This window comes from Citrobacter sp. Cf132 (assembly GCF_030333885.1).
In the GTDB taxonomy this organism is placed as follows: domain Bacteria; phylum Pseudomonadota; class Gammaproteobacteria; order Enterobacterales; family Enterobacteriaceae; genus Citrobacter; species Citrobacter freundii.
Window position 1 is genome coordinate 57,431 of the sequence record NZ_JAOWFA010000052.1, and the last position, 57,671, is coordinate 115,101.

At 51.9% G+C, this 57,671-nt stretch carries 55 protein-coding genes (2 of these 55 running past the window's edge); 28 read left to right on the forward strand and 27 right to left on the reverse strand.

Annotation, left to right across the window (positions count from 1 at the left end; translation table 11 throughout):
- Positions 1–1,268 carry the 5' portion of a PTS sugar transporter subunit IIC gene (locus tag OGV85_RS10385; protein WP_061548381.1) on the reverse strand. 76 nt of this gene lie to the left of the window's left edge, so the window shows 1,268 of its 1,344 coding nt (coding positions 1–1,268); the start codon lies at positions 1,266–1,268; its stop codon lies beyond the left edge, outside the window.
- A gap of 366 nt (positions 1,269–1,634) precedes the next feature.
- Between OGV85_RS10385 and OGV85_RS10390 the strand changes: the two genes are divergently transcribed.
- The gene (locus OGV85_RS10390) at positions 1,635–2,093 is read left to right on the forward strand and encodes a YbaK/EbsC family protein (RefSeq protein WP_003019114.1); all 459 of its coding nucleotides are present in this window, start codon (positions 1,635–1,637) and stop codon (positions 2,091–2,093) included.
- Between the two features lie 57 nt (positions 2,094–2,150).
- Here OGV85_RS10390 and bglJ read toward each other — a convergent pair whose 3' ends face one another.
- Positions 2,151–2,828, reverse strand: coding sequence for a DNA-binding transcriptional activator BglJ (gene bglJ, locus OGV85_RS10395; RefSeq protein WP_016149510.1), 678 nt, complete (start codon positions 2,826–2,828; stop codon positions 2,151–2,153).
- Positions 2,789–3,514: a helix-turn-helix transcriptional regulator gene (locus tag OGV85_RS10400; protein ID WP_003019119.1), complete on the reverse strand. Its 726-nt coding sequence runs from the start codon at positions 3,512–3,514 to the stop codon at positions 2,789–2,791. The genes bglJ and OGV85_RS10400 overlap by 40 nt, the downstream gene beginning before the upstream one ends.
- A gap of 462 nt (positions 3,515–3,976) precedes the next feature.
- Between OGV85_RS10400 and OGV85_RS10405 the strand changes: the two genes are divergently transcribed.
- The 6 genes from OGV85_RS10405 (at position 3,977) to opgB (ending at position 9,705) form a co-directional block, all read left to right on the forward strand.
- The gene (locus OGV85_RS10405; RefSeq protein WP_003019122.1) at positions 3,977–4,753 is read left to right on the forward strand and encodes a threonine/serine exporter family protein; all 777 of its coding nucleotides are present in this window, start codon (positions 3,977–3,979) and stop codon (positions 4,751–4,753) included.
- Positions 4,744–5,217, forward strand: coding sequence for a threonine/serine exporter (locus OGV85_RS10410; protein WP_003019127.1), 474 nt, complete (start codon positions 4,744–4,746; stop codon positions 5,215–5,217). Before OGV85_RS10405 ends, OGV85_RS10410 begins: the two co-directional genes overlap by 10 nt.
- Positions 5,218–5,340: 123 nt before the next feature.
- Positions 5,341–5,880: a primosomal protein DnaT gene (gene dnaT, locus OGV85_RS10415; RefSeq protein ID WP_003019130.1), complete on the forward strand. Its 540-nt coding sequence runs from the start codon at positions 5,341–5,343 to the stop codon at positions 5,878–5,880.
- Positions 5,881–5,882: 2 nt separating this feature from the next.
- Positions 5,883–6,620, forward strand: coding sequence for a replicative helicase loader DnaC (gene dnaC / locus OGV85_RS10420; RefSeq protein WP_003019133.1), 738 nt, complete (start codon positions 5,883–5,885; stop codon positions 6,618–6,620).
- 70 nt (positions 6,621–6,690) lie between these two features.
- Positions 6,691–7,182: a YjjA family protein gene (locus OGV85_RS10425; RefSeq protein ID WP_003830016.1), complete on the forward strand. Its 492-nt coding sequence runs from the start codon at positions 6,691–6,693 to the stop codon at positions 7,180–7,182.
- Between the two features lie 231 nt (positions 7,183–7,413).
- Positions 7,414–9,705: a phosphatidylglycerol--membrane-oligosaccharide glycerophosphotransferase gene (gene opgB / locus OGV85_RS10430; protein ID WP_061548382.1), complete on the forward strand. Its 2,292-nt coding sequence runs from the start codon at positions 7,414–7,416 to the stop codon at positions 9,703–9,705.
- A 43-nt stretch (positions 9,706–9,748) separates the two neighbouring features.
- Here the strand turns inward: opgB and OGV85_RS10435 are convergent, their stop codons facing one another.
- Positions 9,749–11,194, reverse strand: a complete 1,446-nt coding sequence (locus OGV85_RS10435) for a tagaturonate reductase (protein ID WP_048219775.1) — start codon at positions 11,192–11,194, stop codon at positions 9,749–9,751.
- 13 nt (positions 11,195–11,207) lie between these two features.
- A complete protein-coding gene (locus OGV85_RS10440) occupies positions 11,208–12,230 on the reverse strand; it encodes a zinc-binding alcohol dehydrogenase family protein (RefSeq protein ID WP_032948468.1) in 1,023 nt (340 codons plus the stop codon).
- Between the two features lie 136 nt (positions 12,231–12,366).
- Between OGV85_RS10440 and OGV85_RS10445 the strand changes: the two genes are divergently transcribed.
- From OGV85_RS10445 to OGV85_RS10455, 3 genes are all read left to right on the forward strand, one after another.
- A complete protein-coding gene (locus OGV85_RS10445; RefSeq protein ID WP_061548383.1) occupies positions 12,367–13,281 on the forward strand; it encodes a GntR family transcriptional regulator in 915 nt (304 codons plus the stop codon).
- Between the two features lie 213 nt (positions 13,282–13,494).
- Complete coding sequence (locus OGV85_RS10450; RefSeq protein ID WP_003019150.1) at positions 13,495–14,856, forward strand: MFS transporter; 1,362 nt, start codon at positions 13,495–13,497, stop codon at positions 14,854–14,856.
- A 52-nt stretch (positions 14,857–14,908) separates the two neighbouring features.
- The gene (locus OGV85_RS10455) at positions 14,909–15,424 is read left to right on the forward strand and encodes a GNAT family N-acetyltransferase (protein ID WP_048219777.1); all 516 of its coding nucleotides are present in this window, start codon (positions 14,909–14,911) and stop codon (positions 15,422–15,424) included.
- An 85-nt stretch (positions 15,425–15,509) separates the two neighbouring features.
- Here the strand turns inward: OGV85_RS10455 and tsr are convergent, their stop codons facing one another.
- Positions 15,510–17,171, reverse strand: coding sequence for a methyl-accepting chemotaxis protein (gene tsr / locus OGV85_RS10460; protein ID WP_003019155.1), 1,662 nt, complete (start codon positions 17,169–17,171; stop codon positions 15,510–15,512).
- A 365-nt stretch (positions 17,172–17,536) separates the two neighbouring features.
- Between tsr and btsT the strand changes: the two genes are divergently transcribed.
- From btsT to yjiA, 3 genes are all read left to right on the forward strand, one after another.
- Complete coding sequence (btsT, locus tag OGV85_RS10465) at positions 17,537–19,687, forward strand: pyruvate/proton symporter BtsT (RefSeq protein WP_048219778.1); 2,151 nt, start codon at positions 17,537–17,539, stop codon at positions 19,685–19,687.
- Between the two features lie 110 nt (positions 19,688–19,797).
- The gene (locus OGV85_RS10470; protein WP_003830038.1) at positions 19,798–19,992 is read left to right on the forward strand and encodes a YbdD/YjiX family protein; all 195 of its coding nucleotides are present in this window, start codon (positions 19,798–19,800) and stop codon (positions 19,990–19,992) included.
- Positions 19,993–20,004: 12 nt separating this feature from the next.
- Positions 20,005–20,961: a GTPase gene (gene yjiA / locus OGV85_RS10475; RefSeq protein WP_003019163.1), complete on the forward strand. Its 957-nt coding sequence runs from the start codon at positions 20,005–20,007 to the stop codon at positions 20,959–20,961.
- Between the two features lie 63 nt (positions 20,962–21,024).
- Here yjiA and OGV85_RS10480 read toward each other — a convergent pair whose 3' ends face one another.
- The 6 genes from OGV85_RS10480 to OGV85_RS10505 form a co-directional block, all read right to left on the reverse strand.
- Entirely contained in the window at positions 21,025–21,327 is a 303-nt protein-coding gene (locus OGV85_RS10480) for a BrnA antitoxin family protein (protein ID WP_003019167.1), read from the reverse strand.
- Positions 21,314–21,601 (reverse strand): BrnT family toxin, encoded by a 288-nt coding sequence (locus OGV85_RS10485; protein WP_003019170.1) that lies wholly within the window; start codon positions 21,599–21,601, stop codon positions 21,314–21,316. The genes OGV85_RS10480 and OGV85_RS10485 overlap by 14 nt, the downstream gene beginning before the upstream one ends.
- 152 nt (positions 21,602–21,753) lie before the next feature.
- Positions 21,754–22,818 (reverse strand): DUF2955 domain-containing protein, encoded by a 1,065-nt coding sequence (locus tag OGV85_RS10490; protein ID WP_048219780.1) that lies wholly within the window; start codon positions 22,816–22,818, stop codon positions 21,754–21,756.
- Complete coding sequence (locus OGV85_RS10495) at positions 22,808–23,875, reverse strand: HlyD family secretion protein (RefSeq protein ID WP_032948464.1); 1,068 nt, start codon at positions 23,873–23,875, stop codon at positions 22,808–22,810. The genes OGV85_RS10490 and OGV85_RS10495 overlap by 11 nt, the downstream gene beginning before the upstream one ends.
- A 6-nt stretch (positions 23,876–23,881) precedes the next feature.
- A complete protein-coding gene (locus OGV85_RS10500; protein ID WP_003019178.1) occupies positions 23,882–24,346 on the reverse strand; it encodes a MarR family winged helix-turn-helix transcriptional regulator in 465 nt (154 codons plus the stop codon).
- A 147-nt stretch (positions 24,347–24,493) separates the two neighbouring features.
- On the reverse strand, positions 24,494–24,658 hold the full coding sequence (locus OGV85_RS10505) for a DUF1127 domain-containing protein (protein WP_003019180.1): 165 nt from the start codon (positions 24,656–24,658) through the stop codon (positions 24,494–24,496).
- Between the two features lie 177 nt (positions 24,659–24,835).
- Here OGV85_RS10505 and OGV85_RS10510 point away from each other — a divergent pair, with 177 nt between their 5' ends.
- Entirely contained in the window at positions 24,836–26,248 is a 1,413-nt protein-coding gene (locus OGV85_RS10510) for an aminotransferase-like domain-containing protein (RefSeq protein WP_003019183.1), read from the forward strand.
- Between the two features lie 51 nt (positions 26,249–26,299).
- Here the strand turns inward: OGV85_RS10510 and OGV85_RS10515 are convergent, their stop codons facing one another.
- The gene (locus OGV85_RS10515) at positions 26,300–27,262 is read right to left on the reverse strand and encodes an Rpn family recombination-promoting nuclease/putative transposase (RefSeq protein ID WP_032948463.1); all 963 of its coding nucleotides are present in this window, start codon (positions 27,260–27,262) and stop codon (positions 26,300–26,302) included.
- Positions 27,263–27,492: 230 nt separating this feature from the next.
- Here OGV85_RS10515 and OGV85_RS10520 point away from each other — a divergent pair, with 230 nt between their 5' ends.
- The 3 genes from OGV85_RS10520 (at position 27,493) to mdtM (ending at position 30,574) form a co-directional block, all read left to right on the forward strand.
- Entirely contained in the window at positions 27,493–28,308 is an 816-nt protein-coding gene (locus OGV85_RS10520) for a helix-turn-helix transcriptional regulator (RefSeq protein ID WP_061548384.1), read from the forward strand.
- A 48-nt stretch (positions 28,309–28,356) separates the two neighbouring features.
- Positions 28,357–29,007 (forward strand): LysE family translocator, encoded by a 651-nt coding sequence (locus OGV85_RS10525; RefSeq protein ID WP_061548385.1) that lies wholly within the window; start codon positions 28,357–28,359, stop codon positions 29,005–29,007.
- Positions 29,008–29,332: 325 nt separating this feature from the next.
- Positions 29,333–30,574 carry a multidrug efflux MFS transporter MdtM gene (gene mdtM / locus OGV85_RS10530; protein WP_003019192.1) on the forward strand — a complete coding sequence of 414 codons (1,242 nt, stop codon included), beginning with the start codon at positions 29,333–29,335 and terminating at the stop codon, positions 30,572–30,574.
- Positions 30,575–30,654: 80 nt separating this feature from the next.
- Here mdtM and metC read toward each other — a convergent pair whose 3' ends face one another.
- Both metC and OGV85_RS10540 read right to left on the reverse strand, forming a co-directional pair.
- Positions 30,655–31,845 carry a cystathionine beta-lyase gene (gene metC / locus OGV85_RS10535; RefSeq protein ID WP_061548386.1) on the reverse strand — a complete coding sequence of 397 codons (1,191 nt, stop codon included), beginning with the start codon at positions 31,843–31,845 and terminating at the stop codon, positions 30,655–30,657.
- 30 nt (positions 31,846–31,875) lie between these two features.
- Positions 31,876–33,108, reverse strand: coding sequence for a dicarboxylate/amino acid:cation symporter (locus OGV85_RS10540; protein WP_061548387.1), 1,233 nt, complete (start codon positions 33,106–33,108; stop codon positions 31,876–31,878).
- A gap of 219 nt (positions 33,109–33,327) precedes the next feature.
- Here OGV85_RS10540 and OGV85_RS10545 point away from each other — a divergent pair, with 219 nt between their 5' ends.
- The 5 genes from OGV85_RS10545 to OGV85_RS10565 all read left to right on the forward strand — a co-directional run bounded on the left by OGV85_RS10545 (position 33,328) and on the right by OGV85_RS10565 (position 37,782).
- Positions 33,328–34,254, forward strand: coding sequence for a LysR family transcriptional regulator (locus tag OGV85_RS10545; RefSeq protein ID WP_061548388.1), 927 nt, complete (start codon positions 33,328–33,330; stop codon positions 34,252–34,254).
- 75 nt (positions 34,255–34,329) lie between these two features.
- Positions 34,330–35,610 carry a DUF445 domain-containing protein gene (locus OGV85_RS10550; protein WP_061548389.1) on the forward strand — a complete coding sequence of 427 codons (1,281 nt, stop codon included), beginning with the start codon at positions 34,330–34,332 and terminating at the stop codon, positions 35,608–35,610.
- Positions 35,611–35,623: 13 nt separating this feature from the next.
- On the forward strand, positions 35,624–36,088 hold the full coding sequence (locus OGV85_RS10555; protein WP_046670865.1) for a GNAT family N-acetyltransferase: 465 nt from the start codon (positions 35,624–35,626) through the stop codon (positions 36,086–36,088).
- A gap of 97 nt (positions 36,089–36,185) precedes the next feature.
- A complete protein-coding gene (locus tag OGV85_RS10560; protein ID WP_061548390.1) occupies positions 36,186–37,373 on the forward strand; it encodes an MFS transporter in 1,188 nt (395 codons plus the stop codon).
- A 190-nt stretch (positions 37,374–37,563) separates the two neighbouring features.
- Entirely contained in the window at positions 37,564–37,782 is a 219-nt protein-coding gene (locus OGV85_RS10565) for a hypothetical protein (RefSeq protein WP_072291325.1), read from the forward strand.
- A gap of 47 nt (positions 37,783–37,829) precedes the next feature.
- On the opposite strand, the gene OGV85_RS10570 is transcribed toward OGV85_RS10565, so the two are convergent.
- From OGV85_RS10570 to uxuA, 5 genes are all read right to left on the reverse strand, one after another.
- On the reverse strand, positions 37,830–38,807 hold the full coding sequence (locus tag OGV85_RS10570) for a porin (RefSeq protein WP_003845589.1): 978 nt from the start codon (positions 38,805–38,807) through the stop codon (positions 37,830–37,832).
- 120 nt (positions 38,808–38,927) lie between these two features.
- Positions 38,928–39,131 (reverse strand): hypothetical protein, encoded by a 204-nt coding sequence (locus OGV85_RS10575; RefSeq protein WP_008322159.1) that lies wholly within the window; start codon positions 39,129–39,131, stop codon positions 38,928–38,930.
- A 648-nt stretch (positions 39,132–39,779) separates the two neighbouring features.
- On the reverse strand, positions 39,780–40,553 hold the full coding sequence (gene uxuR / locus OGV85_RS10580) for a Uxu operon transcriptional regulator (protein ID WP_003033268.1): 774 nt from the start codon (positions 40,551–40,553) through the stop codon (positions 39,780–39,782).
- A gap of 132 nt (positions 40,554–40,685) precedes the next feature.
- A complete protein-coding gene (locus tag OGV85_RS10585; protein WP_061548391.1) occupies positions 40,686–42,161 on the reverse strand; it encodes a fructuronate reductase in 1,476 nt (491 codons plus the stop codon).
- A gap of 78 nt (positions 42,162–42,239) precedes the next feature.
- Positions 42,240–43,424: a mannonate dehydratase gene (uxuA, locus tag OGV85_RS10590; RefSeq protein ID WP_003837169.1), complete on the reverse strand. Its 1,185-nt coding sequence runs from the start codon at positions 43,422–43,424 to the stop codon at positions 42,240–42,242.
- A gap of 259 nt (positions 43,425–43,683) precedes the next feature.
- On the opposite strand from uxuA, the gene gntP reads away from it, so the two are divergent.
- The gene (gntP, locus tag OGV85_RS10595) at positions 43,684–45,027 is read left to right on the forward strand and encodes a gluconate permease GntP (RefSeq protein WP_003033260.1); all 1,344 of its coding nucleotides are present in this window, start codon (positions 43,684–43,686) and stop codon (positions 45,025–45,027) included.
- 49 nt (positions 45,028–45,076) lie between these two features.
- Here gntP and OGV85_RS10600 read toward each other — a convergent pair whose 3' ends face one another.
- The 3 genes from OGV85_RS10600 to OGV85_RS10610 are packed head-to-tail and all read right to left on the reverse strand — an operon-like array spanning position 45,077 to position 47,922.
- Positions 45,077–45,772 (reverse strand): LutC/YkgG family protein, encoded by a 696-nt coding sequence (locus tag OGV85_RS10600; RefSeq protein WP_003837166.1) that lies wholly within the window; start codon positions 45,770–45,772, stop codon positions 45,077–45,079.
- A complete protein-coding gene (locus OGV85_RS10605; RefSeq protein WP_016149492.1) occupies positions 45,765–47,192 on the reverse strand; it encodes a LutB/LldF family L-lactate oxidation iron-sulfur protein in 1,428 nt (475 codons plus the stop codon). Before OGV85_RS10605 ends, OGV85_RS10600 begins: the two co-directional genes overlap by 8 nt.
- 10 nt (positions 47,193–47,202) lie before the next feature.
- A complete protein-coding gene (locus tag OGV85_RS10610) occupies positions 47,203–47,922 on the reverse strand; it encodes a (Fe-S)-binding protein (RefSeq protein ID WP_003033252.1) in 720 nt (239 codons plus the stop codon).
- 581 nt (positions 47,923–48,503) lie between these two features.
- On the opposite strand from OGV85_RS10610, the gene OGV85_RS10615 reads away from it, so the two are divergent.
- Entirely contained in the window at positions 48,504–50,057 is a 1,554-nt protein-coding gene (locus OGV85_RS10615) for an L-lactate permease (RefSeq protein ID WP_061548392.1), read from the forward strand.
- Between the two features lie 494 nt (positions 50,058–50,551).
- Here the strand turns inward: OGV85_RS10615 and pdxY are convergent, their stop codons facing one another.
- The 3 genes from pdxY to OGV85_RS10630 all read right to left on the reverse strand — a co-directional run bounded on the left by pdxY (position 50,552) and on the right by OGV85_RS10630 (position 54,246).
- Complete coding sequence (gene pdxY, locus OGV85_RS10620; protein ID WP_003837157.1) at positions 50,552–51,409, reverse strand: pyridoxal kinase PdxY; 858 nt, start codon at positions 51,407–51,409, stop codon at positions 50,552–50,554.
- 11 nt (positions 51,410–51,420) lie between these two features.
- Positions 51,421–52,686: an aromatic amino acid transporter gene (locus OGV85_RS10625; RefSeq protein WP_003837156.1), complete on the reverse strand. Its 1,266-nt coding sequence runs from the start codon at positions 52,684–52,686 to the stop codon at positions 51,421–51,423.
- 189 nt (positions 52,687–52,875) lie between these two features.
- A complete protein-coding gene (locus OGV85_RS10630) occupies positions 52,876–54,246 on the reverse strand; it encodes a tyrosine phenol-lyase (protein ID WP_003837154.1) in 1,371 nt (456 codons plus the stop codon).
- Between the two features lie 778 nt (positions 54,247–55,024).
- Here OGV85_RS10630 and symE point away from each other — a divergent pair.
- From symE to OGV85_RS10650, 4 genes are all read left to right on the forward strand, one after another.
- Positions 55,025–55,387 (forward strand): endoribonuclease SymE, encoded by a 363-nt coding sequence (gene symE / locus OGV85_RS10635; RefSeq protein ID WP_181522654.1) that lies wholly within the window; start codon positions 55,025–55,027, stop codon positions 55,385–55,387.
- Between the two features lie 243 nt (positions 55,388–55,630).
- Positions 55,631–56,305, forward strand: coding sequence for an Ssp6 family T6SS pore-forming effector (locus tag OGV85_RS10640; protein WP_048219800.1), 675 nt, complete (start codon positions 55,631–55,633; stop codon positions 56,303–56,305).
- Position 56,306: 1 nt separating this feature from the next.
- Positions 56,307–56,654, forward strand: a complete 348-nt coding sequence (locus OGV85_RS10645; protein WP_048219801.1) for a hypothetical protein — start codon at positions 56,307–56,309, stop codon at positions 56,652–56,654.
- Positions 56,655–56,656: 2 nt separating this feature from the next.
- The gene (locus OGV85_RS10650; RefSeq protein WP_003031579.1) at positions 56,657–57,136 is read left to right on the forward strand and encodes an Hcp family type VI secretion system effector; all 480 of its coding nucleotides are present in this window, start codon (positions 56,657–56,659) and stop codon (positions 57,134–57,136) included.
- 218 nt (positions 57,137–57,354) lie between these two features.
- Here OGV85_RS10650 and OGV85_RS10655 read toward each other — a convergent pair whose 3' ends face one another.
- Positions 57,355–57,671: the 3' portion of a DUF1493 family protein gene (locus OGV85_RS10655; RefSeq protein ID WP_040230261.1), read on the reverse strand. Its footprint extends 10 nt past the window's final position; only the last 317 of its 327 coding nucleotides appear in the window; its start codon lies beyond the right edge, outside the window — the gene reads right to left on this strand; its stop codon occupies positions 57,355–57,357.

Sequence of the window (57,671 nt, forward strand, 5' to 3'; positions counted from 1 at the left end):
ACCTTAAAGAACGGGAAGTAGATAACGGCCGATACCAGCGCCAACAGCACCACCAGGATAGCCGCACGATAATCCCAACCTAACGCCCATGCGGCGCCAACCGGTGCTGGGGCCGTCCAGGGAACTACTGAAATTACCCGCCCAATTAAATCCAGTTTCATCGCCGCCCACGCCAGTACCGCATTCACCATCGGAGCCAGCAGGAAGGGGATAAAAAACACCGGGTTCATGACAATCGGCGTACCGAATATCACCGGTTCGTTAATATTAAAAATGCTGGGGACCACGCTCAGACGCCCAATCGAGCGTAGATGAGCGGAACGACTCCGCAGATAGCAAATCACCAACCCCATCGTCGCGCCGGAACCACCAACCACAATGAAGAATGTCCAGAACGCTTCCATAAAGATATGCGGCAACGGCGCACCCTGCGCCAGCGCCGACTGGTTCATCCCGAGATTGGTGAGCCAGAACATTTGCAGCATTCCCGACACAATAGCCGCGCCGTGAATACCGGCAAACCACAGCAGATGGCCGATCAATACCGCCAGCAGGATCGCTGGGAGAGAATCTGCAGCCGACACCAGTGGTTTGAAAATGGCCATAATGGCCTGCGGGATCAGCATGTCAAACTGCGACTGTATCACCAGGCTTAGCGGGTACAACGTTAGCACCACCACCAGCACCGGGATCAGCAGATCGAAAGAGTTTTTGATCATCGGCGGCACCTGATCGGGTAAACGGATGCCAATGTTGTGCGCCTTCAGGAAGCGCATCATTTCAACGCAGTAAATGGCTACCAGGATGGCGGTGAAAATCCCCGTTCCTCCCAGACTATCAATCGGCATCGTGCCTTTGGTTTTTGGCGCGGCAATCAGCAAAAAAGCCATGATTGATAGCATCGCACACATAAACGGATCTAACTGATGCGACTTCACATAGTGCTTGCCCAGGTTATAAGCAATAGCCGCACATATGTAGACCGACATGATCCCCATCGTCATATCAAACGGTGTGAGGATTTGGCCTTCAAACTGTTTTGCCAAATCCAGCCACCCACGGGCGAATCCCCAGGTGGTATCCGGAGAAAATGGCGGATAGGCAAAAACCAGCAGAAAAGAGCCTACAATCATAAAAGGCATCGCCGAAATAAAACCGTCACGAATAGCCATGACATGACGTTGTGAAGAGATGCGCCCGGCAACAGGGCTAACATAGTTTTCAACAAAGCGGAAAATCACGTTAAACACAGCATGGTTAATAGACATAGCCGTTCTCCCGTTGTGCAAAATCCTGCAACCGTGTTGGCATCAACACCACCACGTAAAGCCCATTACCACTTTTCGCAACCGTGCCGGGAGGAACACCAGCACTACCGCTATTCGAGTTAAGTTTCATAGATGGCTCTTATTATGTGATACAGAGGAAGTGACAACTTCAGTATTAATCGTCATTTCAGCATTCTGCAACCGGTTACTGTAACCGGTTTCTTTGATTGTGAAGACGATCGAAAAACTGCTAATGTTGCTATGTTGTTACAATAAAATATTTACAGTGCGGTTGCCCCTATGACAAATTACATCCTGCATGTTTTCTGCTGTGCAGGGCTATCTGTAAGCGATAGGGAGAGAAGAATGAGTTTGCAATCAGTACGTCAATTCCTGGCGCAACATGCACCAGATATTGAGATTATCGAATTAGATCAGAGCACAGCAACGGTTGATCTGGCAGCAAAAGCCCATAACGTTGAACCTGGCCAGATAGCGAAAACACTTTCGCTAAAGGTGAAGAACGACATCATCCTGGTCGTGGCAAAAGGTGATGCCCGACTGGATAATAAAAAGCTAAAGAGTACGTTCGGTGCCAAAGCCCGTATGTTGAGTAGTGATGAGGTCGTGAGCGCGACGGGGCATCCCGTTGGCGGCGTTTGCCCCTTCGGATTAGAAACACCGATTTCAGTGTACTGTGATGTTTCTCTGAAGCACTACGCTGAAGTGTTGCCTGCCGCAGGTGCCATCCACAGCGCGGTTCGCATCACGCCTGAGAGGATGGCTGAACTGACTTCTGCCACCTGGGTTGACGTGTGTCAGTAATGCTTCACGCGCCAAATCGGCGACCAAACCCGGCACAAAGCACGTCAACGTTGCCTGTCACGAAGCCGCCTGCATAAAAGGCGCTGGCTCGCCAGCTCGCAGGTACAGCAGGATATCGGCAGCATCCAGTAACCCGGCATCTGAGCTTACTCCCAGTTTGGACATCACATTAAATTTGTGTGCCCGAATGGTTTTAATGTTCCGTTCAAGCTGAGCGGCAATCTGCGGCATCGAATAGCCATTTGACATAAAGCGCAGTATTTCTCGTTCTGTCGGACTGAGCATGCGGCTTTGATTAATATACCAATGGTTTTTCGTGCTTTCGGTTCCTCGGCTTGGGCTGCTTAACGCCGTAAATAAAGCGTCCTGTAGCACCGTTAACGAAGAAGCTTTACTCACAACGCCATCCAGCGGCAAGGGGGACAAGGAGCCAATTAAACGCGCTTCAGCGTCATCATCGGCAATCACCACACGGCGAATCCGTGGAAAATTTATCGCCAGTTCCGTTAAATAGGCCAACCCAGCTCTGCGATCGCTTCTGATTGCAGAGAGAGAAAAAATAACTGCCGAAAACGACATCTTTAACATTGCCTGACTAAAAGTGGGCTGGCTAGAAAAGAGATGAAGTTTATATTGGTCATCTGGCATGGTATTAAATAAACTATTAATACCTACACTGCTCATTGTACACTTTTCTACCAGTGCAACGTTTCTTTTGATGATTCTGCTTTCCATTCCGTGGTTTCTCCATAAACTGAAGGTAAATTAAGTTCTCGCGATCCTTGAGAACTATTTATCCAGGCATACATTTCTGCATTGCTATTTATCGACAAGCGACGCATAGCGCTATTCTTTTGGGCACTGATTGTTTTATTGCTTTTCTTCAGCAACATCGCAATCTGATTAATTCCCCAGCCTTTCCCAAGGAGGCGCAGCACTTTCCTTTCAGAGAGAGTGAGGACTATTGAGCGCGCGCTATGATCTAACAATTGCGGCATGGCAGGTGGAGAAAGTAGTGTCTTACTTATTCTTTCTGCTCGCGCATTTCCTGCGTGAATGACGCTCACTAAACTTTCTATCGGCTCTGCATCAGAGAGTAGCGAACTGACAGGACACATCAGTAGCTCAATAGCCAAAGGATAAAAAATACGAGAGACGAGAAAGACCCAGTGAATATCACGGTATTGAGATAATAAAGAATAATATTGTTCGCAGACTGAACGAGGATAATTGCAGTCTCCAGTTAAATCAGCAATCACCAAATCAGCGTACCGTAGTTGTAATAATGTTAGCTCTTCAACAGAACGACAGTATGTGAGTTCGTAATCGGCAAACTGCGCCTGTATTATACCTTTAAGCCCGGTCTGTATAATCGGTGATTTACTAATAATAATTGCGTTTTTGCAGCGTCCTTGCAACATATCCCCTCCACACTCACCAGTCCGTAATCGTACTTAATTCAGTTTTCCCGAATAAATTAATAGCCATTAATTCACGAGAAAATACTCCGAACAATAAACGGGGTGAATTGCTTATCCTTGGCGTTTATTAAAATAAAAGTATTGGCACTACAATCCAGATAAAGCCAAACTGTCAAGCTATTATTACATGATTACGCATAAATACGTTATTTGTAAAATTAAAATAACTACAATAGGTCGTTAGCATGGCTTATGTATTTGCCATCCGGATAAATAACGCTACATTACAGTCATGCGCCCTCTCATACCTCGGCGGGTGGGGAGTGTTAATATGCCATAACCGTATCGTCGGTGTCTTTTTTCGACACAAAGATTGATCTTAGCCAGAGCCAGCGGGCTCATGCTTCATGATAAAAGTAAACATTCGTCACTCAAAGAGATCCTTTTCAGTCAGAGCGAACCATGCAAACAGAGCAGTCGTCACAGCGAACGGTTACACGGTTATGTATTCAATGCGGTCTTTTTTTACTTCAGCATGGGGCAGAAAGCGCGCTGGTTGACGAGCTTTCCACCCGCCTCGGGCTGGCGCTTGGCATGGATAGTGTAGAAAGCGCTATCTCCTCTAACGCTATCGTCCTGACCACCATTAAAGACGGGCAATGCCTGACATCAACGCGAAAAAATCAAGATCGCGGCATTAATATGCACGTCGTGACAGAAGTGCAGCACATTGTCATTTTGGCGGAACATAAACTGCTGGATGTTAAAGGCGTAGAGAAACGCTTTAGCCAGATTAAACCACTGCGCTATCCAAGATGGCTGGTCGCCCTGATGGTCGGTTTATCCTGCGCCTGTTTTTGTAAACTCAATAACGGCGGGTGGGATGGTGCGGTGATCACCTTTTTCGCCAGCATGGTGGCGATGTATATCCGCCAGATACTGGCATCCCGGCATTTGCATCCGCAAATCAATTTTTGCATCACCGCCTTTGTGGCGACCACCATTTCAGGCTTGCTGCTGACGTTGCCGACTTTTAGTAATACTCCGACTATCGCTATGGCCGCCAGCGTGCTACTGCTGGTTCCGGGTTTTCCGTTGATCAACTCCGTCGCGGATATGTTTAAGGGACACATTAATACCGGACTCGCTCGCTGGGCTATTGCCAGTCTGCTTACGTTGGCGACCTGTATTGGCGTGATCGTGTCGATGACCTTATGGGGGCTGCGCGGATGGGCGTGATCGATTTCATACTGGCGCTGATGCAGGATATGATCCTGTCGGCGATCCCAGCGCTTGGCTTTGCCATGGTATTCAATGTCCCCCATCGGGCGCTCCCATGGTGCGCATTACTCGGTGCACTCGGTCACGGCTCACGAATGGTGATGATGACCGCAGGGTTTAATATTGAATGGTCAACATTTATGGCGTCGCTGCTGGTCGGCTGCATTGGGATCCAGTGGTCGCGCTGGTATCTGGCGCATCCGAAAGTCTTCACCGTCGCGGCAGTGATCCCTATGTTTCCGGGGATCTCCGCCTACACAGCCATGATCTCAGCGGTAAAAATCGGCCATTTTGGTTACAGCGAAGTGCTGATGATTACCCTGCTGACCAACTTCCTGAAAGCCTCATCGATTGTCGGTGCGCTCTCCATCGGTCTGTCCGTGCCAGGATTATGGCTGTATCGCAAACGTCCACGCGTTTGACGGTACACTTTCTTTAATGCCGTGCAGAGAGGGGAATCTCCCCTCACCTGCTGCTCTCCTTCTTCTCTGTGTTACTATAAAAGCAGTCCCCTTCTCGGTTGTTGTTCAGTATTGAGAAACATTATGCCCTGCAAAATTTTGACGCCAGACGTCACGAGCATTGACGCCTTACTACACGATCACCACGCTGTGCTGGCCAAGTCTGCGGGTGGCGCCGTAGCCGTATTCGCTAACAATGCACCAGCGTTTTACGCGGTGACGCCTGCGAGACTGGCTGAGCTGTTGGCGCTTGAGGAGAAACTGTCACGCCCGGGAAGCGATGTGACATTGGATGATCAATTTTATGAAGAGCCGCAAACCGCTCCCGTTGCCGTGCCAATGGGGAAATTTGCGATGTACGCTGCCTGGCAGCCTGATGCCGATTTTCAGCGTCAGGCCGCTTTATGGGGCGTAGCGTTGCGAGAGCCGGTTACTGCTGAAGAACTGGCCTCATTTGTTGCCTACTGGCAGGCTGAAGGCAAAGTCTTTCACCATATTCAGTGGCAGCAAAAACTGGCGCGCAGCATTCAGATTGGACGGGCCAGCAATGGCGGAATGCCAAAGCGCGATGTGAACAGCGTCAGTGAACCTGACAGCCACATTCCACCGGGTTTTAGAGGATAACGATGAAAAACGTTGGTGACCTGATGAAACGTCTGCAAAAAATGATGCCACCTAATGTCGAGCCCGCCTTTAAAACGGGCGAGGAGCTGCTGGCATGGCAAAAAGAGCAAGGTGAAATTCGTGCCGCAGCGCTGGCCCGCGAAAACCGGGCCATGAAAATGCAGCGCACATTCAACCGTTCCGGTATCCGTCCGCTGCATCAGAACTGTTCGTTCGAAAACTATCGGGTTGAGTGCGAAGGTCAGATGAACGCCCTGAGCAAAGCCCGCCAATACGTTGAAGAGTTTGACGGCAACATCGCCAGCTTTATCTTCTCCGGCAAACCCGGCACCGGCAAAAACCATCTGGCCGCCGCCATCTGCAACGAACTGCTATTGCGCGGCAAGTCGGTACTGATCATTACCGTGGCCGATATCATGTCGGCGATGAAAGAGACGTTCAGCAATCGTGAAACCAGCGAAGAACAGCTGCTCAACGATCTGAGCAATGTGGATCTGCTGGTGATCGACGAGATCGGCATGCAGACCGAATCCCGCTATGAAAAAGTGATTATTAATCAGATTGTCGATCGCCGTTCATCCTCAAAACGTCCGACCGGCATGTTAACTAACAGCAATATGGATGAAATGAACAAGCTGCTGGGCGAGCGCGTGATGGATCGTATGCGCCTTGGCAACAGCCTGTGGGTCATTTTTAACTGGGAAAGCTACCGTAGTCGGGTCACCGGTAAAGAGTATTAACGTATTAGGACCACTCCTAAGACTGCCAGCGCTATACTGCGCTGAAAAGGCATAACACGAGTTGCATATAATGATGAAAACTACCAAACGTCTGCTGTGCTGTGCGCTTGCCGCCAGCACGCTCATCTCCACCAGCGTTTTCGCTGCCTCCTGGCAGGACTCGCTCTCCAGCGCGGCCAGTGAGCTGAGCAAACAAAGCTCCGGCTCGCAAAGCAGCTCGTCGCTCTCTTCCCTGACCAGCCTGCTGAATGGCAGTAATCAGTCGTTGACCTCCAGCAGCATGAATAACGCCGCCGGGATCCTGGAATATTGCGCGAAACAGAAGCTGGCCTCGGTCACCGACACGCAAAACGTCAAAAACCAGGTGCTGGATAAACTGGGGCTCAGTGCTCCTGAGCAGAAGCAAGACACCAACTATATGGACGGGATTCAGGGTCTGCTCAACGCCAAAGATGGTCAACAGCTGGACCTGAACACGATTGGCAACAGCTCGCTGGCGAAGCAGGTTAAAACCAAGGCCTGCGATCTGGTGTTAAAACAGGGCATGAACTTCATTTCCTGACGCACGACATGCCGCGTATAACCTGCGCGGCATCTATTTTTTACCCCATTACATTCACACGTTAAATAACTAGTAAATCCCCTGCAAAAAACACACATATCTAAACCAATTCTGAATAACAACGTAATTTAATGTCACTACAATTGCAGCAATATAACATCGCTATTACATTGTGCTTTCCCCTAATGATTAGCCTGCCAGGCATGTGCCCGGTTTATTGAGGATCGACCGTTGTCAGAATTAATCTCCATCACTCTGTTTCTCGCTTCAGTGCTGATTTACGCCTGGAAAGCGGGTCGCAACACCTGGTGGTTTGCCGCCACGTTAACGGTGCTGGGGATTTTTATTGTCCTGAATATCACGCTGTACGCCAGTGACTATTTCACCGGCGACGGGATCAATGACGCGGTACTCTACACGCTGACCAACAGCCTGACCGGCGCGGGGATTGGAAAATATATTTTGCCGGGGGTCGGCATCGCGCTGGCGCTGACGACGGTTTTTGTCGCGCTCGGTTGGATCCTGCGCCGCCGTCGCCATCACCCGCATCATGTGGGTTACAGTCTGCTGGCCCTGCTGCTGGCGCTGGCCTCCGTTGACGCCAGCCCGGCTTTTCACCAGATAACCGAACTGGTGAAGTCGCAGTCGCGCGATGGCGATCCGGATTTCACGACGTATTATAAAGAGCCGTCGAAAACCATTCCCAACCCGAAGCTGAACCTGGTGTATATCTACGGTGAGAGCCTCGAGCGCACCTATTTTAATAACGACGCGTTCCCGGATCTGACCCCGGAACTCGGCGCGTTAAAAAATGAAGGTCTGGATTTCAGCAATACCATGCAACTGCCGGGTACCGATTACACCATCGCCGGGATGGTCGCCTCCCAGTGCGGTATTCCGCTGTTTGCGCCATTTGAAGGCAACGCCTCGGCGTCGGTCTCAAGTTTCTTCCCTAACAATATCTGTCTGGGCGATATCCTGAAAAACTCCGGCTATCAGAACTACTTTGTGCAGGGTGCCAACCTGCGCTTTGCCGGCAAAGACGTGTTCCTGAAATCTCACGGCTTTGACCATCTGTACGGTGCGGAAGAGTTAAAAAGCGTGGTGGCGGACCCGGCCTATCGTAACGACTGGGGCTTCTACGACGATACCGTGCTGGACGCAGCATGGAAAAAATTCGAAGAGCTTTCGCGCTCGGGCCAGCGTTTTTCACTGTTTACCCTGACCGTGGATACCCATCATCCGGATGGATTTATCTCACGTAGCTGCAACCGTAAACGTTATGACATCGACGGGAAGGCCAACCAGTCGTTCAGCGCGGTCAGTTGCAGCCAGGAAAACATTGCCGAATTTATCAATAAAATCAAAGCATCGCCGTGGTTTAAAGATACCGTTATCGTTGTTTCTTCCGATCATCTGGCGATGAACAACACCGCATGGAAGTATCTGAACAAGCAGGATCGTAACAACCTGTTCTTCGTGCTGCGCGGCGACCAACCGCAACAGGACACGCTGGCGGTAAAACGTAATACGATGGATAACGGCGCAACGGTACTGGATATTCTCGGCGGCGATAACTTTATCGGTCTTGGCCGTAGCAGCTTGTCGAGCGAATCCGTGTCGGAAGTATTCCTGAACATTAAAGAAAAAATGCTGGCGTGGAAGCCCGATATCATTCGCCTGTGGAATTTCCCGAAAGAGATGAAAGAGTTCACCGTCGACCAGGACAAAAATATGATCTCCTTCTCCGGCAGCCATTTCCGCTTGCCGTTGCTGCTGCGTGTATCGGACAAACGCGTCGAGCCGCTGCCGGAAAGCGAATACTCGGCCCCGCTGCGCTTCCAGCTGGCTGATTTTGCCCCGCGCGATAACTTTGTCTGGGTCGATCGCTGCTACAAAATGGCGCAACTGTGGGCGCCGGAGCTGGCGCTTTCTACCGACTGGTGCGTTTCACAGGGTCAGTTAGGCGGGCAGCAAATTGTGCAGCACGTCGACAAAGCCAAATGGAAAAGTAAAACCGTATTTAAAGATACGGTGATCGACATGGAGCGCTACAAAGGTAACGTCGATACGCTGAAAATTGTCGATAACGACATTCGCTACAAAGCAGATAGCTTCGTTTTCAACGTGGCGGGCGCGCCGGAAGAGGTGAAACAATTTAGCGGTATTTCACGCCCCGAATCCTGGGGACGCTGGTCCAATGCGCAGCTCAGCGAAGAAGTAACGATAGAGTACAAAGCCCCGTTGCCGAAGAAATTCGATCTGGTCATTACCGCGAAAGCCTTCGGCGACAATGCCAATCGTCCGATCCCCGTGCGCGTTGGCAACGAGGAACAGACGCTGGTGTTAGGCCATGACGTCAGCACCACTACCTTACATTTTGATAACCCGGCGGATGCCGATACGCTGGTTATTGTTCCACCCGATCCGGTCGCCACCAACGAGGGCAATATTCTCGGTCACTCACCGCGTAAGCTGGGGATCGGGATGGTTGAAATCAAAATAGTGGCTGCTCAGGGATAAAAAAAACAGCGCCCAACACCACACCGGGCGCTGCATGGCAACCTTATTCCAGACTGTTCACCGCCTGGCGCATACCCTGCACCAGAATCATCTCCAGGTTGGCCGTCACCTGCCCGGCAAGCCCAGGTAACAACGTCAAATCCTCTCCCCAGTGCGCCGCATCGCCAAGCACTGAATCCACCAGTTCACGCAGCGTTAAATCATTGCCAACTCGCGGCCACAGGCTGGCATAGAGGCTTACCCACTGCTCATCATCCTGTATCGGATAGCGTTCCCCGTTACGCTCTGCGCGATAAAACGACAGCAGCGCAGCGAGGGCAAACGTTAACCGCACTGGCCAGCGCCCATTTTGCTCACCCGCCAGCAGTTGCGGCAAAATTCGGGTGCGGAATTTAGTCATCCCGTTAAGCGCAATGGAAAGCAACTGGTGGCGAATGTAGGGGTTCTGAAAACGCCCGCTCACCGCGTCGGCAAATTCTCGCAGTTCGTCCGCCGGGAGATCCAACACCGGAATAATCTCCTCACTAATCGCCCGCTCGACAAAGCGGCGGATATCAGCATCCTGCATCGCCTCGCCAACGGTCTCCAACCCGCACAGCCACGCCACCGGCACCAGCGCCGTATGCGCGCCATTGAGAATAGCGACTTTGCGCTCTTTGTACGGTTTGATATCGCTCACTACACGGATATTCAGCGGACACTGCGCCAGCTTCAGCTCCTCTGCCAGCCACTGCGGCCCCTGGATCACAAACAGGTAAAAATGCTCCGCGGTATCGAGAAACGCATCATGATAGCCAAGTGTAGCCTCCAGCGCAGCGGCTTCTTCGCGCGGGTAGCCGGTGACAATACGGTCAACCAGCGTGGAACAGAACGTGTTTGCCGTCTCCACCCAGTCGGCAAATGCCGGAGGAAGCTGCCACTCCTGCGCATACCGCAGCACCAGGGTTTTGAGCGCCTCACCGTTATAGTCGATAAGCTCGCACGGGATAATTACCCAGCCCTTATCCACCGCGCCCTCAAAGTGGTTAAAGCGCTCCAGCAGCAGGCGCGTCAGTTTGGCCGGAAAGCTCACTGGCGGCGCATCATCCACACAGTCTGCCGCGTGATAGCTAATTCCGGCTTCGGTAGTATTTGAAAACACAAAACGGATATCTGCATTGTGCGCCAGCGCCAGATACGCCGCGAAATCCTGGTACGGGTTGATTTCGTTATTCACCGACCGGATAAGCCGCGCCTCACTCACCGCCTCACCCTGCTCGTTTAGCCCGCGAATAAGCGTGGTATACAGCCCGTCCTGGGTATTCAGCGACGGCGGGAAATCGGTATTAATTGGCCGAACGATAGTCACGCCAGCGTTCAGATCGGTATGCTCGTTGAGGATATCCAGTTGCCAGTCGACAAACGCCCGCAGAAAGTTACCTTCTCCAAACTGGATCACACGCGTTGGGTAGCTGGCTCCCGGAAAATCACGTCGATTCAATGTTTTCATCCTGTTTTCCCTCTCAGAACGTGATCACGCCTTTAATCAGTTCACGGTTGTTGATTACATCCCGCTCGTAGATTTCAGCCAGTGTGGCAAACGCGTAACGGTGCGTAAGCATCATGTCGGCGGTCAATTTGCCTTCCGACATCAGGCGGCCTACTTTGGCGAAATCTTCCGGCGTGGCGTTGCGACTGCCCATCATGGTGGTCTCTTTCTTGTGGAACTCAGGGTCAGAGAACTGCAAATCGCCTTTAAACAACCCAACGAAAACGATGCTGCCACCATGACGAATCAAATTCACCGTGTTATTCATCGCATGCTGATTCCCCGTGGCATCAATCACCTTTTGCGCCAGCGAACCGCCAAACTGAGCGCGCAGCTGCGCATCAAAATCTTCAGCGGATGGGTCGATAACCGGGAGTCCCAGGCGGGAAACCACATGGTCTCGGCGCGCCGGACTGGTATCGGCGACCACCACCTGTGCGCCATCGGCTTTGGCAATCGCTGCTGCCCCCAGGCCAATCGGACCAGCGCCGACCACCAACACCTGCTCACCCGACGCCACCGCCGCCCGGCGTACCGCATGCGCGCTGATGGCATAAGGCTCAATCAGCGCCGCCGCCTGCGGGTCAATCCCCTGCGCATCCAGCAGGTTGGTCACCGGAACGGACAAATATTCACTGAAACCGCCATCCTGGTGCACGCCAATTACTGAAATCTTCTCGCAGCAGTTGGTGCGCCCGCTCAGGCATGCCGGACACTGCTGGCAGGCCACGTAAGGAATAACCGCCACCTGCTGACCATTTTTCAGATTCTGTATATTCTTACCCAGCCCGACAATTTCCCCACATATTTCATGCCCTAATACACGTGGGTAGCTGAAAAAAGGTTGATTGCCACCCCAGGCATGAATATCGGTACCACAAATCCCTACCGATTTAATTTTTATTAATGCTTCGCTCTCACCCGGAATAGGTATTTCGCGTTCTTTCCAGACTAATTTTTTAGGTTCCTGGCAAATCAACGTATTCATCGTAGACATGATTCTGCTCTCCTGTTTTTTGTTTCCTCAGATATCAACGAAAATAAAAAAGACGGAGAAAGCAGAAACACAATCTGTGAATCCCAGCGCATAAAAATGTTTTAAATCGGGTTTTAATAGATAAAAAGGAGAAGCCATGAGCCGTTCGCAGAACTTACGCCACAATGTGATTAACCAGATTATCGATGATATGGCGCGTGGTCATATCCCTTCCCCTCTCCCGTCGCAAAGCGCATTAGCGGAGATGTACAACATCAGCCGCACCACTGTGCGTCATATGCTGAGCCACTTAGGCGAGTGCGGCGTTCTGACCCAGGTCGGCAGCCACTATGTTATCGTGCGTAAACCCGACCATGACGACGGTTTTGCCTGCACCACCGCCTCCATGACTGAGCAAAACAGGATTTTTGAGCAGGCGTTTTTCACCATGATCAACCAGCGCCAGCTGCGTGCAGGCGAGAGCTTCTCCGAACTGCAGCTTGCCAGAGCCGCGGGCGTCAGTCCGGTAGTCGTACGGGAATATCTTTTAAAATTCGAACGTTACAACCTGATCAAAAACGAAAAACGCGGTCAGTGGAGCATGAAGCAGTTCGATCAGGCCTATGCGGAGCAGCTGTTTGAACTCAGTGAAATGCTGGAAACCCATTCCCTGCAACATTTTCTCAATCTGCCCGACGATGACCCACGCTGGCTGCAAGCGAAAACGCTGCTGGAACGCCACCGGATCCTGCGCGACAGCATCGGCAGCAGCTTTCGTATGTTCTCGCAGTTAGACCGTGAGTTTCATGCCTTGCTGCTCTCTGCTGCCGATAATATATTTTTCAATCAATCACTTGAAATCATCTCCGTGATTTTCCACTTCCACTATCAGTGGGATGAGAGCGACCTCAAACAACGCAACATCATTGCCATCGATGAGCATATGACCATCCTCAGCGCGCTGATCTGCCGCAGCGACCTGGATGCCACCCTGGCGCTTTGTAACCATTTGAATTCAGCCAAACAATCAATGATTCGTTCCATCAACCAGAGTCATAGCGCCGCCCATTAAGTACCGATAAAAAACAGCAAATCATTACCGGGAGCACGATTTTATAAAAATAAAAACGCCTGAAAAATACCTCTTGCCTATGCTCACGCTAAGTCGACTGCATTAAAAACTTTTGTGAGCGGTGATGAGCAAATTGATTCATCACCGGTATTTTTTCAATACTGCACAGTCCTGCTGTGTGAAAAATAAATTATTGAGGTTCAGGAGTCCGGCGTGGAAAAAAATAATATTACCCTCGACCCGAGTTCTTCGTTTGGCACGTCATCATCTGCGGATATTAATGTTCCGCCTGAGGGCATGGTGCAACGCAGTAGCCGAATAAAACGCATTCAAACCACGGCAATGATTTTATTATTTTTTGCTGCGGTTATTAATTACCTCGACCGCAGTTCTCTGTCGGTCGCCAACTTAACGATTCGTGAAGAACTGGGGCTGAGCGCCACGCAAATCGGCGTGCTGCTGTCGGTATTTTCTCTCGCTTATGGTATTGCGCAATTGCCCTGCGGCCCGCTGCTGGATCGCAAAGGTCCGCGCATTATGCTGGGGCTGGGGATGTTCTTCTGGTCGCTGTTTCAGGCGATGTCCGGCATGGTGCATACCTTCACTCAGTTTGTGCTGGTACGTATCGGGATGGGGATTGGTGAAGCGCCAATGAACCCGTGCGGCGTAAAGGTCATCAACGACTGGTTTAACATCAAAGAGCGCGGCCGCCCGATGGGATTATTCAACGCCGCCTCCACCATCGGGGTTGCCATTAGCCCGCCGATTCTGGCTGCCATGATGCTGGTAATGGGCTGGCGCTGGATGTTCATCACCATTGGCGTGCTGGGTATTTTCCTCGCCATCGGCTGGTACATGCTGTATCGCAACCGCGAGCAAATTGAGCTGAGCGCCACGGAACAAGCGTACCTGAACGCTGGTAGCGTCAATGCCCGCCGAGATCCGCTGAGCTTTGCCGAATGGCGCAGCCTGTTTCGCAACCGTACCATGTGGGGCATGATGCTGGGCTTTAGCGGCATCAACTATACCGCATGGTTATACCTGGCCTGGCTGCCGGGCTACCTGCAAACCTCCTACAACCTGGATTTAAAAAGCACCGGATTAATGGCGGCGATCCCGTTCCTGTTTGGCGCAGCCGGCATGTTGATTAACGGCTTTGTCACCGACTGGCTGGTAAAAGGCGGTATGGCGCCGATTAAGAGCCGTAAGATTTGTATAATCGCCGGGATGTTCTGCTCTGCAGCCTTCACCTTCGTTGTGCCGCAGGCCACAACGTCGATGGCCGCCGTGTTACTGATCGGTATGGCGCTGTTCTGTATCCACTTCGCCGGTACCTCGTGCTGGGGCCTGATCCACGTCGCCGTCGCCTCACGCATGACCGCTTCCGTGGGCAGTATCCAGAACTTTGCCAGCTTTATCTGCGCATCGTTTGCGCCGATCGTCACCGGATTTATTGTTGATACCACCAACTCTTTCCGCCTGGCGCTGATCATCTGTGGCTGCGTCACCATGGTGGGGGCCCTTGCCTACATCTTCCTGGTTCGCCAGCCCATTAGCGATCCACGTAAAGATTAATCCTCCAGATGCCCGATAACACCGTGCTTATCGGGCATGTTATGCTCCTCGTATGAACATCACCTTACGCGCTACTACTCTGGCAGACACAGCCGCTCTTCCCGCCATCGAACGATCTGCGGGGCAACGTTTTTTACAGATCCCGGAACTGGCGTGGATTGCTGATGACCAGATTATATCGGCTGCTCAGCATCAGGCATTTGCCGCCACTGGCTTGAGCTGGCTGGCGCAGGCCGATGAGCATCCGGTCGGCTTTTTAGTCGCCGAAACGCTGGATTCATCGCTGTTCATTGCAGAACTGTCGCTGCATCAGGAGTGGCAGGGAAAAGGAATTGGCCGCCGATTAATTTGCTATGTTGCCGAACAGGCGCGCGAGAAAGGTTACACGTCGCTTACGCTGACCACCTTCCGCGATGTGCCGTGGAATGCGCCATGGTACGCGCGACTGGGATTTGAAATGTTGGCTGAAGAGACGCTGCCTGCAAAGTTGCTCCAGAAAAGAGAAGAGGAAGCAGCGCATGGACTGGCATATGAATCGCGCTGCGCCATGCGCCTGATGTTGCGCTAATTGCCCGATGGCGGCTACGCCTTATCGGGCCTACGTAACATTCCCGTAGGCCGGATAAGCGATAGCGCCATCCGGCATCACAGTCTTAGAACGTTTCCCAGTTATCCCCGGCATCCGCTACCGCGGCTTTACGCGGCTGGACTGTTGAAACCGGTTTAGCGGCCGCAACGTCACGCGCGCGCTGTTGGTCATGCTGAATACGGAACACGGCAACGGCCTGAGTCAGGCGGCTGGCCTGCTCTTCCAGCGCGGCAGCGGCAGCGGCGGACTCTTCCACCAGCGAGGCGTTCTGCTGCGTCACACGATCCATCTCGGCAACGGCCAGACCAACCTGATCAATACCGCGGCTCTGTTCATCAGAAGCAGAGGCGATTTCCCCCATGATATCGGTCACGCGGGTTACCGCATTAACGATCTCATCCATGGTTTCACCGGCGCTTTCAACCAGCGTTGAACCGACATCCACACGGCTGACCGAGTCTTCAATCAGGCTCTTAATCTCGCGCGCGGCCTGTGCACTACGCTGGGCCAGGTTACGCACTTCACCCGCCACCACCGCAAATCCACGGCCCTGCTCGCCCGCACGTGCGGCTTCTACTGCGGCGTTGAGTGCCAGAATATTGGTCTGGAAGGCAATGCCGTCGATGACGCTAATAATGTCGGCGATCTTCTGCGAACTGGAAGCGATATCACGCATGGTTTGCACCACGTTGTCCACCACTTTGCCGCCTTTCTGCGCGGTTTCCGACGCACTCAGCGCCAGATGGCTGGCCTGACGCGCGTTTTCGGCGTTCTGCTTCACAGTTGCCGTCAGCTGTTCCATGCTGGCTGCGGTTTCTTCCAGAGATGCAGCCTGCTGTTCGGTACGCGAGGAGAGATCGTTATTGCCCATCGCAATCTCGCTGGCCCCGCTGTAAATCGCATTGGCGCCGTTACGCACGTCACCCACGGTGTTCATCAGCTCACCCTGCATGTGACGCAGGCTTTCCGCCAGTTGCCCAATCTCGTTGGAACCTTCCACTTCAATACGCTTCACCAGATCGCCGCTGGCGATATGACGAATGCTGTCAATCAGACGGTTCATTGGGGAAATAAGAGTCAGTTTGATACCAAACCAGACCGCAATAATCGCCGCCAGAACGGTGATCAGCACACAAACCAGCACCCACATCGCCTGGCTGTAAGAGCTGTTGTTATCTTCCACAGCGATGTCATACAGGCGATCGTTCTGCTGCATGTAATTGATATACTGCTTCTCAAAACCATCCTGATAACTCTGCGTCGGTTGATCAAAGAACGCGTTGATCTTCCCGTCACCCAGTAACTGGATCAGCTCCGCCAGCGCACCGTGATAGATGTCATAGGTGCGGTTGATCTCCTGGAAAGCGGCTTCGCTTTGGCGCGGATCGCGCGGGAGCGACTCGTAAATCGCCCAGTTTTTTTCCGTCAGCTTCAGCGCCGTACTCGCCACCTGCATCAGCTCGGCAACGGTCGCGCCGCTGCCGATATTGCTCTGATCCATCATGTAGCGAATGCCTGCCCGATTCAGGGTGTTACGCGTTTGCAGCAGCTCAACCCAGGTGGCGTTCAGCGCAGACTGTTGCTGGCGAATGGTTTGCAGAACGGTAAAGTTCTCTTTGTCATTCTTAAGTGAGTTAAAAAACAAGCCGCCCGAGGCGAGCTGTAAAAGGCCAAATAGCGCCAATACCAGCAGTAAGCTGGTAACAATCTTCATACGTTTTAACATGTTTTCTCTTTCCGCTAGACAGATGTCAGAATTTTCGGCCTGGAAAGGGAAAACTTTATGAAATTTGTGCTAGTTGAATCGATCTCAGCATCGACGATTCGTCGATCTACGCCGTCTGCCAAAGCGCTAAGCGGGTTTATTAGTGATCTCAATCACATAAATATACCCGTTAGTCCCCACCGCTTACCGCTCGCTGACACTTGGGACCGCTTAAGCTGACATACAACCGCTCACTTATTTACCTTACTTTACGCGCGTAATTCTCTGGCAAGATCCCCCCAACATAGCAGTCAAATAACCTCCTCAAACACAAGATCTAACCCACGCGGCTTCGGCCAATTATTAATTAGATACCAGGTTTTACTATGGATACGAAAAAGATATTCAAGCACATACCCTGGGTGATTCTCGGAATCATCGGTGCATTCTGCCTCTCGGTAGTGGCATTACGTCGGGGTGAACACATTAGTGCCCTGTGGATCGTAGTCGCCTCAGTTTCTGTTTATCTGGTGGCTTATCGTTACTACAGTTTGTACATCGCCCAAAAGGTGATGAAACTTGACCCGACGCGCGCCACGCCGGCGGTCATCAACAATGATGGTCTGAACTACGTTCCAACCAACCGTAACGTGTTGTTTGGTCACCACTTTGCTGCTATCGCAGGTGCAGGTCCGCTGGTTGGGCCGGTACTGGCCGCGCAGATGGGCTACCTGCCTGGTACGCTGTGGTTGCTGGCGGGCGTAGTGTTGGCCGGTGCAGTACAGGACTTCATGGTGCTGTTTATCTCTTCTCGCCGTAACGGCGCATCTCTGGGTGAGATGATCAAAGAAGAGATGGGCCCGATCCCGGGAACCATTGCGCTGTTCGGCTGCTTCTTAATCATGATCATCATCCTCGCAGTACTGGCGTTGATCGTGGTGAAAGCACTGGCTGAAAGCCCGTGGGGTGTGTTCACCGTCTGCTCAACCGTACCTATCGCGCTGTTCATGGGGATCTACATGCGATTCCTGCGCCCAGGACGCGTGGGCGAAGTGTCGGTGATTGGTATTGTGTTGCTGGTTGCCTCCATCTACTTCGGCGGCGTGATTGCGCACGACCCGTACTGGGGCCCGGCGCTGACCTTTAAAGACACCACTATTACCTTCACCCTGATCGGTTACGCGTTTATCTCTGCGCTGCTGCCGGTATGGCTGATCCTCGCCCCGCGCGACTATCTGGCGACCTTCCTGAAAATCGGCGTTATCGTCGGTCTGGCGGTGGGGATTGTTATCCTCAACCCGGAACTGAAAATGCCGGCGATGACCCAGTACGTTGATGGTACTGGCCCACTGTGGAAAGGCGCTCTGTTCCCGTTCCTGTTCATCACCATCGCGTGTGGTGCGGTATCTGGCTTCCACGCGCTGATCGCTTCCGGTACTACACCGAAGCTGCTGGCCTGTGAAACCGACGCGCGTTTCATTGGTTACGGCGCGATGCTGATGGAATCCTTCGTGGCGATTATGGCACTGGTTGCTGCATCCATCATCGAACCGGGTCTGTACTTCGCAATGAACACCCCGCCTGCGGGCCTTGGCATCACCATGCCGAACCTGCATGAAATGAGCGGTGAGAACGCCCCGCTGATTATGGCGCAGTTGAAAGACGTTACCGCACACGCAGCGGCAACCGTCAGCTCCTGGGGCTTTGTGATTTCGCCTGAGCAGATCCTGCAAACCGCGAAAGACATCGGCGAGCCGTCCGTTCTGAACCGCGCAGGTGGTGCACCGACGCTGGCCGTTGGTATCGCCCACGTGTTCCACAAAGTGCTGCCGATGGCTGACATGGGCTTCTGGTACCACTTCGGTATCCTGTTCGAAGCGCTGTTCATCCTGACCGCACTGGACGCCGGTACCCGTTCTGGCCGCTTTATGCTGCAAGATTTACTGGGTAACTTCGTTCCGTTCCTGAAGAAAACCGACTCTCTGGTTGCGGGTATCATTGGTACTGCGGGCTGCGTAGGCCTGTGGGGTTACCTGCTGTATCAAGGTGTTGTTGACCCGCTGGGCGGCGTTAAGAGCCTGTGGCCGCTGTTCGGTATCTCTAACCAGATGCTGGCTGCCGTGGCGCTGGTTCTCGGCACCGTGGTGCTGGTTAAAATGCAGCGCACCAAATACATCTGGGTTACCGTGGTTCCGGCAGTATGGCTGCTTATCTGCACCACCTGGGCGCTGGGTCTGAAACTGTTCAGCACCAACCCGCAGATGGAAGGCTTCTTCTTCATGGCGAATCAGTACAAAGAGAAGATTGCTAACGGCGGCGAACTGACCGCTCAACAGATTGCCAACATGAACCACATCGTCGTCAACAACTACACCAACGCAGGCTTGAGTATTCTGTTCCTGGTGGTGGTGTACAGCATCATTTTCTACGGGTTCCGTACCTGGCAGAAAGCCCGCGCCATCGACGGTCGATCTGATAAAGAGACACCGTATGTACCGGTGCCGGAAGGCGGCGTGAAAACCTCTTCACATCATTAAGCCGTAATTGCCGGATGGCGCTGCGCTCATCCGGCCTACAAAATGTGCAGTATGTAGGCCGGATAAGGCGCAAGCCGCCATCCGGCTTTATTCATTAACAGGACGGCAGAATGTTTGGTACTTTAGGTCAGGCAAAAAAATATCTCGGTCAGGCGGCGAAAATGCTGATTGGCATTCCGGACTACGACAACTACGTCGAGCACATGAAGACCAACCATCCCGATAAGCCGTACATGACCTACGAAGAATTCTTCCGCGAGCGCCAGGAAGCCCGCTACGGTAGCGGCGGAAGCAGTTGCTGTTAGAAGGAGAAGTGAATGACCCCGATTGCAGTTACCCTACTCACCGGTTTTCTTGGCGCGGGTAAAACCACCCTGCTGCGCCATATTCTCAACGAGCAGCACGGTTACAAGATTGCCGTTATCGAAAACGAATTCGGCGAAGTCTCGGTGGACGATCAGCTGATTGGCGATCGCGCAACACAGATCAAAACCCTGACCAACGGCTGCATCTGCTGCACCCGTTCGAGCGAACTGGAAGACGCGCTGCTCGATCTGCTCGACAACCTCGACAAAGGCACCATCAATTTCGACCGTCTGGTGATCGAATGCACCGGCATGGCCGATCCCGGCCCGATTATTCAGACCTTTTTCTCCCATGAAGTAATTTGCGAACGCTACCTGCTGGACGGTGTGATTGCGCTGGTTGACGCGGTGCATGCCGACGAGCAGATGAACCAGTTCACCATTGCCCAGTCGCAGGTAGGCTACGCCGACCGCATCCTGCTGACCAAAACCGACGTAGCAGGTGAAAGCGAAAAACTGCGTGAGCGCCTGGCGCGCATCAACGCCCGTGCGCCGATTTACACCGTGACGCATGGCGATATCGACCTCGCGCAACTGTTCGACACCAACGGTTTTATGCTGGAAGAGAACGTGGTCAGCGCCAAACCGCGCTTCCACTTTATCGCCGACAAACAAAACGATATTTCCTCGATCGTCGTCGAGCTGGATTACCCGGTGAACATCAGCGACGTGTCCAGGGTGATGGAAAATCTATTGCTGGAATCCGCCGAGAAGCTGCTGCGCTACAAAGGCATGCTGTGGATTGAAGGCGAACCAAACCGCCTGCTGTTCCAGGGCGTCCAGCGCCTATACAGCGCCGACTGGGACCGCCCGTGGGGCGACGAACAACCGTACAGCCAACTGGTGTTTATTGGTATTAATCTGCCGGAAGACGAGATCAGAGCCGCGTTTGCGGGATTGAAGAAGTAGATTTTTTGTAGGCCGGATAAGGCGCAGCCGCCATCCGGCACTCACTGCCCCAGTATATTCTGACTATTTCTTATTTTGCTCGCGCAGCATCGCTTCGCGCAAAATGGCATTAAGGCGCGTCTGATATCCTTTTCCTGGACGTTTCAGCCACTCCATCACATCGGCATCAATACGCACCGAGGCCTGCGTTTTTAAGGGACGGAAAAACTTACCGCGTGTGGCCTCTGACCACTGCTTATCTTCGGTCACGGGAATGTCACTGTAATCGATATCATCATCCGATTTATTCGCCAGCGCTTTCAGTTCAGCCTCATGCTGAGCACTCAGCGCGGATACGCTGCCGCGTTTATGCTTAACCATGCTCATAACGATTCCTCTCCTTACTGTCTGCCTTTCTGGCACTGATGATACGAATGACTTCAAAGCCACTTTCAAACCTAACGCTATGGGCAACCAGAATAACCACAATGCCATGAACGAGACCGATGGTCTGCCAGCGATACTCACCGTTCTCATGCCGATCCTGCCGCGAAAGATGTTGGGGATCGTCAAACACCAGCACCGCATCCTCAAACCGGACACCGTGTTTTCTCAGGTTACTTTGTGCCTTGTTTGCATCCCATTCAAACTCCATTGGCATGTATTTCATCCCTAATTGTATATACAAAAATGTATATACAATTATCTTATGATTATAGCGAAATTGTTGGAAATAACATCACATTTTGCTGTTGAAAGGATGAACTTTAGTAGGCCGGATAAGGCGCAGCCGCCATCCGGCATTGCAGCCACTCACTCGGTGATCACAAATCGTGTCGCCGCAAAGCAGTTCAATATCCGGTGCACCAGAAATACCATCGTTAACGTGGCCAGCAGCGCCACGGTAACGGAGGTGATGCGGTAGAGATCGCTGAACACCAGATCGCTGTCCGGATGCAGGTTCTGGCCGAACATAATGCCGATGGTGGTGATACTGGCAAAACCCACGCCCGCACCGACTTTTTCCATCACGTGCAGGCGGGCGCTGAACGCCAGCCCGAGGCCAATCAGCGGCATCATCAACAGCATATGGTTGCTGAAATCATACACCAGCAGTTGCACCAGCAGAATGTACAGACAAGCCAGTACCACGCCGACCACACGCCAGAGAGAGCTCAACACCGCGCCACGATAATGCATCGGAAACAGGATCAAAATACCCGCCATCAGCGCCGACAGCGAATCGCTCAAGTCACAAATCTGAAAGACCACAAAAATCATTGTCGCCACCGAACCGGAGAGCAGCGACTCGTGGCGAACCCGGGCGTCATCTTTCTCAATGCGCGGCGGCGGCTGTCGGGGTTCCACGTCCGGGATCAGATAATGCAGCAGCGCACTCAGCGCCACCGCCATGACGCAGGCTTCCATATTGGAGAACATCAGCGTATGCCAGTTGGTGGTGGGATAGCTCATAAAATTGAGCATCGTGCTCTGGCACACCACGCCCATTGAGCCGAACAGAAACAGCGGTCCTTTGCTCATCAAACGAAAACGCACCACGTACAGGCTAAATACCACCAGCGTCATAATCAGCGGCCATTGTGAGAGATAGCCGACAATCAGCACCATTTCGACGCAATTCATCGCCGCGCTGAACACAAACTGTTTTGCCACATGGCGGTTGAACACCGGTACCAGCGACAACAGCATCAGCGGATAAACCACAAAAAACACGCCGTACTGCACGTTATAAAAGGTCGAGATACTCAGCGCGATTGTCCCGGCAACCGAGATACGCAGGGTCTGGCGAAAATCATTGGCGGTGTAGACAATATTCCCGTGCGGCGTAAAGACGTGGGCCAGAGTGTTAATAGACATAATGCAGCCAGCTAACGAGATGGATCTGCGCCCCGGCAAAGGTGCGGGCGAACATCCCCTCGCTGTTGTACAGCTGTACCGTGGCGCGCGCCCCGGTCGGCAACGGCGTGTCGAGCGGTTCGTTCAGCGCGACGTGAATACGCATACGTTGGGCGTCGCGCACCCAGCGGGTAGACTGTTCCGGTTGCGACAGCTGGCCGTTAACCTGCTCCTGTCCTGCCAAAATACCGGCATCGCTGCTGGTGACGCGAGCAGAGAAAACCTTGCCCGGCATGGCGTCGAACACCACCGCGGCATCGGTATCCACTTTAGTGTGACGCAGGCTTTTCTCGCGAAAGTCGGCCACGATATCGGTCTGGTGGCTGACCAGCGCCAGCAATGGCGTGGCGGCAGTGGCGTAAAGTCCGGGACTAAGCTGGAGATTGCTCACCGTACCGTCGGTCTGGGCATACACTTTGCTCCAGCCGAGGTTCAGTTGCGCCTCTTCCAGCGCGTTACGGTATTTTTGTAGCGTCACGTTACGCTTATCATCGCGCTCGCCCCGTTGGATCAGCAGGTTCTGAATACTGGCATTGAGCGCCGACACCGACTGCTCGCTGGTTTGCCAGGCGGTGCGCACCTTGTCGAGATCGGCTTGCGACACGTTCTGCATGGCACTCAGGCGCTGATAGCGGTCAAAGGTGGTCTTGTCGTTCCGGGTGTTAAATTGCGCGGTACGCAGGTTGGCACGCTCAGAGGCGATCTGCGCATCCAGCTGTTGGTTGCTCAGCTTTGCTTGCTCAAGGGCGATTTGCGCAGCCTCGACCTTATTGATAAACGGCGTCGGATCCAGTTCGTACAGCAAATCGCCCTTTTTCACCTGGCTATTGTTATGTACATGCACCTGCGAGACGTAGCCGGATACGCGTGAGGAAACAGGCGTTACCACACGCATCACCGTGGAGTCCGGTGTTAGCGGGATCCAGATATCGGCAACGATAAACCAGGCGAATATAACCAGGAAAGCGGCAATACTCACCCTTACCCAACGGGCAAATTTTTGTTCTGGGGTCATCATAGTTTTTTAGTGTTGATTGTCTTCTTCGCGGATTGTCCGCAAATTGCAGGCGAGTTGATTTAAGGTCGAGCTGAAGGCGGCAAGCTCCGCTTCAGGGATGGTACACGTAACGCGATGTTGATAGTTCTCAATCACCCGGTTTAGTTCTTCCAGCCTTGCGCGGCCTTGCTCGGTCAGCGTGAGCAGGCGAATGCGTTTGTCATAAGGCGATGTGGAACGCAGCAGATAGCCGTGCTTTTCCAACTGTGAGAGGGTGCGCATCAGCGGCGGCAGTTCAATACCCTGCACCTCCGCCAGTTCACTGACCGAGACGTTGTCTCCCAGTTGATACAGCTGCATCAATACCGTCCAGCTTGACTGCGTCAGGCCAGTGTCGGTAATGGCTGCATCAATAATGGCCCGCCACTGGCGCACCACCATTGCCATGCGCATCCCCATCGGGCGGCGGGCAAACAGTTCATCTTCAGTCATGTATCCTTCCCCTCATCGCTGATGAAGAAAATAATACTTATCATGGTAAGTATCAAGAAACACATCATTCAGAAGCATGAATTGATAAATACCATGAATACAAAAGAGGCCGGGCGATAACCCCCAGCCTCTGCCGATGAAAGAAAATCACTCCACCTGATCGCGTCGCAGCCCGACGTCCCGCAGCCGCTCGTCGCTCATCTGTTGCAATAGGCGCCGCGTTTGCGCCCGCAGCCGCCACGCCTTGTATGCCCGCCAGATCAGTACAAACCCAATAAACGGCTGTTTTGCTTTATTCTCGTGAAATTCCATACCTTGCCTCCCCGCCTTGCCAGAGGCTTTATCTTCACGGATTTGGCCCAAAACAATACAGACTCACAAAGTACTTTTATTTAACATACAGATTGGTTAAAAAGAGTTCTGCATCGCTTTTTTCACGCCAATCTGTACTGGTTTATTAATCTGTATGGTACCCATGAGGGATACAGCATGACGCGTTACCAACATCTGGCCAATCTGCTGGCCGAACGCATTGAGCAAGGTCTGTATCGCCATGGCGAAAAACTGCCTTCGGTACGCAGCCTGAGCCAGGAGCACGGGGTCAGCATCAGCACCGTCCAGCAGGCGTATCAGACGCTGGAACAATTACGGCTGATCACGCCGCAGCCGCGTTCCGGTTATTTTGTCGCACCACAAAAAGCACAGCCGCCGGTGCCGCTGATGTCGCGCCCGGTCCAGCGTCCAGTTGAGATCACCCAGTGGGATCAGGTGCTGGACATGCTTGCAGGTCATGCAGACAAATCGATAATCCCTTTTAGCAGTGGCGTGCCCGATATCAATCAACCCAGCCTGAAGCCGCTCTGGCGCGAGCTAAGTCGCGTGGCGCAGCATAATCTCAAGGCGGTTCTGGGCTACGATGAATTACCAGGCTGTCGCGAATTGCGTCAACAGATTGCCCGGCTCATGCTGGACGGAGGTTCGGTCATCAATGCGGATGATATTGTGATCACCAGCGGGAGTCAGAGCGGGATGTCACTGGCGCTGCTGGCAGTCTGCCAGCCAGGAGATATCGTCGCCGTAGAATCGCCCGCCTATTACGGCACGATGCAGCTGCTACGCGGATTAGGGATCAAAGTTATAGAAATCCCAACCGATCCGGATACAGGGATCAGCATTGAAGCGCTGGAACTGGCGCTGGATCAGTGGCCGATTAAAGGGGTGATTCTGGTTCCTAACTGCAATAATCCCCTCGGATTTATTATGCCGGATGCACGTAAGCGGGCGGTCCTCGCCCTCGCCCAGCAGCACGATATTGTTATTTTTGAAGATGATGTGTACGGAGAGCTTGCCACGGAATATCCCCGTCCGCGCACAATACACTCCTGGGACAGCGATGGTCGGGTGCTACTGTGCAGTTCATTTACCAAATCCGTGGCGCCGGGGTTGCGCGTCGGTTGGGTTATACCCGGTCGTTATCACGATAAATTTCTGCATATGAAATATGCCGTCATCGGCACTAACGTTCCTGCTACGCAGCTGGCGGCCGCCGCTTTCGTGCGCGAGGGGCATTATCATCGGCATGTTCGCCGTATGCGTCAGATCTACCAGCGGAATATGGAGATCTACACCTGTTGGGTACGGGAATACTTCCCCTGCGGGATCTGCGTCACCCGACCGAAAGGCGGCTTTATGCTGTGGGTCGAGCTGCCGCACCAGGTCGATATGGTCTGTGTCGCTAAGCAGCTCTGTCGCCTCAAAATCCAGGTTGCGCCGGGTTCGCTGTTCTCCGCATCAGGAAAGTATCGCAACTGCGTACGCATCAACTGCGCGTTGCCGCCAAACGAGAAGCATCGGGAAGTGATGCAAAAACTCGGGGAAGCAGTAAAGGTGGCGATAGAGTAAATCAGACCACCCGGTGCTACCGGGCTGGCGATTGTACGGATTAAGTTATTTCTAATGGCTTACGCCCTGAATATCTTCAACGGAAAGTCGGGTAATTTTTTGCACCGTGCTGAGATCAGTACCGTCGGCCAGCATGGTGCGGGCAATACGCAGCGCCTCGGTGCGTTGCCCCTCAATTAAACCTTCTTGTTTACCTTCCTGCTTACCTTTTTGCTGGCCCTCTTGCAGACCCTCAAGCCACCCTTTTTGAAATCCAGCCTCATGCAATCTGTCTGCGATCGTCATTAAATGCTCCTTATGCTGCGGTGAACGTTCAGCAACCCCACGAATAAACTCACTGAAGCGAGGTGCATCGCCAGTTTGCAAAATATAATTAAACAGCGTCTTTATCTGGCTGTCATTAGTCACTCCAGTAAGTAGCAAGGAAACAATTTGCTCAACAAGCCCCATAAGATCGCGCTGACGGATATGTTTTTGGATTAACTCCAACAGCGCCATGCGTCGATGCTGCACAATTTCGTCATCTGGAATAACCGTAATATCCACCAGCGGAAACGCCGCAGCATACACCTGGCGTGCCAGCTTCGGGTTGGCAAACTCGTCCAGCCAACATAGCGAATAAGGGTACGGACTTTTAGCGCCGTGATAGAACAGCATCGGCACCACCAGCGGCAACTGCTGATGTCCGGCATCCAGATGTTTCTGCATGGCCGCAACTGCATAGCGCATCAGTCTGAATGCCATATGCGCATCCGGCGTGCTTTGGTGTTCAATCACCACATAAATATATCCATTCCCTTCTGTCGTATTCACCGACCACAGCACATCGGAATAGTACGCACGTAAATTCTCTTCGATAAAACTGTCTGACTCGAGTTTCAGCGTCTGAAGATCGCAAAGTTCGCGTAGCGAGGCAGGAAGATGTATTTGCAGAAAATCCCGTGCAGTCTCAGGGTGACGTAAAAATGTTTTAAAAACCGCATCATGCGGTGTGGAAGTCGGCGCTTTGTTCATGGCGATCCGTCACCTGGAAATAAGATGCCATGACTGTAGCGCCGCAAAGCCACACCCTCACCTGCAACTTTCTCTGTTTGCGAGACGATTTCCGGGATAAAAACGTCCCTATGTAACGTCTGCATTTGTCTGGAACCCGTCACGCAGAATCGCTATCTCAATGCACATACCCACTTTTTCACCACTCGGCCTGTGCTATAACGAATCATTACTTTCAGGGAGGACGCGATGTGACGCACACCCGGGATATTCCACAATCGTTCTGGCGTGATGAACAGCTCCCGTGGCTGGAACTGCGCAGCACCTGGCAAAGCCTGCAGGCCTATAAGCGGCATCACCACTCTCAGCTCTCGATTGGGGCAATTCTCGAGGGGGAAACGTGCTGCCTGTGCGATGGCAAGGAATACCATCTGCAGGTGGGCGATCTGATTGTGATCCCGCCGCTGGCACCTCACAGCTGTAATCCTGTTAACGGACAGTTTCGCAGCTATCACATGCTTTATCTTGATGCCCGGTGGTGCCTTGCCCATCTGCCTGCGCAGAACAACAATCAGCGGCTTTGCACGCGCGATCGTGTTATCCGCGATCGGCAATTGTTCCAGCACTATGTAAACCTCGTGGCACTTATGCAGCAACGGCAAACGACGCGGGTAACGGATGCCGCACAAGCATTGCTACGTTCGCTACCATTGCAATCGGTAGCACCGGAAAACCTAAGCCCCGCCAGCCAGTATCTGCGCGAACGGTTGCAGTCCAGCCTGCTCACGCCGCCCTCACTCGATGAACTGGCACATGAGTGTCACATGCGTAAAGAAACGCTGATCCGTACCTTTAAGCAGGACACCGGGCTGACGCCAGGAAGTTATCTGAACATCATACGGATTGACTATGCCCGCCAGCGGCTGCGGGCCGGGGACGAAATTGCCGATGTCGGCTATCAGAGCGGGTTTGCCGACCAGAGCCATTTCCATCGCACCTTTGTTCGCTACACCGCCGCCACACCGCGCCAGTACGCGTTGGGGCGATCAATATCAGACAATAATTAGCGCTGCGTCAGGCGTACGGTGATCTCAGATTCATTGTCTGAGGTCGCTATGTCGCTGCTTTCTGTACTTTTTCCGTCTGCTTTTCCCGCGCTGGCGCTGGCACATTTTGTCGCACTACTCAGCCCCGGTCCGGACTTCTTTTTACTGGTCGGTTATGCCGTACGATACCGGATGCGCGACAGCACCGGGCTGTGCGTGGGGATCGCTATCGGCAACGGGCTGTATATCCTGCTGGCAATTATCGGTTGGGGGATCCTGCGCCAGCTTCCCCTGCTGTTTACCATTATTGAGCTGCTGGGCGCGCTCTATTTATTGTGGATAGGCAGCCTGCTGATACGCAGCCGCCCGCAAACTCTGACCGGAGCTGATGCCCGGTCTACCTGTCCAGGATTTGGTAAACAGCTGCTGCTGGGATTGGGTTCGTCACTGCTTAACCCAAAAAATGCACTGTTCTATCTGGCGCTAATGACCGCCCTGCTCGGCCCGTCAGTGACGCTGCTACAACAAACCATGAGCGGGATCTGGATGACCAGCGTGGTGCTGTGCTGGGATCTGCTGATCGTGATGTTCATCGGCTTACCGCAGATCCAGCGGCGGTTAACCATAGGGATCTTGTGGGTAGAGCGTATCGCTGGCGGTGTATTGATTATCTTCGGCTGTGCTATCGCGCTGCGGTTTTTGCAGAGCATCGTAGTCTGATTTGCGGTGCGATTTTCTACACATAAACAGGATAAACTCGTTTAATTAATATCCAATCCGCATTACACTGCGGATGGTTATTACCCGTTCAACTTACTCTTCCTGAGGTGCGATGTGCTGATTGTTACCTGTAATCGTTACGTTTTCTGACCCCACGTTAGTGAGCGTTTCTCCTGTTTGCGCTTCACGCAGGCAGCGTTTTTGATTACATGAAATTCAGTACATTTGCAGTCTGCTTTTATTCTGTCATCGGCCTGACGTCTCAAAGACGGTATTGAATTTCGCTATTCCCGTTGAGGGTTTTCTCCCGACAAGGAGCTGTTTTATGCAACGGATTCTCGCGTTTTTCTCCCAACGCGCCACAACGTTATTTTTTCCTATTGCGTTGATTTTGTATGATTTCGCAGCCTATCTGTCGACGGACTTGATTCAGCCCGGCATCATTAATGTCGTACGCGATTTCAACGCCGACGTCAGCCTGGCGCCCGCTGCGGTGAGCCTCTATCTGGCAGGCGGCATGGCGCTGCAATGGCTGTTGGGGCCACTTTCCGACCGGATTGGCCGTCGACCGGTGCTGATTGCGGGGGCGTTAATCTTTACCCTCGCCTGCGCTGCCACACTGTTTACTACTTCAATGACGCAATTTCTGATCGCCCGATTTGTGCAGGGCACCAGCATTTGCTTTATCGCGACCGTTGGCTATGTCACGGTGCAGGAGGCGTTTGGGCAAACGAAGGCCATTAAGTTAATGGCGATAATCACTTCCATTGTGTTGGTTGCACCGGTTATCGGCCCGCTCTCCGGAGCGGCGCTAATGCACTTTGTACACTGGAAGATCCTGTTTGCCATCATTGCCGTCATGGGGCTTATCGCCCTGATTGGGTTAATGCTAGCCATGCCGGAAACCGTCCAGCGCGGCGCGGTACCGTTCAGTGCACGCGGCGTACTGCGTGATTTCCGCGACGTTTTCCGCAACCGGGTATTCCTGTTTGGCGCAGCCACGCTATCGCTAAGCTATATCCCGATGATGAGCTGGGTGGCGGTCTCACCGGTGATACTGATTGATGCGGGCGGCATGACTACATCGCAGTTTGCCTGGGCACAGGCCCCGGTGTTTGGCGCAGTGATCGTCGCCAATATGGTGGTGGTTCGTTTCGTGAAAGATCCGACCCGACCACGCTTTATCTGGCGGGCCGCACCTATACAGCTGAGCGGGCTGGCAGTGCTGATTGTCGGCAATTTACTGTGGCCGCACGTCTGGCTGTGGTCGGTGCTGGGAACCAGCCTGTATGCGTTTGGTATTGGGATGATCTTCCCGACGCTGTTCCGCTTTACGCTGTTTTCCAACAACTTACCTAAAGGAACGGTCTCGGCATCGCTGAATATGGTGATCCTGACGGTGATGGCGGTTTCTGTCGAAATTGGACGCTGGCTATGGTTTAACGGTGGCAGGATTTCGTTTCATCTGCTGGCGGTTGCGGCGGGGCTCGCTGTCGTGTTCACGCTGGCAGGCTTACTCAAACGGGTACGCCAACATGAGGCAACGACGTTAGCCACTGAAAACTAACCTGCCCGCTTATCCGGCCTACGACAACTATGTAGGCCGGATAAGGCGCTTGCGCCGCATCCGGCTACGCTCACATCACCTTACGCAATGCGTGCAAATCCCGCTTCGAGATCGGCAATCAGGTCGCCAATATCCTCCAGGCCAATATGCACCCTGACCAGCGTGCCGCTGAAATCCACCTCTCCAGCCGGGCGGATGCTGTTCAGCTCTTCCGGCTGGTTCGCCAGAATGAGCGACTCAAATCCACCCCACGAATAGGCCATATGGAACAGCGAGAAATTATCGAGGAAATTCGCCATCTGTTCGTCGGTCAGTCTCTTTTTCAGCACAAATGAGAACAGGCCTGAGCTTCCGGTAAAATCACGCTGAAAATACTCATGGCCCGGACATTCCGGTAACGCCGGATGGTTCACCCGCGCCACTTCCGGTCTTGCCGACAGCCAGCGAGCAATATGGATACTGCTTTCCTGATGCAGCTTAAGGCGTACCGCCAGGGTACGCAATCCGCGGCTGCCGTTGTAGGCGGTATCGGCATCCAGCGTTTGCCCCATCAGATAGGAGTTCTCGCGCAGACGATCCCAACAACGAGCGTTAGACACCGCCGTGCCCAGCATGCCGTCCGAATGACCGATGGTGTACTTCGTTCCCGCCTGAATGGAAATATCCACGCCATAATCCAGCGCTTTGAACAGTACGCCCGCCGCCCAGGTGTTGTCGATCATAATGACAATCTCCGGATTCACCGCGCGGATAGCCTTCACCATCCCCGGCACGTCCTGGACTTCCATGGTGATAGAACTTGGTGACTCAAGGAATACAACCTTCGTTTCCGGACGCAGAAGATCGACGATACCTGCACCAATCAGCGGATCGTAATACGTTGTTTCCACATTGAATTTACTCAGGATCTTATTGCAAAAATCCTGGGTTGGCTCGTAGGCCGCGCCGGTCATCAGGATATGATCGCCACCCTGAACAAACGCCAGAATCGCATTGGTCACCGCCGCAGCACCACATGGGTACAGCGCGCAGCCAACGCCGCCTTCTAGTTCGCTCATTGCCTTCTGGAAGGCAAAGTGGGTATAGGTTCCGCGACGACCGTAAAACAGCTCGCCGTTCGCGCGATTGGCGGTAGCAAATTTCTTGTCCTTCACGGTATCAAATACCAGTGAAGAGGCACGTTGGATAACCGGATTCACCGCTCCCTGGGTGTAGCGTTTGTCACGACCAGCAACAACCAGTTGCGTCTCAAGCTTCATTGCGTCTTTCATAACATCTCCTGTTCTTAATCCGTGTGAAACCTATACCACCGCAGCAGTAGAGTTTATTTCAGAGTTGGTCTGCTTTTTTCCAGCGAACCGTTCAACAATCTGCGCCGCATTCAAATCATGGATAACGTTAATCAGTGTGGCCGGCGCATCGGTAATAGTGCCCAGCACCACCAGCATCGGGATTGCTTCCATCGGCAGGCCCAGCGTGGTAACGATAAAGATTTCACCGAGGAACGCCCCGCCCGGCACGCCACCAACGATAATGGCGGAGAGCACCGCAATCAGCATCGTCAGGAAGAAGGTTTCGGTGGTGAATTCCATACCCAGCACGGAATAGATAAAGACGATTTTCAGCGCGGCAATCATCGCCACACCGCCTTTGTTCAGGTTAACCAGCAGTGGAATGGAAACATCAACGATTTCCGGGTTAATCCCCATCGCCTTACCGGCACGCAGCGTCACCGGGAGCGTCCCCAGCGAAGAGCAGGTCCCCAGCGCAGTCGCAGACGGTTCAATCGCGTTACGCCAGAAGGCTTTGACCGCCGGAATACCGCCGCCAATATACGAATAGAGAATCGAGCCAAAAACAAAATAGACCAGCGTGGCAACCATAAACAGGCCGATGGCGCGGGCAAAGGTTAACAATAGTGCAGAGTCCTGACTGGCCATGGTGGCGGCGAAGTAGCAGCCCAGACCAATCGGCGCGACCTTCATAATGATCGAAACGATCTTCATGATCACGGTATTGGCGTCTTCCAGCAGCGACGCAATACGTTTACCGGCCTGATCCGACTGGCCAATTGCCACACCGGCGATGATCGCCATCACGATCAGAGCCAGAATATTGGACTTAGAGAACAGCCCAATAAAGTCGCTGGTGGTGATCATGCTGACAAAATCCATCTTGCCGCTGCCCGCCTGCACCGACTGCGAGAGATCGATAGTGACGCCCTGCGCCGGGTTATACCAGAGCGCCAGCGCGACGATCCCGGCCGCCGGAATAAAGGCCATCGCGATCGAAACAATAAAGATAATCGCCATAATACGCCCCAGCCTTTTCAGGTCAGTCATACTGGCGATCGAAGACATGACGCTGATCCCCACCAGCGGCACAATAATCATAAATAACAGGTTTAAGAATATCTGACCTATTGGCTGGAGTTTACTTGCAAACGATGGGGCATAAATACCTAATAAGCCGCCAATCACCAGAGCAACTAATAAAATAATCGACGATCTGTAGGGTTCGAGTCGTGACCACATAATCGGTACCTTTAGAATAATAATTAATGAGATTAAATTCACAATGTGATGAGTTTCCGTTTCGCCTCCTTTTAATTTGTGACGTAACTCACCTAAGTTGTTATTTTTTCATTTTGCCAGCAAGTTGTTTCCTGTGATTCAATAGTTGCATGTTTAAAAGGCGAATGTAACGGCCTATTCGTACCGTTTTTGCAAATCACTTATGAATTTAAGGAAATTATGAGTACGCCGATTTCACTCAAGCATCTGGAGTTTTTTACTAAAATCGTCGACTGCGGAGGATTGTCAGAAGCCGCGGCGCAGCTCAACGTCTCGCCGTCTGCGGTCAGCAAAAGCCTGGCAGCGATGGAAGATACGTTAGGCACGACATTAATTAAACGCACCACCCGCAGTATTACCCTGACCGACGCCGGGCAATATCTCTTCAACCGCGCTAATAAGCTGTTGAAAGAATTCGATGAAACGCTGAATACCACCTCCGGTTATTACCACAGCCCGCAGGGTGAATTACGCATAACCTGCTCAATTGCGTTTGGTTATTCCCGGCTGGTGAACCTGGTGGATAAATACCGCTCCCAGTTCCCGGATGTGAATCTGTATATCGATCTCAACGATAACTTCGTCAATCTGAACGAAACGGATTTCGACATTGCCCTGCGAATTTCCACCGCGCCGCCGCAAAACTATGCGATGCGCAAGCTGGTGCCTGTTCGCTGGGCGTACTGTGCCTCACCCGGCTACCTCGCTAAAAAAGGCATGCCCCAGCGTCGCAGCGATCTGGTAGATCATGATTGCCTGGTTTACCCGGGCCTCACGCCGGTACTGAAGGTGGCAGATGAACAGAATCGACTGCATCAGTTGAAACTACATATGCCGATCCAGGCCAACAGCAGCCTGGTGCTGTTGAAGTCGGTGTTAGAAGATCAGGGGGTGGCATATTTGCCCACTTATTTGATTGGCGATCATATTCAAAAAGAGGAGATCACGCCGCTGATGCTCGACGGCACCATCACCTGTGAAACTCATGCCCTGTATGCGCTGTACTTTCCCAGCAAGTACAGCAATCCGAAGGTGCGATCGTTTATCGATTTTCTGGTCGCAGAACTTGGTCCCTTACCGGCGTGGGATAACTGGATCCCTGGATAAATGCTTCCCGCCTGAAAATGGGAGACGCACCACAATTTTTGCGCGATCCCCCCGTCTGACTCTATCCTTAAGCCTATGAATAAAATTGCTGAACTCAAACGTGCCAAGCGACTGGCGCTCTCATTGCTGCTGATCGCTGCCGCGACCTTCGTCATCACGCTGTTTTTGCCGCCTAACTTCTGGGTACTCGGGATCAAAGCGATTGCCGAAGCGGCGATGGTGGGCGCGCTGGCGGACTGGTTTGCCGTGGTGGCGCTTTTTCGCCGGGTGCCAATCCCGTTTATCTCGCAACACACGGCTATTATCCCGCGCAATAAGGATCGGATCGGCGAAAATCTTGGTCAGTTTGTACAAGAGAAATTCCTCGATACCCAGTCGTTGATAGCCCTGATCCGCCGCCATGAACCGGCGCTGTTGATCGGCAACTGGTTCAGCCAGCCGGACAACGCCCAGCGCATCGGCCAGCATCTGTTGCAGATCATGAGCGGTTTTCTCGAACTGACCGACGACTCGCGCATTCAGCGGCTGATCAAGCGGGCGGTGCACAAGGCCATCGACAAGGTCGATCTCTCCGGAACCAGCGCGCTGATGCTGGAAAGCATGACCAAAAACAATCGCCATCAGGTGCTGCTCGATACGCTGATCGCCCAACTGATCGCCCTGCTCCAGCGCGACAGCTCGCGAGTGTTTATCGCCAGACAAGTAGTGCACTGGCTGGAAACCGAACATCCGCTGAAAGCAAAGATCCTGCCAACCGAATGGCTGGGCGAGCACAGCGCCGAGCTGGTGTCTGATGCCGTTAACTCCTTGCTGGATGACATCAGCCACGATCGCGCGCATCAGATCCGCCATGCCTTCGATCGCGCTACATTTAAGCTCATCGATAAGCTCAAACACGATCCGGAGATGACCGCGCGGGCCGAAAGCATGAAAAGCTACCTGAAGGAAGATGAAGCCTTCAACCGTTATCTTGGCGAGCTGTGGGCAGACCTGCGTCAGTGGGTGAAAACCGACATTAACGCAGATGATTCCCGCGTGAAGCAGCGCATCGCCAGCGCCGGGCAGTGGTTCGGCGAAACGCTGGTAGCCGACAGCGCCCTGCGTGCCTCACTAAATGGGCATCTGGAGCAGGCTGCGCATAAAGTTGCCCCGGAGTTCGCCACCTTCCTGACGCGCCATATTAGCGACACGGTGAAAAGTTGGGATGCACGCGATATGTCGCAGCAAATTGAGTTAAACATCGGTAAAGATTTGCAGTTTATTCGCGTCAACGGCACGTTGGTTGGCGGTTCAATCGGGCTGGTGTTATATCTGTTGTCGCAAATTCCGTCCCTGCTGACGCTGGCGAATTTTTAAGGAGAAAGATTCAATGACGATGAGCATCCGCATTTTTTCCCTGCGCGAGACGCCAGAAAAGCTGCACGAGATCACCGCTTACTTTCAGCAGCAATGGGCCTCAGAAGACTCCATGGCGGTATACGAGGATGCATTGCGCCGTTGTATTGGCGCAAAGAACCCGCTACCACAGTGGTACTGGCTGCAGGATGGTGACAGCATTGTTGGCTGCGCTGGATTAATCACCAATGATTTTATTAGTCGCGGCGAACTGTGGCCGTGGCTATGCGCGCTCTATATCGATCCTCGCTATCGTGGTCACGGTCTGGCGTTTCGCCTGATCGAACATATTGCACAGCAGGCCAGACAGTTGGGTTTTACGCAGCTCCATCTGTGTACAGACCTGGAAGGTTTATACGAGAAAGCAGGGTTTTACTTCAACGGGCCGGGCTATCATCCGTGGGGAGAAGCCTCGCGGGTCTACAGCCGTAACCTTTGATGGCATTCAGCGTTACGCTGTTTTATTTTTACTTTTCATTATCATTTACGTATGTAATATAACAATTATCAGCTAACAGCGCGAAATGAGAGTCCGTATGTCCCAGGGAAGCCCAGATTCAAATCGCCATGCCATCAGTGTCGCGCTCTTTGGCATGCTGGTCTTAACGCTGGGCATGGGGATTGGGCGCTTTCTGTATACGCCAATGCTGCCGGTGCTGCTGTCAGAAGGTCAATTTACCTTTGACCAACTCTCGTGGATTGCCAGCGCCAACTACGCCGGGTATCTGGCGGGAAGTCTGCTCTTCTCCTTTGGGCTCTTTCATCTTCCCTCACGCTTACGTCCAATGTTGCTAACGTCCGCGCTCGCTACCGCAGGGCTGATTCTGGCGATGGCCAGCTTTACACAGCCCGCGCTGGTGATGCTGATCCGCTTTCTGGCGGGCGTCGCCAGTGCCGGTATGATGATCTTTGGCTCGATGATCGTTCTGCATCATACCCGGCATCCCTTCGTGATCGCGGCGTTGTTCTCCGGCGTTGGCGCAGGCATTTTGCTGGGCAATGAATATGTCATTAGCGGTCTGCATTTTGCGCTGTCCTCGCACACGCTCTGGCTGGGCGCGGCGGCAGCCTCGGCTCTGTTCTTTGTGCTACTGGTTATACTCCTGCCATCTCGCGACCACGTGCTCCCCGCCGCGGCCCCGGTAAAAACAGAGCATCAGCCTATGTCCTGGTGGCTGCTGGCGCTGCTGTACGGGCTGTCCGGATTTGGCTACATCATTGTCGCCACCTACCTGCCGCTAATGGCGAAAAGCGCCGGTTCGCCGCTGTTGACTGCCCATCTCTGGTCGCTGGTCGGCATATCGATAATTCCGGGGTGTTTCGCCTGGCTGTGGGCCGCCCGACGCTGGGGAGTATTGCAATGCCTGACGGCGAATTTGTTGATTCAAAGCGCCTGCGTGCTCATGACGCTCGCCAGCGGCTCTTTGCCGCTGCTGGTGATAAGCAGCATGGGTTTTGGCGCAACGTTTATGGGAACCACTTCACTGGTGATGCCGCTTGCGCGACAACTTAGCGTACCGCGCAATATTAATCTGCTGGGCCTGGTCACTCTGACTTACGGCATTGGGCAAATACTTGGTCCGCTATTAACCAGCCTGCTGGGAAGCGGCGCACTGGCGATCGTTAACGCCACGGTGTGCGGCGCCGTCGCGTTGTTTATTGCGGCACTTATCAGCCTCACACAATTATACAAACAGCGTTTCGCCTCGCCAAAAAGGGCATAACCGGCAACCTTCTAAAGAAGGTATATTCGGATTAGTCCGCAATTAAATGTCAACATTTAATAAACCGCAAATAATCGGTAATTACCCACCAGACAATTTATAATTCCCGTCCGTTCATTTATAAACTCAATTTAAAATGCGTAAAAATGGACAGATTAATTCAACATCAACACTATCTTCGGGAAAATACATGTCGTGGTTTAAAAGAATATTACTGGGGTTGATTATTTTGGCGGGTTTAATTGGCACGCTAAAGGATTATAAATACTTTGGCCTTTTTGGCGCACTGGGATTGTTTATTATCTTCCTGTTATCAACAACATTTTTATGGCAATGGGCATCTGGCAATGGCTGTTTAGCGGTGTACAGCAGGAAGAGAGTCAGCCGGTTTAAACGCCGGCAGATATAAAAAAAGGCGTCTTAACCAGGACGCCTTTTTCATACCAGAACAAAAAGTTAGAACTGATAGGTCAGACCCGCAGCAACCTGGTTATCGCTGTCTTTACCATCGAGCAGGTTAATTTTGTAACCTACATCAGCCACGATGTTTTTGTTGAAGTAGTAGTCTGTACCCAGCGCGACGTATTCGGTCAGGTCATTATTGTTGTTATCACGCGCGTGGACGTAAGCCACGTTCGGACGCAGACCAAAATCAAACACATACGCGGCCATCGCTTCAAAGTGCTCAGCTTTGTCCGCATCCTGAATCAGGTTGTGGGACTCTCCGTACATAGTCGCTACATAGATAGCATTAGCATCATATTTCAGACCCGCGCCCCAGAACTCTGCGTTTTCGCCATTCCAACCTTTTTGTTTCTGCTGAGCAGTCACAGAACTGTTGGTATAGGCCGCAATTGCAGATATGCCAGAATCCGCAATGTTGTCATAACCCAGGGAGAAGCCGTAGCCATTGCCGTGTTGTTTCGTCGGATCCTTATTGGTATCGTCCTGACCCTGATATTGCGCGCCAACATTCAGACCATCAACGGCACCGAACAGATTTTTGGTGCGAAGTGTTGCAACGCCAGAAGTGCGTGTAGTAAGGAAGCGGTCAGTATTTTCAAAGGAGTCACCGCCGAACTCTGAGAGAGTATCAGTATAAGCTCCCACATCGTAAGCGATACCATAGTTGCGACCATAGTCAAAACTGACGTCATGACCATAATCCAGGCCAGCAAACGCCAGACGTGTATTAACGCCATTCTGCGAACCTTCTGCTTTAGCGGCATCAAACTGACTTTCAAATTGCCCGTAACCGGTCAGTTGATCGTTGATTTGCGTCTCACCGCGAAAACCCAGACGTGCGTAGGTTTCATCAGCATTAGTACCATCAGTCCAGGAATGGGCTGCTTTTACTTTGCCGTAGAGATCCAGCTTGTTGCCATCTTTATTATAAATTTCCGCTGCATGAACGGAGGTTACCCCTAATGCCATTACAGCTATGGATTAAGGGGCAATACCAATAACACACCAAAAAAATACCAATGAAGGTAATAATGAAGTGGCAAGACATAATTCATTTTTGGATTTTCAATCAAAACCGGACAGCGATAATTACTCGAGACTTTCACTCTCATTAACTGAGCGATGCAACATTAATGCTTCAGCAATAATATCTTGTTTACTTTTACGGGTTTCAAATGCCAGCGTTCGCACATATTCCCACAAAGAGGTATCGACACGGGCACTTAAAAGAACCATATCTTTTGATCGGGTCCCTCTGGGTTTTCGAATATCGGGATAGTCTCGAGATGGCATTTTCAACTCCTGAACGTAATAACACGCTTATGGCGATGAAATATGCAGTTAGTGTAAAAACATGTCAACGGCAAAATACAGGCATAATAGTAATGAAACTGTTAATAAAAAGCAGAAAAATGGAACGATATTTCAAATGAAAGATAACTTGATTATGGAATAATGTGTAATGTTAACTTTACGCATATTGTCTTTTATTCATTTGATTAAAAAAACATGAGGAATTTACATTAGACATATCACAACTCAAAACATCATTATGACCAATAAGTTACGCATCGTTATTAATGTCTACATTTACGCGAACCGCTTGTTTTTATGTGTAGTTATGCCGGTAAACCTTATCCTGATTACTGCAGAGATCGCGTTGATTCTCACTTAACCCAGACCCGTTTTGTCTAAAAATAAGCACGGAAAGGTAAAAATAAGGTAAATGACACATTTTTTCGCATGCGAAAATAAGTTGTTTTTAATTGATTTAAATCAATTTGCACCGCACAAAGGGGACGAAAAAATGTTCATCCGAGGCGATGGAAACAATTTTTTACGTGACTTTCAGAACGTGAAAAGCGCCCCTGCCGGGCAATGAATGAGGATGCGGAAAACGCGGTGCGGGCCGCAATAGCCCGCGTATGAGAGAAAGGGAAATCAGGCGTTAACTTTATCCAGCGGCCAGGAATCAAACAGATAACCATCAAAATCAATGTCATCGACATTTGAAAACTCCAGCAGACGCTGTTTGACATTTTCCAGATGCTGCCACATGGCCAGCTTGGCCGCGCGGGCATCTTTTTTGATTAATGCAGCCAGGATCTGTTTATGGTCGCCCATCCACTCTTTCCGGTAGTGGGTATCGTCGAGGTGGCTATGGAGCTGGATCCACATCGGGTTGTTCTCACGCCACTGCCATGACTGGCGAAACAGCTCCACCAGCATGCTGTTATGCGTGGCTTCAGCTATGGCGAGATGGAACTGCATGTCGCCGCTTTCAGAACCGTTCGGCTCGCTGGAAGCCAGCTCCCGCTCTTCCAGTTGCAACGCCTGGCGCATTTTGACGATATCTTCGCGGGTAGCCTGCAGCGCGGCAAATTCGGCAATGTTGCTTTCCAGCAGCTGTCGCGCCTGCAACAGTTCAAACGGGCCCGCATCATTGCAATGATTTGCATCCGTACTGTCGATAGTCTGCGCATCCGCATTGTCGAGCACGTAGATCCCGGCTCCGCGGCGCACGTCCACCAGGCCTTTAATTTCCAGCATGATTAACGCTTCGCGAACTACCGTGCGAGTGACATTGAGCATCTCGGCAATTTCACGCTCTGGCGGCAAGCGTTCACCGGGCTGGTACGGCGTCTGGACAATCAGATCGCGGATCATGGCACCCACTTCCTGGTAGGGTCTTTGCTGAGAAGTGTTCGATTTCATCGTGTTATGTCCGTCAGATGCGTGTAATCAGATACGGGGAATAGGTATCGAACTATAGCATTTGCGGGAGGGCAAAAACAGAAAACGGGTCAACCAAACCAATATTTTGATTGACCCGTCATAGTTCGGAAGTTATGCGTCAGCGCTTAATGCCGCAACGCACTCACGTGCGCCGTGTTCACATAGCTGTTGATACGTCGCGATAATGGTCTCCACAAAGCCAGCGTTTTCCGCCAGGTCATGACCAAAAATGCCAGACAGCCCCAGCAGCGCCGTCACGCGCTCGGCGCCCTGGTACTGTTGGTTAATGTGTTGAAATTCAGCCAGCATAGGGTCGACAACATCAATGGCCTGCCCTTGCTCATCCACACCGTGGGTGTAGCGCATCCAGCCCGCCACGCCCAGCGCCAGGTGACGCCAACTGCTGGCATTTTGCAGGTGCAGACGCACCGGATCCAGCAGGCGCTGCGGCAGTTTCTGGCTGCCGTCCATCGCAATCTGCCAGGTACGGTGGCGCAGAGACGGGTTGCTGAAACGCTCGATCAGCAGTGTCGCGTAGGCGTTGAGATCGGTGCCTTCCGGCATCGAGAGCGTCGGCGCCTGCTCCTGCATCATCAGCGCAAACGCCGCTTTGCGGTACGCCGGATTGGTCATGGTATCGGCGATGGTTTCATAGCCGCCGAGATAGCCCAGATACGCAAGGAAAGAGTGGCTGCCGTTGAGCATGCGCAGTTTCATCATTTCAAACGGCACCACGTCGGCCACGAACTGTGCGCCAACCTTGTCCCAGTCAGGACGACCGTTGACAAAATTGTCTTCAATTACCCACTGACGGAACGGTTCACAGGCGATAGCACACGGATCGTAAACACCCAACTGGTCGGCAATCTCCTGCAACGTTTCCGGCGTCGCCGCCGGAACAATGCGGTCGACCATAGTGCACGGGAAAGTCGCATTAGCTTCAATCCACTGCGCCAGCTGCGGGTCGCGCGCCTGCGCCAGCCCCAGAACTGCGACTTTCGCCACATGCCCATTTTCACGCACGTTATCGCAGGACATCACGGTAAAAGCCGCCAGCCCCTGCTCACGGCGCAGATACAGCGCTTGTACGATGTAACCAATCGCCGATTTCGGCGCGGTCGGATTCGCCAGATCGTGTTTAATCAGCGGGTTATTGAGATCTAACTGACCGCTGGCCGCATCGGTGCAGTAGCCTTTTTCGGTGACCGTCAGCGAAACAATTGCCGTCTGCGGGCGCGCCATAGCCTGTAAAATACCGTCACAGCCGTCAAGATCCGGGTGCAACGCTTCTTTCATTGATCCGATCACTTTCAGCACGGTGTTGTCCGCGCCTTTTTCCGCCACGGTATACAGCAGTTGCTGCTTGCGCAGATTTTCAATCAGTACGCAGTCGTTACCCGGCATCAGGTTAACTTCACAGATCCCCCAGTCGCTGTCAGTGGTTTCCAGCAAATGATGGGTGTACAGCGCCTGATGCGCGCGGTGAAAAGCGCCACATCCCAGGTGAACAATGCGGGATTGCAGGCGCGCGCTGTCCCATGCAGGGCGCGCAACCGGCAGGTCGCTATTGGCAATTGTCGTTGTCATCGTGAACTCCAGAACCCGTTGAAAGGCCAACGGATGAGAAAAGAAAAAGCCGGCCAGACAGGTGGCCGGCAACTCGCTTTAGCGGCTAAAGAAAGCGCGCTGGATAGCCATCTCAACGCCGCGCACTTCCGCCAGCCCTTTCAGGCGACCAATCGCGGAGTAGCCTGGGTTGGTTTTCTTTTTCAGATCGTCCAGCATCTGGTGGCCATGGTCCGGACGCATCGGGATCAGATCCTCTTTACCCTCGGCTTTACGGCGTTGTTCTTCTTCAACGATCGCTTTCACCACCTCGTACATGTCGACATCGCCATTAAGATGCGCCGCTTCATGGAAGGTTTTCGGGTTATCTTCACGCAGCGTGGAGCGCAGATGGGTGAAGTAAATGCGTGGGCCAAACTGTTTGATCATGTCGACCAGATCGTTGTCCGCCCGCACGCCATAGGAGCCGGTGCACATGGTGAAACCGTTCGCCATGCTGTTGACCGTATCGACCATCCACTGCATGTCTTCCACGGTGGAAACAATGCGCGGCAGGCCAAGGATCGGGCGCGGCGGATCGTCCGGGTGTACCGCCATGCGTACGCCAGCTTCTTCCGCCACCGGAATAATCGCCTTCAGGAAGACGGCGAAATTCTCACGCAGCGCGGCTTTGTCGATATCTTTGTAGCGCGCAAGATGCTGGCGGAACTGGTCGAGGGTGTAGCCCTCTTCCGCACCCGGCAGACCGGCGATGATGTTGCGGGTCAGACGCGCTTTGTCTTCATCGCTCATGGTGGCGAAGCGTTCATTTGCCTGAGCAATCTCTTCGGCGGTGTAGTCCGCTTCCGCGCCCGGACGCTGGAGGATATGCAGCTCAAAGGCGGCAAACTCAATCTGGTCAAAACGCAGCGCTTTGGAGCCGTCCGGTAGAACGTATTCCAGGTCGGTACGGGTCCAGTCGAGAACCGGCATGAAGTTGTAGCACACGGTACGAATACCGCACTGAGCCAGGTTACGCAGGCTTTGCTGGTAGTTGGCGATCCACTGCAGATAGTTGCCGGAACGGGTTTTAATGTCTTCGTGGATCGGCACGCTTTCGACGACCGACCAGACCAGGCCCGCCTGCTCAATAATGGCTTTGCGTTTTAGGATCTCATCAACCGTCCACACTTCCCCGTTCGGGATATGGTGCAAGGCGGTGACAACGCCTGTGGCACCCGCCTGACGTACATCCGCTAAGGTGACCGGATCGTTAGGACCATACCAGCGCCATGTCTGTTCCATGTTTTATTCCTCGTTACGTTATGGACTCGACGATATGGCACATAAATTCCTCCTTTTGGTATGACATGTCAACCTGAAGCTTAAAATTGGTTAACCAAATCACGATTTATTCTATTGAGATCGCCATTTTACGGCCATGTTGCTCAGTAAGAATGTAAACATGTAACGCAATGTGACATTCATCGCATCAATGGTTAACCAATATATGTAACATCTCAACCAAAATCATAATAGTTCAACCAATAAAGGTAGACGTTATATGCACGTTCTCAATATTCTGTGGGTCGTATTCGGCATCGGTCTGATGCTGGTGCTCAATCTAAGATTCAAAATAAACTCGATGGTCGCCCTGCTGCTGGCGGCGCTCTCGGTCGGTATGCTGGCGGGTATGGATTTAATGGAGCTGCTGCACACCATGAAATCCGGCTTTGGCAGCACGCTGGGTGAACTGGCGATTATCGTGGTATTCGGGGCGGTCATCGGTAAGCTGATGGTTGATTCCGGGGCGGCGCATCAGATTGCCCATACGCTGCTGGCGCGCCTCGGCCTGCGCTATGTGCAGCTGTCGGTAATCATTATTGGTCTGATCTTCGGCCTGGCGATGTTCTATGAAGTGGCATTCATTATGCTGGCGCCGCTGGTGATCGTCATTGCTGCAGAAGCGAAGATCCCGTTCCTCAAGCTGGCGATTCCTGCCGTTGCCGCCGCCACCACCGCCCACTCGCTGTTCCCACCGCAGCCGGGTCCGGTGGCGCTGGTTAACGCCTACGGTGCGGACATGGGCATGGTTTACATCTACGGTATTCTGGTGACCATTCCGAGCGTGATCTGCGCCGGGCTTATCCTGCCGAAATTCCTCGGCAACCTCGATCGCCCAACGCCGTCATTCATGAAGGCCGACGTACCGGTTGACCAGAATAACCTGCCATCCTTCGGTGTTTCTATCCTGGTGCCGCTGATCCCGGCGATCATCATGATCTCCACCACCATCGCCAACATCTGGTTGGTGAAAGGGACGCAGGCGTGGGAAGTGGTCAACTTCTTAGGCTCTTCACCGATTGCAATGTTTATCGCTATGGTTGTCGCCTTCGTGCTGTTTGGTACCGCGCGTGGTCACGACATGCAATGGGTGATGAATGCCTTTGAAAACGCGGTGAAAAGCATCGCCATGGTGATCCTGATCATCGGCGCGGGCGGTGTACTGAAGCAGACCATTATTGATACCGGCATTGGCGATACCATCGGTATGCTGATGTCGCACGGCAATATTTCTCCGTACATCATGGCGTGGTTGATAACCGTGCTGATTCGTCTGGCAACGGGTCAGGGCGTAGTCTCAGCCATGACGGCTGCAGGGATTATTAGCGCCGCCATTCTCGACCCGGCAACCGGTCAACTGGTGGGCGTCGATCCGGCGCTACTGGTACTGGCAACGGCGGCGGGCTCCAACACCCTGACCCATATCAACGATGCCTCGTTCTGGCTGTTCAAAGGCTACTTTGACCTGTCGGTGAAGGATACGCTGAAAACCTGGGGTCTGCTGGAGCTGGTGAACTCCGTGGTTGGCCTGATTATCGTATTGATCATCAGCATGATTGCATAACGTCGATACCGCTCTGGCCCGCAGCGCCAGAGCGGTTATCCATCCTGCCTCAACAATCCTCAATAATCAGATACACCGCCTTCACCGGGCCATGCACCCCAACCACCTTGATAAGCTCAATATCCGCCGTCGAGCTGGGCCCACTAATGATGTTAATGCACGATGGCATACGCTCACCGGCCTGCGCCTTCTGATGCAGTTTTTCCGCCAGTTGCGCCACGCGCGGCAGGATAGTGCTTTTACGCAGCACGAAAATTGAGGATTCCGGCAACAGGCTCAGGGAACGCCCGCGCTCCGGCGCGGAAAACAGCACCACGCCGCCGGACTCGGTCAGGCCATACTCGGCATACACCACGCCCACTTTCGCCTTTTCGGCCTGGGTAATATTTTCGCTGCCACGCGCCGGATCCCAGACCACGGCGTTGCATTCCTGTTGCAAGCGTTCGGTAATGCCCAGCGCCGCCAGCCGGCTGTCGCCGCTCAGCACCACCGGCTGCTGACCCAATTCTTCGCACAGACGGAGCGCCGCGTCTGCGGCCTGGTCCTCGCGAGTCAGCTCACAGCGAGCCAGCATCACTTCACTGGCAAACTGGACAAATGCATCGCAGCGCTGCTGCGGGCTAAGTTCGGTCAGGCGCTCGTTAGCATAGTTGTTAACTGGTGCGACATCCGCTTGCGGTTCGAAGCGCAGCGGGCGACCCAGCGCCTGGGCGATGGTATTTAAAAACGCGGTACGGTTATCCATTCTTTTTCTCCTGCGCCTGATGTTTCTTAAACCAGCTACGGAAGCTCTCGCCGTCGGCATCAGGCAGATCGCGCGCCTCCATCCAGTCACCAATCGCGCCAACCTTGAGCGGCGTTTTGCCGCCATTGATAAACCAGCTCGCCGCATGTGCGCCCGCCATCATCCCGACTTTCCACAGCCCAGGATGACTATTGGCGTAGGCGAACATTTTGATCGCCCGTCGCTCGGCTTTCGGCGTAATGCCCTCCTCGGCCATCACCCGGCGATGACGCAGGATCAGTTTTGACAGCGGAATCTTAACCGGACAAACGCTGTCACAGGCCGTGCATAATGAACAGGCGTATGGCAGATCTTTAAAATCTTTATAGCCGCCGAGCAGCGGAGAGATCACCGCGCCGATAGGGCCGGGATAGATAGAACCATAACCGTGTCCGCCAATGTGGCGGTACGCCGGACAGGTGTTCATACAAGCCCCGCAGCGGATGCAGCGCAGCACATCACGAAACTCTGAGCCCAGCACCTGCGAGCGGCCGTTATCGACAATCACCAGATGGAACTCTTCCGGGCCGTCGACGTTATCCGCCTCGCGTGGGCCGGTCAGCCAGGTGTTGTAGCCCGTCAGGCGTGCGCCCACGGCGCTGCGCGCCAGCATGGTGATCAACACATCCACCTCGGCAAAGGTCGGCGCGATACGCTCCATGCCCATCACCGCAATGTGCGTTTTCGGCAGCGTGGTACACATGCGCGCGTTACCTTCGTTGGTCACCAGGCAAACAGAGCCGGTTTCCGCCACGGCAAAGTTACAGCCGGTAATACCGATTTCGGCACTGAGGAAATCCTCGCGGATCTTCTGGCGAATGAACAAGGTCATGGCTTCCGGGGTTTCCGGGCCGTCATACCCCAGACGCTCATGCAGCACGCGGCGGATCTGATAGCGATCTTTATGAATAGCCGGGACCACAACGTGCGAAGGCGGATCCTGATCCAACTGCAGGATATATTCGCCGAGATCGGTTTCGATCACCTGAATTCCGGCATCCTGCAGCACATGGTTGACACCGATCTCTTCGGTCACCATCGACTTGGACTTCACCACCTTCTTCGCATTTTTACTCTGCGCAACCTGCAGAATATAGCGGGTGGCGTCTTCTTTGGTTTTGGCGAAATAGACGTGGCCGCCGTTTTCCGTCACTTTCTCGGAAAGTTGATACAGGTAAGCATCGAGGTTGCTCAGAACGTGGTCGCGGATCTGGCTGGCACGATCGCGCCAGTCTTCCCAGTGGCCTAGCTCATCAACCATTTTCTGCCGATTCGCACCAATACGCTCCTGCGCGTTGGCCACGGCTTTGCGCATGATCGGATCTTCGATCTGCTGACGAATGCGCAGTTTAAATTCTACATCGCTGGTTTTTATCGACATCTCTTTCCCCTCAGCGGCTCATCAGCACTTCAGCAATATGCATCACTTTGACCGGCTGGCCTTCGCGTTGCAGTCGGCCACCAATGTTCAGCAGGCAGCTGACGTCAGCGCCAATCAAAAACTCCGGCTTCGCATCCATCAGATGTAAAACTTTCTCTTTCACCATCTCGCCGGAGATCTCGGCCATCTTGACCGAGAACGTCCCGCCAAAGCCGCAGCAGGTGTCCTGATCGGCAAACGTCAACAACTCCAGTCCGCGCACGTTTTTCAGCAGCGTGAGCGGCTCTTCCTTCACCCCCAGTTTGCGGGTCAGGCTACAGGAAGGGTGATACACAGCGCGGCCCTGCAGGCTGGCACCCACGTCCACCACGCCCAGTTTGTTGACGATAAAAGAGGTGAGATCCTGCATACGTCCGGCAACCTTCTCGGCGCGCAGCGCCCATTCAGGCTCATCCACCAGATACGTCGGGTAGCTTTTTACCGCGTAGGTGCAGGAGCCTGCCGGGGAGATAATCGGATCGTCGTTGTCTTCCAGCGCGGCGATCAGGTTTTTCATCCCGGGGATCGCCTCTTTGATGTAACCGCTGTTGATGGCTGGCTGACCGCAACACCCTTGCTTCTCGGGGAAATTAACGCGACAACCCAGTTTTTCCAGCAGCAATACGGAGTCTCGTGCCATCCGTGATTTCAGTGCGTCACCAATACAGGTAACAAAGAAATTTACATTCACAATAACTACTCCATTGCTTCATTTCTGTTTATTGCGCTTGATATCGCGATATCAAACAAATGTTCATTCGTATTTCATGCCCAGTTTTTCTGTTTGCTGGTTTTACCAATACCTGGGTTCATGGTGATGCTCTGATCGTTTTCCTTTGATGACGACTCTCCTCTTCTTATATCAGGACAATCGCAAATGTCTGTATTTTCATTTGTATGACAAAACCAAATAATCCCCTAATCGACTCGCACATGCAATACCCTGGTTTATTTATTTCGGCCTCGCTCACATTTTTATATTGGAAACCACAGCGTTATTAACACCTTAGAAAACAGTTTCAGGTGATTACCACTGTTGTCACTACCATTATCAAAAAGTTTATTAAATAACTACTTATAGGTATTTAATCGGCACTTAAGTATATTTACCCGGCATTGGATTTTAATTAAAAGATTACAATAGTTACAAAACCACAAATCATAATTACTTTATTCACTGAAGCGATTCAGTTTGCATACTTTATTAGAACAGCAATGTAGCCTCCCCACCATAAATATAAATCAGGTTTAATGAACCAATTGGGAATAGCAATGAACGAATATTTTATGTTTGCCCTGGCACTCTCTCCGTTACTACTGATGGTATTTTTAATATTGAAATTGAAAATGCCCATCCATTATTCAGTACTGATCTCTTTGGTATTCACCGCTGCACTATCGGCAATATTCTGGGAAATGCCCGTACAAAATCTGAAAGCCGCGATAGGCTATGGCGCGCTGAAGGGATTATGGCCGATTGTGATTGTGATCCTCGGTGCTATCTTCAGTTATAACGTCATGCAGGCGACCAAAGCGCTGGATATTCTGCGCGATATTCTCGCCAGTATTAGCGAAGATAAGCGTATTCAGGTGCTGCTGATTTCATGGTGCTTTGGTGGATTTCTTGAAGCCGCGGCGGGTTATGGTACAGCGGTCGCCATTCCGATCGGTATTCTTATCGCATTGGGTTTCAATCCGCTGAAGGCGGCAATTGCCTCTTTGGTGGCAAATACCGTTCCCACTGCATTCGGCGCGGTCGGGATCCCGGTTTCTATTCTGGCAGAACAGGTTAACCTACCGGTTTATACCTTAGGCGGAACCATTATTCTGCAGCTCGCGCTGTTTAATATCCTGCTGCCGTTTGTGATTGTCTGCATTATTGGCGGCGGCCTGAAAGCCATTCGCGGCGTATTTCTGATCACGTTGATTTGCGGTATTACCACGCTGGTTCCGCAGTATTGTGTCGCTATTCATCTCGGTGCTGAATTACCCGCCTTTGCCGGTAGCCTGGTCAGCCTGTTTGCCGTGGCGATGGTTAGCCGCCTGCGCAAAGGGAAAACCGATCCCGAGTGGCGAATTGAAGTCAGCCATACCCGCGAAACCACGCCGCGCTCGGCAAAAGTGTTGTTCCGAGTTGGCTCTATTTATCTGTTTATTTTTGTGTTTATCCTGATGTGTTCGCCGCTTTTCCCGACGATAAAAGGCGCAGCCTCACAACTGGCCTCGGTGCTACATTTCACGTTGGCTGACGGCAAAACGATGGCGTTGAAAGTTGAATGGGTGACCACACCAGGGATGCTGATCATCTTTGCGACCATTATCGGTGGTTTTATTCAGGGAGCGTCCGCACGCGGGATGCTGGAAGTATTTATCAAAACGATTTTCCAGCTTAAAAACTCTATCGTCGCAATTATGGCGATCGTCGCGCTGGCCACGGTGATGGATCTCAGCGGGATTATCTCCACGCTGGCGCAGTCGATTGTCGATCTGACCGGCAGCTCGTACGTCTTCCTCGCCCCGGTGATTGGCGCGCTGGGCACGTTCGTTACCGGCAGCGATACCAACTCGAACATTTTGTTCGGAAAACTGCAAACCATTGCCGCCAGCAAACTGCATATCGATCCCAACTGGCTGGCAGCGGCCAACACTTCTGGCGCAACGGGCGGGAAAATGATTTCGCCGCAAAGCATCGCCATCGCGGTATCCGCCACAAAAATGGACGGTCAGGCCAACCAGATCATGTCTGGCACCATGAAATACTGCTGCGCCTATATCGTGATCCTCGGCTTAAAGGTTGGCCTCTTTTATTACTGGTTTATGGCGTAAGCCATTGTCAACCCCGTCAAATTTGCGGCAACCGTATTTGACGACGCGGTGACCAAAAAGGTTTACACCTCCCCGGAAACGGAACGAGGCGACAGACTTTACGATTTGTCGGCGCTGACTAAAATAGCGCCGATGTTTCAAATCGAGGATTGTTGTTATGTTGTTCTGGAAAAAGATGGTGAAGAAGTTCGACGCCTTTTCCGCGTTGATTCCACCACGCTACTTCCGCGTGTAATATTGGGCACTTATGCCTGATGGCGCTTCGCTTATCAGGCCTACGTTTCGCATTCATTTGTAGGCCTGCGTTTCACGCTCATTTGTAGGCCGGATAAGGCGCTAGCCGCATCCGGCAGCAGCGTAAAATGTTCACCCCTTTCTCTTACGCAGTCCGCACGCTCTTAACATCACAACCCAAATACGAAGCCATGCAAAACGGTAGACCAGCGGATGCTGAAACCTCAGCAATGTCAGAAACACAGAGCCCCCTTGCGGCGTCAGATCACCGTTGCCTGATAGCGAACCTGTGGGTCCATAATCTGGTGGCGCGCGTCAATCAGCCGCAGTTCATACGAATCATGTTCTTTCGTCAGCCGCATTACCGCGTCAACAACACTGGTGGTCCGCTCCAGTGCCTGCTTGTCCTCATAGCCATTGAGCAGTGAGGCCAGCATCACGCTGCAAATCAGATCCCCAACGCCGACCGGCATTTTGGCAAAGGTATACAGCGGCCGGGCAATGTGTAACGTCTGTTCCGGCGTCACCAGCAGCATTTCAAACGCCTGTTTGTCCCGCGAACAGTCGCCGAGATGCTTCACCAGCACCTTCTTTACGCCCCACGACACCAGCTGCCGCGCCGCTTCCACCACCTCGTCAAAACTACGCAGTTGTCTGCCCGTCAGCACGCCCAGCTCATAGAGATTCGGTCCCATCATGTCGGCCAGCTGAATGGCGTCATCGACAAAAAATGACTCCACTCCCTGCGCGACAATGCAGCCTTTTTGCGGGTCGCCCATTACCGGATCGCAAAAATAGAGCGCCTGCGGATTACGCTGACGAATGGTGGTGACCGCGTGCTTCACCTCTTCACAATGGCGTTTATCTCCAAGATACCCAGACAATACGGCATCGCATTGCGCCAGCTTTTGCAGGTCATCCAACCCGCTGATGATCGCGCTCAGCTCGCCGTGCGGCATCGCCATGCCCTGCCACATCCCATATTGGGTGTGGTTGGAAAACTGTACGGTGTAAAACGGCCAGACATCGATCCCCGAGAGCTGCATCGGCAACACAGCGGCTTTATTTCCGGCATAGCCATAAACAACCGACGACTGAACAGACAACACGTTTTTCATTTTGACTCCGTCTAACGAAACGTTGGCAGCAGACCAAATACGTCCAGAACAACCGTCAGATAGACAACCGCTCCGCAGACAATCACCAGGTTAAGCACGGTGTTATTACAGGGCGCGGTATAGCTGGCGGTCGGGAAACGTTTCCGCGCGGCTTTCACCAGGAACGGCGGCAGGATCACGCTCCAGATGGTAAAGGCCAAACCAGCGTAACCAATCGCGTGCACAAAACCGTTCGGGAAGAAGAAGCACACGGCGGCTGGCGGGAAGTAGGTCACCAGCGCGGTTTTCAGGCGACCCATGCCGTCGTCCGGGAAGTGAAACAGGTCAGCGATGTAATCGAACAGGCCAAGCGTCGCCGCCAGCAGGGAACTGGCTACTGCGAAGTTGCCGAAAAAGGTGAGGATCAGATCCATATATCGGCTGGTGAACAGCCCGCTGATGGCCTCGACAAACACATCGATATTGCCGCCTTTGGCGATAATCGGCGGGAATGAGGAACGGCTGATGTTACCCATCGTCACGCCCAGCCAGAAAATATACAGCAGCAGAGCAAACAGCGTACCGATGATAATCGAACGCGTAATATTCGAGACTCCGCTTGTGCCATACAGTTTAACCAGGCTTGGCACGTTACCGTGAAAACCAAACGAGATGATGCAGAACGGCAGCGTCATCAGGATGTACGGCAGATACTGCGAATTGGGCAACGCCACCGCCACGCTGTCGATGAGTTTTGCCACTTCGATATGGCCAATCAGCCCGGAGAACGTGGCAAAGAACGCCACAAACTTACCGATAATCAGCACGGTAGTGATGCGTCCGACCAGCAAGGAACTATACCAGGCAATCGCGCCGACCAGCATACTGACGATCACCACCGAGATATTCGCCGGAAAGCGCACACCGCTGTATTTGAACACGGTTTGCGCCATCACCGCCGACGAACCGGAGATATAGGCATAGGTCAGAATATACAGCACAAAGCCGAAAGCGATACCCACCACGATATTCCACTTCCGGCCTAATAAATCCTGAGTAAAAGTATTAAAACTGGCACCGGCGCCATAATGTAGGTTAACTTCGACCAGCATCAGACCGGTTAATAACATCATGATGGCGATAAATAGAAGAATAACAGACGCACCGGGGAACCATACGCCGGCCATCGCAATCGGCAGGGAGAACATCCCGCCACCCACTACGGTCGCGATAACCAACATGGTTCCGCTAATCAGTCCGGGGGTACTACTCTGTCGCTCAATGGCATTAATATCCATGATAAATGTTCCTGTAGACTATTCGTTATAATTACAGCTGTCATTTGTACATCATGCGGATAATAAAAATGTCGGAGTCAGGGTTTACTTTTTTTAGTTATGTCACGGTAACGGGCACCGCAAAGGCTTCCTGTTCATGGAAAAGGAATACAAAAAAGCCCCATCACGTGATGGGGCCATAACTATTTTTTAGATGTAATCAAAGCGTGCAGTAAAGAAACGCAACTGCTTCGGCTCGTAAATAAACTTCAGCCCGCGAATATCTTCTTTATGCTGGTAAAGTTTAATAATGCCGTCAGCCACGACATCCATATGTGCGTAGGTATAAACACGACGTGGAATAGTCAGACGCACGGTTTCCAGTTTCGGTCTGTGGTGTTCACCGGTCACGTTATTACGGCCCGCAGAGATAATTCCGCGCTCCATACTGCGCACGCCGGTTTCCACATAGATGCTGGCGGCCAGACTTTGTGCCGGGAACTCATCTTGCGTCAGATGCTCGCAGAAGCGACGCGCATCGAGGAATACCGCGTGACCGCCTACCGGTTCAACAATCGGTACGCCAGCGGCTTTCAGCTTATCGCCCAGGTAGCGAACCTGCTTCACGCGGTGCTCAATATATTCGTACTGCATGGCTTCACGCAGGCCAATCGCCATGGCTTCCATATCACGTCCGGCCAGGCCGCCGTAAGATGGCATCCCTTCGTAGACCACGACTAACTCTTTGGCAGAAGAGAACATTTCGTCATCGTTCATGCACAGGAAGCCGCCGATGTTCACCAGACAGTCTTTTTTACCACTCATGGTGCAACCGTCGGCGTAGCTGAACATCTCATGCACGATCTCGGCGATGCTCTTGTTCTCAAAGCCCTGCTCTTGCTCTTTGATAAAGTAGGCGTTTTCTACGCAGCGGGTAGCGTCGTAGAACACTTTAATGCCATGCGCTTCTGTCAGTTCACGCACCGCACGCATGTTCGCCATGGAGACCGGCTGCCCGCCAGCGAGGTTAACCGTTACCGCCAGGCAGATATACGCAATATTCTCTGCGCCTTTTTCATCAATCAGCTTTTGCAATTTTTTAAGATCGATATCACCTTTAAACGCAATATTCAGACCGGCATCGTGCGCTTCGTCACGAACGATATCGACAAACACCGCACCATTTTTTTCCTGGTGATAACGGGTGGTAGTGAAATACATATTCCCGGCAACATATTGCCCAGGTTTAATAGCCAACTGCGATAACAGGTTTTCTGCGCCACGCCCCTGGTGAGTCGGAACAATATGTTTAAAGCCAAACAGTTCCTGCACGGTTCTTTCCAGATGATAGAAGTTTTCACTGCCCGCGTACGCTTCATCACCCATCATCATTCCGGCCCACTGCTTGTCGCTCATTGCGTTAGTGCCACTGTCTGTCAGCAGGTCAATATAAATATCTTTCGAATTTAACAGGAAAGTATTGTAACCCGCTTCCTGCATTTTCTTGAGGCGCTCATCACGCGGGATCATAGATACAGTTTCAACGCTTTTAATACGGAAGGGTTCTGCCGGATAATTCATTTTGTTTCTCCAGTAACAGTGGTCATGTACGTATTAATGTGAAGTAAATCATACCTGGTTCATCAACAAATCCTGATGAAATATAACTATTCGCCTCCTGAGTCAGGGGGAGAAATAATGTGGAGGCACTATGCAAGATTTGATTGATTATGGAAATAGCCCGGTCAACATTAATCACTGGCAATAATTTAAAAAGCTGTAAATGTGAGTGATGCAAATCACACGTCATTTTTTTACCCGTTAATATTCAACAAGTTTTTTTTTGCGTTTCGATTTGCCATTCGTCGTAGTGTGTCTGCGGAGAGTGGAAATACTGAAAACATAACTTTCCAGGCTGTTCTCATAATGTATTGGTGAATGAGTACACGCCATTTTGTGAGAGTCGGATCACTTCACGGAGTGATATTTGTGATTTACATCACTAAAAGTGTAAAGCAAAGTGTACAAAACGATGTTGTTTCAGAGTTTACTATTTGCTTCAGTGAGTGAGATCGCATTTTTGGCCAGATGCAGAGGAGCATTATTTTCTGGAAATGGCAGGTATTTGGCGGATTGGATGAGAATGGATTTATACGGTGAATAATACCGGATTTATTGGGGTGAAGGCGTTTTCTATTTATTCCGAAAGCGTGCTATTCGCGCTTATTTCATCTTATTTACATCTGGACTTCCCCCAGGATACTGGCGTAATTTACAGGGGTTTTATTAGCGCGATGCGAAGGTGCGCCAACACCTGCACATCGCTAATCACAGTAACTATTTCACGAGAATAGCCATCATGACTGATACGCATTGTATTGCAGTTTCATTTGATCCAGAAGCCCACGCCGCAGATAACCGCCGCCTGAAGGTGGGTTATGCGAGCCGTTATCCTGATTACAGCCGTATTCCGGTGAAGTTCGTCCGGTTTCCGTCCATTGTGATGAAGGGCCAGTGGCTGAAAGCCGCCGGATTCGATACCGGCACCGACGTTGATGTTCGCGTAATGCAAGGCTGCATCGTATTAACCGCCCGCACCGCCGACCCCGAAGAGTCAGAACTGATGAAATCCCTGCGCGCCGTGGAAAAGCTCTCCGCGCGTAAGCAAAAGCAGGTACTGGAGTTTATCGGGGTGATTGCGGGGAAAGCGTTGAAGGGGTGAGATTGTAATTGTGATTGTCATTGAGGCGCCTGCGGGGCGCCTTTTTTGAGGAAGCATTTTCATATGATTTTTTATATCAGCACTAGAATATTTAGCTCAAGAATTAATATCTCTAATTAATAACCAATGTCGATATTCTTAATGTTATTTGAGAAACTGTTACTCAGGTCAACTATTTCACCATCTATTTTTGTTATTTACATGCTTTCATTTCTAGCCATCTTATTTTATTAAAGGATTGCCATGGCCGATATAGAAGGCATTGCAAGAAGGATCTATAACATTATCATTTCACCTGATACAGTCACAGGACTTATCAATGGTGGCCTGTCTGTTCCTTTAGATTATGGATATATGATTTACGGTGTCTTTGATACAGACAGCAGATTTAAACGAGAAACAGAACGTATTCGCATCATGACAGCCATAAAAAATGACATTCTAAATTATGAGAATATCGTCAATGCTGTTTCTCGCATCTTTCATCTTTTTAACAATTTCTTATCCGAACAGGCACAAGATAAAATATACAGAACCGTTATTACATCTATAGCAGGAAGGATTATTGCAAATACAATCGCCTCAAACATTGCGAAAGCCGTTATCGAAAAAACATCTTTCACTTATGTTGTCTTTAAGGGTAAAGGTAATCCCATAACACTGTTAAGCACCTTCCTTTTATTGGGAGGTATGACCGAACGTTCTATCAGGACATCGGATGGCCTCAGTACAGATGCACCCGAGATATACGAGTTATTAAGGCCTCATGACTACGATCTTCTTTATTTCCTTTTCATTGATGCAGTACAACCTTTCGTTGATGCTATACATGCTGGATATACAGAAGGCAAACCTACTTTTATAAAAATAATTGAGTTAGTGGGAGAACATTTAAACGGTAAGTCTAAGGACTGGTAACATGAAAAAAATTATCACCCTAATAATAAATTCATTGTTTTGTGGGTATGTTGCCACCCTTTGTTTAATTTCTCTCATCGAATTCGATTCATGGCAGGATAAAATCCTTGCCATTATTATCATCGTTGTAAGCGCTTATATTATCGCCTTTATAGCCAATAGGTTCTTACCAACAAAGATACACCTGATGGGGGGAGTTCTTGATCTATTATCCGGTCCATTGCTAATCGCAGGAGGCCTCGCCTGTTTCGCTTTTCTTGAACCCTGGCCCATAAAAATTATTGGAACATTCGTTTGGATTCTCATCATGCTTTATTTCCCTTCCCGTATAAATATAGATAAGGACTAATCATGTCAAACCCAGCCTATCTGTGGTTAACCGATGCAAATGGCTCCCCCGTAATGGGAAGCTCACAAGTCGCTGGACGCATTGGTGCTATTGAACTGAAAGCAGTCACTCATCACCTGTCTGTCCCTGTAGATGGAAATACAGGTAGACTGACAGGAACGCGTGTGCACGCGCCGATTACAATACAGAAGGAGTTTGATAAAACAACGCCCCTTTTGTATAAAGCGTTAAGTGAAAGCCAGACATTAAAATCAGCCACAATAAAAATGTATCAAACTCTAGAGGTTGGTATTGAAAGTGAATATTTCAATATCATTTTAGAAAATGTAAAAGTGACAGGAATCACACCAAATTTATTCCCCGGTTCGGGAACAGGAACCCACAATGAAACTATTCAGCTAAGATATGAGGCTATTACATGGAAGCACTGCGATGGAAATATCATTTATAAGGATGCCTGGAATCACAGAGTAATTTCGTAACTGCCATTGAGTATTTCACCAGCACAGAAAGAATGTGCTGGTGGTGAAAGCATACGTTTTATGAACAAACGAGGTCATTCCTCTCAAATAAACAGCGAGATACACCACCAAAACTTTTGAGTAAACTGATACTGCCATTATTCTTCGTATAATTATTTCCCAGATTTTGTCGATGCAATCAACATCTAATTGCGTCAGTATCCTCTGTAAGCATACAGTCAATCATATAACCAGTGACCTGCTCTGGCTGATTCTGCGAACATACGCACAGTAAGCGGTTTTGACACTTGTTTGATGGGTTCTTTCGTAAACCACTTTCGATAGACCGATTCTCTTTCCCTGGGGTAATAGGCTTCGAAATCAATGACTGAAACCTCAACGTTATATTTCTCTCCAAAATCTTCAATGGCATACGGTAATTCATCCCATTCAGCGTAACCTTGCAGCGGCGTATCAAGTTCAATCGGGATAAGCTTGAAAGTAAACGTTACCGCGAGAGATAACTCCCCCCGAAAAAATTCCAATACCTCGTTAT

What these genes read in the sequence shown, in the direction of transcription:
- OGV85_RS10455 (WP_048219777.1), top strand. Translation starts at nt 14,909, where the DNA reads ATGAACATCACCTTACGCGCTACTACTCTGGCAGACACAGCCGCTCTT.
- OGV85_RS10485 (WP_003019170.1), bottom strand. Translation starts at nt 21,601, where the DNA reads ATGCCAATGGAGTTTGAATGGGATGCAAACAAGGCACAAAGTAACCTG.
- OGV85_RS10425 (WP_003830016.1), top strand. Translation starts at nt 6,691, where the DNA reads ATGATGAAAACTACCAAACGTCTGCTGTGCTGTGCGCTTGCCGCCAGC.
- OGV85_RS10575 (WP_008322159.1), bottom strand. Translation starts at nt 39,131, where the DNA reads ATGCCATCTCGAGACTATCCCGATATTCGAAAACCCAGAGGGACCCGA.
- OGV85_RS10645 (WP_048219801.1), top strand. Translation starts at nt 56,307, where the DNA reads ATGAAAAAAATTATCACCCTAATAATAAATTCATTGTTTTGTGGGTAT.
- OGV85_RS10400 (WP_003019119.1), bottom strand. Translation starts at nt 3,514, where the DNA reads ATGTTGCAAGGACGCTGCAAAAACGCAATTATTATTAGTAAATCACCG.
- OGV85_RS10435 (WP_048219775.1), bottom strand. Translation starts at nt 11,194, where the DNA reads ATGAAAACATTGAATCGACGTGATTTTCCGGGAGCCAGCTACCCAACG.
- symE (WP_181522654.1), top strand. Translation starts at nt 55,025, where the DNA reads ATGACTGATACGCATTGTATTGCAGTTTCATTTGATCCAGAAGCCCAC.
- dnaC (WP_003019133.1), top strand. Translation starts at nt 5,883, where the DNA reads ATGAAAAACGTTGGTGACCTGATGAAACGTCTGCAAAAAATGATGCCA.
- uxuR (WP_003033268.1), bottom strand. Translation starts at nt 40,553, where the DNA reads ATGAAATCGAACACTTCTCAGCAAAGACCCTACCAGGAAGTGGGTGCC.
- OGV85_RS10545 (WP_061548388.1), top strand. Translation starts at nt 33,328, where the DNA reads ATGAGTACGCCGATTTCACTCAAGCATCTGGAGTTTTTTACTAAAATC.
- OGV85_RS10500 (WP_003019178.1), bottom strand. Translation starts at nt 24,346, where the DNA reads ATGACTGAAGATGAACTGTTTGCCCGCCGCCCGATGGGGATGCGCATG.
- OGV85_RS10615 (WP_061548392.1), top strand. Translation starts at nt 48,504, where the DNA reads ATGAACGAATATTTTATGTTTGCCCTGGCACTCTCTCCGTTACTACTG.
- OGV85_RS10605 (WP_016149492.1), bottom strand. Translation starts at nt 47,192, where the DNA reads ATGTCGATAAAAACCAGCGATGTAGAATTTAAACTGCGCATTCGTCAG.
- mdtM (WP_003019192.1), top strand. Translation starts at nt 29,333, where the DNA reads ATGCAACGGATTCTCGCGTTTTTCTCCCAACGCGCCACAACGTTATTT.
- btsT (WP_048219778.1), top strand. Translation starts at nt 17,537, where the DNA reads ATGGATACGAAAAAGATATTCAAGCACATACCCTGGGTGATTCTCGGA.
- bglJ (WP_016149510.1), bottom strand. Translation starts at nt 2,828, where the DNA reads ATGGAAAGCAGAATCATCAAAAGAAACGTTGCACTGGTAGAAAAGTGT.
- OGV85_RS10410 (WP_003019127.1), top strand. Translation starts at nt 4,744, where the DNA reads ATGGGCGTGATCGATTTCATACTGGCGCTGATGCAGGATATGATCCTG.
- pdxY (WP_003837157.1), bottom strand. Translation starts at nt 51,409, where the DNA reads ATGAAAAACGTGTTGTCTGTTCAGTCGTCGGTTGTTTATGGCTATGCC.
- OGV85_RS10570 (WP_003845589.1), bottom strand. Translation starts at nt 38,807, where the DNA reads ATGGCATTAGGGGTAACCTCCGTTCATGCAGCGGAAATTTATAATAAA.
- OGV85_RS10540 (WP_061548387.1), bottom strand. Translation starts at nt 33,108, where the DNA reads ATGTGGTCACGACTCGAACCCTACAGATCGTCGATTATTTTATTAGTT.
- OGV85_RS10405 (WP_003019122.1), top strand. Translation starts at nt 3,977, where the DNA reads ATGCAAACAGAGCAGTCGTCACAGCGAACGGTTACACGGTTATGTATT.
- OGV85_RS10490 (WP_048219780.1), bottom strand. Translation starts at nt 22,818, where the DNA reads ATGTCTATTAACACTCTGGCCCACGTCTTTACGCCGCACGGGAATATT.
- OGV85_RS10390 (WP_003019114.1), top strand. Translation starts at nt 1,635, where the DNA reads ATGAGTTTGCAATCAGTACGTCAATTCCTGGCGCAACATGCACCAGAT.
- tsr (WP_003019155.1), bottom strand. Translation starts at nt 17,171, where the DNA reads ATGTTAAAACGTATGAAGATTGTTACCAGCTTACTGCTGGTATTGGCG.
- OGV85_RS10630 (WP_003837154.1), bottom strand. Translation starts at nt 54,246, where the DNA reads ATGAATTATCCGGCAGAACCCTTCCGTATTAAAAGCGTTGAAACTGTA.
- OGV85_RS10445 (WP_061548383.1), top strand. Translation starts at nt 12,367, where the DNA reads ATGAGCCGTTCGCAGAACTTACGCCACAATGTGATTAACCAGATTATC.
- yjiA (WP_003019163.1), top strand. Translation starts at nt 20,005, where the DNA reads ATGACCCCGATTGCAGTTACCCTACTCACCGGTTTTCTTGGCGCGGGT.
- OGV85_RS10480 (WP_003019167.1), bottom strand. Translation starts at nt 21,327, where the DNA reads ATGAGCATGGTTAAGCATAAACGCGGCAGCGTATCCGCGCTGAGTGCT.
- OGV85_RS10550 (WP_061548389.1), top strand. Translation starts at nt 34,330, where the DNA reads ATGAATAAAATTGCTGAACTCAAACGTGCCAAGCGACTGGCGCTCTCA.
- OGV85_RS10525 (WP_061548385.1), top strand. Translation starts at nt 28,357, where the DNA reads ATGTCGCTGCTTTCTGTACTTTTTCCGTCTGCTTTTCCCGCGCTGGCG.
- OGV85_RS10560 (WP_061548390.1), top strand. Translation starts at nt 36,186, where the DNA reads ATGTCCCAGGGAAGCCCAGATTCAAATCGCCATGCCATCAGTGTCGCG.
- OGV85_RS10505 (WP_003019180.1), bottom strand. Translation starts at nt 24,658, where the DNA reads ATGGAATTTCACGAGAATAAAGCAAAACAGCCGTTTATTGGGTTTGTA.
- OGV85_RS10495 (WP_032948464.1), bottom strand. Translation starts at nt 23,875, where the DNA reads ATGATGACCCCAGAACAAAAATTTGCCCGTTGGGTAAGGGTGAGTATT.
- OGV85_RS10625 (WP_003837156.1), bottom strand. Translation starts at nt 52,686, where the DNA reads ATGGATATTAATGCCATTGAGCGACAGAGTAGTACCCCCGGACTGATT.
- OGV85_RS10650 (WP_003031579.1), top strand. Translation starts at nt 56,657, where the DNA reads ATGTCAAACCCAGCCTATCTGTGGTTAACCGATGCAAATGGCTCCCCC.
- OGV85_RS10585 (WP_061548391.1), bottom strand. Translation starts at nt 42,161, where the DNA reads ATGACAACGACAATTGCCAATAGCGACCTGCCGGTTGCGCGCCCTGCA.
- OGV85_RS10510 (WP_003019183.1), top strand. Translation starts at nt 24,836, where the DNA reads ATGACGCGTTACCAACATCTGGCCAATCTGCTGGCCGAACGCATTGAG.
- OGV85_RS10555 (WP_046670865.1), top strand. Translation starts at nt 35,624, where the DNA reads ATGACGATGAGCATCCGCATTTTTTCCCTGCGCGAGACGCCAGAAAAG.
- metC (WP_061548386.1), bottom strand. Translation starts at nt 31,845, where the DNA reads ATGAAAGACGCAATGAAGCTTGAGACGCAACTGGTTGTTGCTGGTCGT.
- gntP (WP_003033260.1), top strand. Translation starts at nt 43,684, where the DNA reads ATGCACGTTCTCAATATTCTGTGGGTCGTATTCGGCATCGGTCTGATG.
- OGV85_RS10640 (WP_048219800.1), top strand. Translation starts at nt 55,631, where the DNA reads ATGGCCGATATAGAAGGCATTGCAAGAAGGATCTATAACATTATCATT.
- OGV85_RS10470 (WP_003830038.1), top strand. Translation starts at nt 19,798, where the DNA reads ATGTTTGGTACTTTAGGTCAGGCAAAAAAATATCTCGGTCAGGCGGCG.
- OGV85_RS10600 (WP_003837166.1), bottom strand. Translation starts at nt 45,772, where the DNA reads ATGGATAACCGTACCGCGTTTTTAAATACCATCGCCCAGGCGCTGGGT.
- uxuA (WP_003837169.1), bottom strand. Translation starts at nt 43,424, where the DNA reads ATGGAACAGACATGGCGCTGGTATGGTCCTAACGATCCGGTCACCTTA.
- OGV85_RS10440 (WP_032948468.1), bottom strand. Translation starts at nt 12,230, where the DNA reads ATGTCTACGATGAATACGTTGATTTGCCAGGAACCTAAAAAATTAGTC.
- dnaT (WP_003019130.1), top strand. Translation starts at nt 5,341, where the DNA reads ATGCCCTGCAAAATTTTGACGCCAGACGTCACGAGCATTGACGCCTTA.
- OGV85_RS10565 (WP_072291325.1), top strand. Translation starts at nt 37,564, where the DNA reads ATGTCGTGGTTTAAAAGAATATTACTGGGGTTGATTATTTTGGCGGGT.
- OGV85_RS10515 (WP_032948463.1), bottom strand. Translation starts at nt 27,262, where the DNA reads ATGAACAAAGCGCCGACTTCCACACCGCATGATGCGGTTTTTAAAACA.